Here is a 55,486-nt window from a genome sequence, read left to right as displayed (position 1 = left end):
TGGCGTTCGAGCGAGCGCTCGACGATCTCGATGGCGCGGATCACGCCGGCGCAGAAACCGCGCGGTTGGGCTAGGATGACTCGCATGGAAGTGCTCCGTATCTGGTGGTGTCCTGGTCGGGAACCTGTTTTGATTGCGTTCAGCCGATTGCGTTCAGCGATGGTGTCCAGTCAAGAGCGCGGAGGATTACAATCCCTCCAGGGCGCCATCTTGCGGCGTCCACGGAGGAGGCCATGGCTGGGCAGGATCGCGTCCTGATTACCGGGGCGGCCGGTTTCATCGGGTCGGCCGTGGCGCGCGCCGCCCTGGCGCAGGGCTACCGGGTGCGCGTGCTGGTGCGCGCGAGCAGCCCGCGCGCCAACCTGGCCGGGCTCGGCGCCGAGGTGGCCGAGGCCGATATCCGCGACCAGGCCGCCGTCGAACAGGCCCTGGCGGACGTGCGCTATCTGCTGCACGTGGCTGCCGACTACCGGCTGTGGGCGCTTGACCCGGAAGAGATCGTCCGGAACAACCTGGCCAGCACGGCCTCGGTGATGCGCGCCGCGCTGGCGGCGCGGGTGGAGCGCGTGGTGTACACCAGCAGCGTGGCGACCCTGCGCGTCGGTCCCGCGACGGTGGCCGCCGGCGAGGACGAGCCGCTGGCGCCGGAACACGCCATCGGCGCCTACAAGCGCAGCAAGATCCTGGCCGAGCGCCTGGTCGAACGCATGGTCCTCGAGGACAATTTGCCGGCCGTCATCGTGAACCCGTCCACCCCGATCGGTCCGCGCGACCTGCGGCCGACCCCGACCGGACGCATCATCGTCGAGGCGGCCAGCGGCCGGATGCCGGCCTACGTCGAGACCGGGTTGAACGTGGTCGATGTGGCCGACGTTGCCGAGGGCCACCTGCTGGCGCTCGCCCATGGCCGGGTCGGCGAACGCTACATCCTGGGCGGCGAGAACCTGATGCTGCGCGAGCTGCTGGGCGAGATCGCGCTTCGCGCGGGACGCCGGCCGCCGCGCCTGCGCCTGCCGGTGGCGCCGCTGATCCCGCTGGCGCACGCGGCCGAAGCCATGGCGCGATTGTCCGGACGCGAACCCTTCCTCACCGTGGACGGCCTGCGCATGTCGCGCAACCGGATGTTCTTCAGCTCCGCCAAGGCCGAGGGGGAACTGGGCTACCGGCCGCGCCCGATTGGTGCCGCGCTGCAGGCGGCGCTCGACTGGTTCGGGCGCGCCGGCTACCTGGGCTAGCGGCGCGCGATTCAATGGCAGGGGCGCGAACACGGCATCTCCGATTCAGTGCGGGCGTTCGGGACGCGGCTTGCCCCGCTTGCCGCGGCCTTGCGCGCCGCGTCCCAGCACGCGCAGGGCAAGGCGGACCAGGCGCGGCACCGTGGCCGGGCGCAGCAGCCGTGCGTCGTAGCCGGCGAAGCGGCCTTCGTTTTCCGCCAGGCAGAGCGCCAGCAGTTCGGGCAGTGCGGGCGCCTCGGCGGCAACCGATTGCGCGCCGTTCAGGGTGAAGTTGTTGTCCCGGACGGCGGCATCGCCGTCGATGGCGCGCGCCAGCCCGATCCGTTCCCACACCAGGAAGGCCCAGACCGCCGCCACCTTCGCTTCGAAACGCAGGCGCCGCCAGGGCGGCAAACCCGCGCGATGCCAGGCGATCCAGTTGGCGAACAACAGGATGTGCCGGCACTCTTCCTGCATCACGGGCTCGAAAGTGTCGACCAGTTCGCGCGGGAACAGGCCCGAGCGGCGCGCGACCTCGAACAGGCCGAACGCGAAGAAGCTGTCGATGCACTCGCTGAAGCCGGTGACGAGGTAAGCCCGTTCCGCATCCGCCGGCCAGGCATGGGGTGCTTCGGGCGCGAGCCGGATGCCGTAGGCCGCCACCATCCGCGCCAGGACTTCCTTGTGGCGGTTTTCCTCCCAGGCATTGAGGGCCAGCGCGGCGCGCATGTCCGGGTCCGGCACCGTCCCCGCATAGGCCGCCATCCGCAGCCTGGCCTTGCCCTCGGTCTGCACCGCGATGTCCCAGATCGGCAGCGCGACGATGCGCGCAAGCACCGCCGGGGCCAGCTCTGGCCAGTCGAGCACGGCCGGCCGGTAGGGGTTGAAGGTGTCGCGGAACATGCGGCAGGTTTCGCGGCGGTGCAGGTCGGAGCCGGGCGCGAAGCGGCCCTCGGCATGGCTCATCCAGTGCCGCATCCGCGCATCGGCCGCGTCCAGCGCCGCGTCGTCCGCCGGCGCCGCGCCAGTGGCGGCAACGACTGGCGGACGAAAGCCGGGCACCAGCTGCTCGACGTCGAACCCATCCCCGAATCCATTCCTGAGATACTCGTCCATGCCGGCTCCTGGCGTGGTGCGATCGCATGTCGCCGATTATGCCCCTTTCATGAAGCGCCGTCGATGCACACGCGCCCCCTTCAAACCCGGTCCACGGCCAGCTCGGCAATCAGGTTCCTCAGCCACTGGTTGCCCGGCTCCTTGTGGAACTTCGCGTGCCAGAACAGGTTCACGTCGAATTCGGGAAACGGCACCGGATGCGGGAGATATTTCAGCTTGAATGGCGCCATGCCCTCGCGCACGTAGCGCTCGGGCGCGGTCGCGACCAGCTCCGTCGTGGAGAGGATGTGGCCGAGGGCGACGAAGTGGGGGACGCTGAGGCGCACGTTGCGCTTCACGCCGCGCTTTGCGATCGTGTCGTCGATGATGGCATGGCCGGTGCCGCCCGCCACCACGTCGATGTGCTGCGCGGCTTCGAAGTCCTGCAGCGACATCGTCTCCTTGTCCAGCGCATGCCCCTCCCGGAAGATGCACACGTAACGCTGGCGGAACAACAGCCGCTGGAAGAAGCCCGCTTTCAGTTGCGGCAGCAGGCCGAAGGCGAGATCGACCCGGCCCGCCTCCAGTTCGTCCGCCAGGTTGACGGCCGTATTGCGCACCGTGCTGATCGTGACCCCGGGCGCGACTTCGCCCAGGCGCCGCATCAGGCGCGGCAGGAAATGGATTTCGCCAAGGTCGGTCATCGCGATCGTGAACTTGCGCGTGCTGGCGGCCGGATCGAACTCGAGCTCGCGCTCGAGCGTGTCGCGGATCGTCGTCAGGGCCTGGGCGATCGGCTCGGCGAGCTGGCTGGCATAGGGCGTCGGCTCCATGCCGCGCGCGGTGCGCAGGAACAGCTGGTCGCCCAGCATCTTGCGCAGGCGGCTCAATGCATTGCTGACCGCCGGCTGGGTCAGTCCCAGGTGATCGGCCACCACGGACACGCGCCGCTCCTTGTACAACTCCTGGAAGACGACCAGCAAATTGAGGTCGAGGTCTCTGAGGTTCAGCATCTTTTCCAGTTCGCCTTACATTCACCAAATCTATATTGCCGATTCACGGGATTTTATATTTTTATTTTACTACTCTTCCTATAATCGACTCCATAAAACGATTTATAAGATTTGGAGACAGGCATGGAGCTGCACATCCAACCGCTCGGCCGGGTGATTCCGGTCGTTCCGGGCGCGAACCTTCTCGCCACCCTGCGCGAGCACGGCGTTCCCATTTCGTACAGCTGCACAGCCGGGCGCTGCGGCACCTGCCGCTGCAAGCTCGTCGACGGCAAGGTGGGCAATGTCGATGGACACCCGCCCGCTGCCGGCGCCGAAGATGGCCGGTATGTGCTGGCCTGCACCACCATCCTGTCTGGCGCCTGCACCATCGAAGTGCCGGAACCCGACGAGATCATCACCCACCCTGCGCGCATCCTGAAGGCCACGGTGAGCGCCATCGACCGGCTCACCCACGACGTACGCCGCCTGCGCCTGCGCCCCGCGAAACCGCTCGAATTTTCTCCGGGCCAGTACGCGACCCTGCAATTCACGCCCGACCTGATCCGGCCCTATTCGATGGCGGGCCTGCCGGGCGACGAGGAGCTGGAATTCCACGTCCGGGTCGTCAAGGATGGCCTGGTCAGCGGCCATATCGACCGGCAGTTGAAAGCCGGCGACACGGTGCGCGTCAGCGGCCCGCTCGGCACCTCCTACCTGCGCCGGAAACACGCGGGGCCGATGCTGTGCATCGCCGGCGGGACGGGCCTGGCGCCGGTGCTGGCGATCGTGCGCGGGGCGCTGGAAAGCGGCATGCGCAACGACATCCATCTCTATTTCGGCGTGCGCGGACCGCGCGACGTCTACGGCATCGATACGCTCGCCCGGCTGGCGGCGGCCTACCCGAACCTGCAGGTGCACGTCGTCCTCTCCGAGAGTGCGGGCGACAGCAGCATGCGCAGCGGCCTCGTGACCGACGCCGTCGCCCAGGACTGGAGCTCGCTGGCCGGCTGGCGCGCCTACGTGTGCGGCGCACCGCCGATGGTGGACGCGGCAAGCCTGATGGCGGTGAAGCGCGGCATCGCGCCCGAACACGTCTACGCCGACGCCTTCTACGCCAGGACAGCATAAAAACCCAAGGAGACCGCAAATGGAAATGCAAACGGATGCCGCACTGGCCGCCCAGGACGGCGTGAAGCAGGAGCGCGCGGCGTACTACCGCCGCATCAGCGGCCACCACATGACGCCCTTGTGGGAAGTGCTGGGCGCACTGGTGCCGAAATCGCCGAAGTCGCCGGTCGCGCCGGCCCTGTGGCGCTATGCCGAGGTGCGCGGGCACGTGATGGAAGCGGGGCGCCTTATCACGGCGAGCGAGGCCGAGCGGCGCGTGCTGGTGCTGGAAAACCCGGCCATGCGCGGCAACTCCTCGATCACGCAGTCGCTGTACGCCGGCCTGCAACTGATCATGCCGGGCGAAGTGGCGCCGGCGCACCGCCACACGCAGTCGGCGCTGCGCCTGGTGCTCGACGGCGAGGGCGCCTATACGGCGGTCGACGGCGAGCGCACCACGATGCGGCGCGGCGACTTCATCATCACCCCATCCTGGACCTGGCACGACCACGGCAACCTCGGCAGCGAGCCGGTGGTCTGGCTCGACGGCCTGGATATCCCGACGGTGCGCTTCTTCGACTGCGGCTTTGCCGAACATGGCAGCGCGGCTTCCCAACAGGCCGAGCGCCCGGAGGGCGATTCGCTGGCGCGCTATGGCCACAACATGGTGCCCCTCGACCTGAAGCAGGCGGCCGCCGATCCGACGAAAGTCTTCGTCTATCCCTTCGCGCAGACGAAGGAGGCACTGGAGGGCATCGCCCGCACCGCGCCGGATGCCCACCTGGGCCACAAGCTGCGCTATGTGAACCCGGCCACCGGCGCCTCGCCGATGCCGACCATCGGCGCCTTCGCCCAGCTCCTGCCGGCGGGTTTCGAGACGCGCCCCTACCGCAGCACCGACGCGACCGTGTACGTCTGCCTGGAAGGCGAGGGCAGTGCCGACATCGGCGACGAGCGCTACACCTTCGGTCCGAACGACGTGTTCGTGGTCCCGTCCTGGCACACCTTGACGCTGCGGGCGACGGCGCGAACGATCTTGTTCAGCTTCTCGGACCGCCCGATGCAGCAGGCGCTCGGCCTGTGGCGCGAAGAAAAAATGCAGTAATTGTTTATATAACCTGGAGATCATCATGGAATACGCAGTAGCGCCGGCCCCGGTGTACGGCCTGCCGGTAACCGGCAGCGCGCAACAGTTTCCCGTCAACCGCATCTTCTGCGTCGGCCGCAACTACGCCGCCCACGCACGCGAGATGGGCAAGGACCCGGACCGCGATCCGCCATTCTTCTTCATGAAGCCGGCCAACGCCGTCGTCGTGGCAGGCGAGGGCGAGGTGACGATTCCATATCCGCCGAAGACCGCCAACTTCCACCACGAGATCGAACTGGTGGTCGCGATCGGCAAGGGCGGCGCCAACATCCCGGTGGAGCAGGCGCTGGACTACGTGTACGGCTACGCCGTCGGCCTCGACATGACGCGGCGCGACATCCAGTTGGAGGCGCGCGACAAGGGCCGTCCCTGGGAGTTCGGCAAGTCGTTCGCGCAGTCGGCGCCGATCGGACCGATCGCACGCGTCGCGGACGTCGGCCACGTGCTGGAAGGCGAGATCGCGCTGGCCGTGAACGGGGAGGCACGCCAGAAGTCGGACGTCGCCAAGCTGATCTGGTCGGTGGCGGAATCGATCGCCTGCCTGTCCGAGTACGAAACCCTCGAGCCGGGCGACATCATCATGACCGGCACCCCGGAAGGCGTGAACGCCGTGCAGCGCGGCGACCTGATGGTCGGCTCGGTTGCCGGCCTGGGCGAGATCCGCGTGCGGGTCGCGGGCTAAAAACAACGAGGAGGAGACAGGCATGGGAGACATTCCAGTCGTATTCCCGATTCGCCCGGAGTGGGAGTCGAAAGAAGCCAGCAGCCGGATCCCGTTTTCGGTCTATACCGACGACCAAGTCTACAAGCGCGAACTCGAGCGCCTGTTCTACCATGGCCACTGGTGCTATGTCGGCCTGGAAGCCGAGGTGCCGGATCCGGGCGACTTCAAGCGCACGGTGATCGGCGAGCGCTCGGTGATCATGGTACGTGCGGCCGACGGCGCCATCAATGTCGTCGAAAACGTGTGCGCACACCGCGGCATGCAGTTCTGCCGCGAGCGCCACGGCAACAAGAAGGAATTCGTTTGCCCCTACCACCAGTGGAACTACAAACTGAATGGCGACCTGCAGGGCGTGCCCTTCCGCCGGGGCGTGAAGCAGGACGGCAAGGTGCAGGGCGGCATGCCGAAGGAGTTCGACACCACCGGGCATGGGCTCACCAAACTGAAGGTGGCGACGCGCGGCGGCGTAGTCTTCGCCTCCTTCGACCATGGCGTCGAAGCGCTGGAAGACTTTCTCGGACCCGACATCCTCGGCTATTTCGACCGCCTGTTCAACGGCCGCCAGCTGAAGATCCTCGGCTATAACCGCCAGCGCATCCCGGGCAACTGGAAGCTGATGCAGGAAAATATCAAGGACCCTTACCACCCGGGCCTGCTGCACACCTGGTTCATCACCTACGGCCTCTGGCGCGCCGATAACAGGTCGCAGCTGGTCATGGACGCGCACTTCCGGCATGCGGCGATGATCTCCACCCGCGGCAGCGGCGGCGCGAAGTCCGAGGTCACGGCCGGCGTCACCAGCTTCAAGGAAAGCATGGAGATCCAGGACAAGCGCCTGCTCGACATCGTGCCCGAGGAATGGTGGGGCGGTCCGACGGCCGTGATGATGACGATCTTCCCGAGCGTGATCTTCCAGCAGCAGGTCAACAGCGTCTCGACCCGCCACATCCAGCCGGACGGCAAGGGTTCCTTCGATTTCGTCTGGACCCATTTCGGTTTCGAGGACGACACGCCGGAAATGACGGAGCGCCGCCTGATCCAGGCCAACCTGTTCGGGCCCGCCGGCTTCGTGTCGGCCGACGACGGCGAAGTGATCGAACTGTCGCAGCAGGGCTTCGAGCAAAAACCCTTTCATCGCGCAGTGGCGGAACTTGGCGGCTACGGCGCGGAGAACACCGACCACATGGTGACCGAGACCCTGATCCGCGGGATGTACGACTACTGGCGCAAGGCGATGGAGGACTGAATGCACGCAAGCGACGATACGCAGGTCTACCTGCAACTGGCCCAGCTCAACGCCGACTACGCGGCGGCCGTGGACGCGGCCGACTGGGAGCGCTGGGTCGAATTCTTCCTCGACGACTGCGCCTACAAGGTCCAGCCGCGCGAGAACCATGAGCGCGGCTTCCCGCTGGCGACGCTGGCGCTGCTGAGCAAAGGCATGCTGAAGGACCGCGTCTACGGCATCAAGGAAACCCTGTTCCACGACCCCTACTACCAGCGGCACGTGGTCGGCCTGCCGCGCATCCTGCGGCGCGACGGCGAGTTCATCGAGGCGGAGACCAACTATGCGGTGTTCCGCACGAAGTTGAGCCAGGAAACGACGGTCTTCAACGTCGGCCGCTACCTGGACCGCGTGCGCATCACGCCGCAGGGCCTGAAATTCGCGTCGCGGTTGTGCGTCTACGACACCGAGGTGATCCCGAACTCCCTGATCTACCCGATTTGACAATAACGAAGCGAGGCAAACATGGCAAACAACTGGCTTGACGTCAGCGCAGCGGACGACGTGCCTGCAGACGATGTGATGGGCGTGCAGGGCGCGGGCAAGGAGATCGCCCTCTACGGCGTCGAGGGCCAGGTCTACGCGACCGACAACATCTGCACCCACGGCCACGCGCGCCTGTGCGACGGCTTCCTGGAAGGCTTCGAGATCGAATGCCCGCTGCACCAGGGGAAATTCGACATCCGCGACGGCCGCCCGATGTGCGAGCCGGTCACCGAGGGAGTGCGCACTTATCCGGTGAAGATCGAAGGCGGGAGGGTATTCGTGGACCTGGGCTGATCTCGCATCCGCAAACGGTCCCGCGTCCGTAGAGCGTGTGAAAAAATCGCCATGGCTGCGTTGCATCGTCTCGCCATACCCACGTACTGTCTTCGACGCTGCACCTTGCCCTGACGTTTTTTTCACACGCTCGTAGGGTGGACAGCACAGCCGTCCACCCTACGGTTTGCGGCCGAACGGGCCTTCACTGACAGGCATCAGCCCTCGGGCCTCGTAACTTTAATCACGCGCCAGGCAGCCCAAGACTGCCACGCCAACACACCATCAGGAGACACGCATGTCCACTACCGGCAGCGCACGCATCGACGTGCAGCAGTTGATCGATTCCGGCCGTTTCACCGGCTTCCAGTTCCTGGTCGCCTTCCTTTGCTTTGTCGTCATCGCCCTCGATGGTTTCGACACGGCCATCATCGGCTTCATCGCGCCTTCGCTGAAGGCCGAATGGGCACTCTCGCCGCAGCAGCTGGGCCCCTTGCTGTCCGCCGGCCTGGTGGGCCTGGCCGCCGGCTCCTTCGTCGCCGGGCCGCTGGCCGACCGCATCGGCCGCAAGATGGTGCTGGTGCTGTCCGTGCTGTTCTTCGGCATCTGGAGCCTGGCCTCGGCGTATACCGATTCGCTGGCGATGCTGGCCTTCTTCCGCTTCCTGACCGGCCTGGGCCTGGGCGGCGCGATGCCCAACGCGATTACCTTGACGTCGGAGTACGCCCCGGCGCGCACGAAATCGGTGGTGGTGACGATCATGTTCTGCGGCTTTACGCTGGGCTCGGGCCTGGGCGGGGTGCTCGCCGCGCACATGATCCCGGCCTACGGCTGGCGCAGCGTGCTGCTGTTCGGTGGTTATGTGCCGATGGCCTTCGCCCTCGTGCTGCTGTTGCTGCTGCCGGAGTCGGTCCGCTTCCTGGTGCTGCGCCGGCCCGGCAGCGAAAAGATCAGGGCGATCGTCCGCCGCATCACGCCCCAGGCAAAGCTGGACGGCGCTTCCTTCTACATTCCCGAAGCGCCGGCCGCCGTCGGGCGTTCGCCGGTCGCGCAGCTGTTCGCGAAGGAGCTCGGCTTCGGCACCCTGGCGCTGTGGGCCACGTTCTTCATGAGCCTCCTGATCGTCTACCTGCTGACGAACTGGCTGCCGACCCTGTTCAAGGACGCCGGCTTCCCGATTGCGAAAGCGGCGATGGTTGCGGCCATGTACCAGGTCGGCGGCACCGTCGGCGCGGTTGTCCTCGGCTGGGCGATGGACAGGGCCAACCCCTACAAGGTGCTGGGCCTTGCCTACCTGGCGAGTATCGTGTTCATCGCCCTGATCGGCTACCAGTACACCGATCTCGTGGTCCTGAATGTCGCCGTCTTCGGCGTGGGCTTCTGCATCAGCGGCTCGCAGATCGGCGCCAATGCGCTGGCCGCGTCCTTCTACCCGACCAGCAACCGCGCCACCGGCGTGAGCTGGGCGCTGGGGATCGGCCGCTGCGGCGCCATCCTCGGCTCGATGATGGGCGGCGCCCTGCTCGGCGCGGGCCTGGGCTTCTCGACCATCATCCTGCTGCTCGCCATCCCGGCATTGCTGGCCTCGATCGCCGTCTACACCATGTACGGCAGGTATTCCCAGCGACAGGCGCGCACCGTGGCGGCCTGACTATCTGGAAAACCCATTGTCGGAAACCCATTGTGAAAAATCCCATGAAACTCTACAGCTTCTTCAACAGTTCGACCTCGTTCCGGGTGCGCATCGCGCTGGCGCTCAAGGGCCTGCCTTACGAATACGTTGCCGTGAACCTGCGCGCCGGCGAGCAGGGCGACCCGGAGTACCGCGCCCTGAGCCCGGCCGCCATCGTGCCGACCCTGGTCGACGGCGAGCTCAAACTGACCCAGTCGATCGCCATCATCGACTATCTCGACGGGCGCCAGCCCGCGCCGCGGCTGATCCCGACCGATCCCCTCGAACGTGCGCGCGTGCTGGAGATCGCGCAGACCATCGCCTGCGAGATCCACCCGATCAACAATATCCGCGTGTTGAAGTACCTGACCGGCCAGCTGGAGCTGAGCGAGGCCGACAAGTCGGCCTGGTACCGGCACTGGGTCGAGGAGGGCTTGTCGGCCGTGGAAAGCCTGCTGGCGGCAAGCCCGCGCAGCGCCTTCTGCATCGGCGATACGCCGACGCTCGCGGACTGCTGCCTGGTGCCCCAGGTCGCAAACGCGATGCGCATGGGCTGCGACCTCGCGCGTTTCGAACGCGTCCGCGCCGTGCACGATCATTGCATGACGCTGCAGGCCTTCATCGACGCGGCACCAGTCAGGCAGCCGGACTATGTCGCCTGAAGCGATGCCGCTGCCGGGAGCAGCTGCGCGCATGCGCCCGGCGGCGCGGTGTGTTACTGCTTCAGCGCTTCGACCTGGATCGCCAGCTTCACGGTTGGGTTGAAGCCCATCTGCACGCCGTAGTCGATACCGAAATCGCTGCGGTTGAAGGTGGCGGAGGCATCGGCGCCGCAGGCTTCGCGCTTGAACATCGGGTGCTGGATGCACTTGAACTGGTTGATGGTCAGCTTGACCGGCTTCGTCACGCCGTGCAGGGTCAGTTCGCCGTTGACTTCAACAGGCTGGTTGCCCTTGAAGGTGATCGAGCTCGACTTGTACACCGCGGTCGGGAATTTGGCGACGTCGAACATGTCGGCGCTCTTCGCATGCTCGTTCATCTTGGCGTGGCCGAAGTCCAGGGTTTTCGCATCGATCGTGATGTCCACGCTGCCGGTTTTGGCGGCGCGGTCGAGCGTGATGCTGCCGCTGGTGTTGGTGAACTTGCCGCGCCAGACCGACAGGCCGCCCATGTGGTCGGCTTCGAAGCTCGGGTAGGTGTGGTTCGACTCGATGGTATAGGTGTCGGCGGCGAATGCGCCCGCGGCGGCAGTGGTGGCGACGAATGCGGCGATGATGTGCTTGATGTTCATGAGGCTTGCTTTCTTTGGTTGATAAAATTACTGGGTGCCCGCTGCGACGCGGAATTTGATGATCACTTCATTGGCGAGCATGCTGGTGTCGCTCCATTCGCCTTCGCCGATGCCGAACGTCAGGCGCCGGATCGGGATCTGTCCATCGAAGAGCTGCCTGGTGCCGGCGGTCCTGACCGTCAGCGGGAAGGCGACATCGGCCGTCTTGCCCTTGATCGTCAGCTTGCCGGTGACGGCCAGCGTGCCGCCGGCGGCCGGCTTGATGGTGGTGGAGACGAAACTCGCATGGGGGAACTGCGCCGTGTTGAACCACTCCTTCTTCCCGACCTCGCGGTTGTATTCCGGGTCGCCGATATCGAGGCTGGCAGTGGCGATCGTCACTTGCGCCCTGGCGCTCTCGGGATGCTTCGCGTCATAGTCGATCACGGCCGTGAACTGCTTGAACTTCGCCTCGACCGGGACGTTCATCTGCTTGAAGACGGCGCCGACGCTGCTGCGGGCGGCGTCGATCTTGAGGGGCGAGGCCTGCCCGGCCAGCGGAACGAGGAGTGATGCGAGCAGCGATGCGAGTGCCAGGTTGCGCAGTGGTTTCATTGGTGTTCCTTCGGTGTTGAAAACGGCAGCATGCGCTGCGTGATGCCGTCGCGGTCGACGAGCAGGTGCTTGAGCGCGGCGGCGATGTGCATCAAGACCATGGCCGCCATGCCCATGTTGAGCCAGTAGTGGACGGCTTTCAGGACCGGCTTCAGGGCCAGGTTCGGCTCGATCAGGAGCGGCAGCTGGAACAGGCCGAAGTACACGACCGGCACGCCGGCGGCGAGCGTATAGAAATAGCCCGAGAGCGGCACGCCGAACATCAGCAGGTATAACAATGCATGGGTGCCGTGGGCCGCATGGTGCTGCCATGCGGGCATGGTCGCGGGATACGATGGCGCCGGCGTGCGCAGGCGCCACAACAGGCGCAGCGCGCTCAGCACCAGCACCGTCACGCCGGCCCACTTATGCCAGGAAAAATACTTCAGCTTGGCCGGGGTCAGGCCGGGGATATCCGTCATCACCAGGCCGAGCGTGAAGGTGCCGACGATCAGGAAGGCGGCCAGCCAGTGCAGGCCGATGGCCGCCGGGGTGTAGCGCTGCGGGGGAACTGCTGCAGTCATGGACGTGTTGCCTGTCAAGTTGATCTGAAGACAGGACTTTAACTGTTCCGGAAAGCGGGAGTAAGCCGTTTATTCGGATAACACTGTTCCATTTAATGGTGTAATGCATGCGCGCCGAGCGCGCGGTCGTACTCAAACGCCCAGGTAGCGCGCCAGCGTCTCCGGCTCGGCCAGCAATCCAGCCGAGCTCCCGCCCGCCACCACTTGCCCCTTCTCCAGCACCACTGCAGAATCGGTATGCGACAGCACCGCGTGATAATTCCGGTCGACGATCAGCGTGCCGATGCCGGTCTTCCCGATTTGCGCGATCACGCGCCAGATCTCGGCCACGATCAGCGGCGCGAGGCCCTCGGTCGCTTCGTCAAGGATCATGAGGTCGGGATTGGTCATCAGGGCGCGCCCGATCGACAGCATCTGCTGCTCGCCGCCGGAGAGCTGGTGGCCGCCGTTGCCGAGGCGCTCGGCCAGGCGCGGGAAGGTGTCCAGCACGCGCTCATAGGTCCAGTCATTGCGGCCGGACGGCCCACGGCGCGCGCTCATCACCAGGTTTTCGCGCACCGACAGATTCGGGAAGATGCCGCGCCCCTCGGGCACGTAGCCGATGCCCAGGCGCGCCATGCGCTCGGGCGCGCTGCCGGTCACGTCGCGGCCCTGCCAGCTGACCTTGCCCGAGGCTGCCGGTACATAGCCCATCAGCGAGCGGATGAGCGTGGTCTTGCCCATGCCGTTGCGCCCGAGGAGGCCGACTGCGGTGCCCGGCGCGATCGCCAGGTCCACGCCTTGCAGGATGTGGCTGTCGCCGTAATAGGTATTGAGTGAACTGATCTGGAGTAAGGCGTGGAGCAAGGCGGACCTCGTGGTTGAATGAGTCAGGCGTGCGCTTCGCCCAGGTAGGCGCGCTGCACCTCGGGGCTGGCGCGCACGGCGCCAGGTGCGCCGCTGGCGATCACGGCGCCGTTGACCATCACCGTGATGCGGTCGGCCACGCGGAACACGGCGTCCATGTCGTGCTCGACCAGCAAAATCGCGTGGTCCTGGCGCAGGCGTTCGAGCATCGACAGCATGCGTTCGCTTTCCTCTGCGCCCATGCCGGCCAGCGGCTCGTCGAGCAGCAGCACCTGCGGCGCGGTGGCCAGGCACATCGCGATCTCGAGCTGGCGCTTTTTACCGTGGCTCATGCTGCCGGCGGTCGCGTCGAGCGCGTCCGCCAATCCGGCTGCCTCCAGTGCCGCGCGCGCCGCGTCGACGCTGGCGCGGCAGGATCGGGCTGCCTGCCATAGCGTCCACGGCTTCTGGTTCGCGGCCTGCGCGGCGAGCCGGCAGTTTTCCAGCACGGACAAGGTCGGGAAAATCGTCGTGCGCTGGTAGCTGCGGCCGACACCCGAGCGGGCGCGGCGCGGCTGCGACAGGCCGGTGATGTCCTGTCTGCCCAGCCGTATTTCGCCGGACGAGAGCGGGATCTCGCCCGACAGCAAATTGATGAGCGTCGATTTGCCGGCGCCATTCGTGCCGATCACCGCGTGCACCTGGCCGCGGTGCAGGTCGATCGACACGCCGTCGACCGCGACCAGGCCGCCGAAGCGGCGTGTCAGGCCCGTTGCCTGCATCAGGGGAGTGGCATTCATGGCTGCTTCCGGTTGAGGGTAAAGCGGCGGCCGATGCCGCGGCGGCCGATGCCGATCAGGCCTTTCGGCAGCAGCGCGACAAAGGCGATCATGGTCAGGCCGAGCGTCAGCTGCCAGCGCCCGGCGATGGCCGCGCCCAGCAGGGCTTCCGACGAATAGAATTCCTTGAGCAGCACGAAGGCCGCCGCGCCGATCACCGCACCGCGCAGCGATCCGAGGCCGCCGAGAATGATCATCATCAGCACCGCGCCCGATTCGTGCCAGGACAGCAGTTCCGGGTTGACGACGCCGTTCTTCGACACATAGAGAAAACCCGCCATGCCGGCCAGCGCGCCGGCCAGCACGAAGGCGGCCAGTTTATACCGGTAGGTCTGGAAGCCGGCTGCGCGCATGCGCTGCTCGTTGATGCGGATGCCGGTGAGCGCATGGCCGAAGCGCGAACGCAGCACCAGCGCCAGGAAGGCGTAGCACAGCACCAGCAGGCCGAGCGCGACGAAATACAGGTGGCGTGGCTGTTCGAAGTCGACCAGCACCATGCCACCAGCCTTCAGCACCGGGCGCATCATCAAATACATGCCGTCGCTGCCGCCGCCGATCGGGGTATCGTGGAAGACGAAGTAGGCCATCTGGGCGAAGGCCAGCGTCACCATGATGAAATAGACTTCGCGGGTGCGCAGGCTCAGGGCGCCGACCAGCAGCGCGTAGACGGCCGCCGCCAGCATCGACAGGGCCAGGAGCAATAGCGGCGAGCCAGCGTCGTACTGGGGTGCCGCCAGTGCGGTGGCGTAGGCGCCGATACCGAAGAAGGCCGCGTGGCCGAGGCTGACCAGGCCGGTGCTGCCGGCCAGCAGTTCGAGGCTCAGTGCGAAGATCGCGTAGATCATGATCTTCACCACCAGCTCCTGGTAATAGGTCTCCAGCACCAGAGGCGCGAAGGCGAGGACGACGGCGACGGCCGCCGGTACCAGCCAGCCGCGCGATCGGGGCGCGGCGCGCACCGCGGCGCCGGTCATGGGAAGGGTGGAAGTCTGCATCTCAAAATCCTTTGTTTCTCAAGCCTTGCGGACGCCAGATCAGGATGACCGCCATCAGCACATACACGCCGATACCCGAGAGCTGGGCGAAGAACACCTTGCCGAAGGTATCGACGAAGCCGACCAGCAGGGCGGCGATCAGGGCGCCGGAAATCGAACCGATGCCGCCGATGACGACCACCACGAGGCACATGATCAATACGCCGCCGCCCATGCCCGGGTAGACGGAGGCGGCGGGCGCCGCGATCATGCCCGCCAATGCCGCGAGGGCGACGCCGCCCGCGAACACGGCGCGGTACAGCAGGCGGATGTCGATGCCCAGGCCGCGCGTCATGTCGCGGTTGCTGGCGCCGGCCCGGATCATCATGCCGAGCCGCGTGCGGTTGACGACCCAGTACAGGACGAAGGCGACCACCAGGCAGGCGCCGGAGGCGAACAGGTTATAGGTGGGATAGGTCATCACGCCGCCAAGCGACACGCCGCCCGACAGCCAGGCGGGCGCCGGCACGCCATGCACCTCGTTGCCGACCAGGATGCTGCGCAGCTCTTCGAAGACCAGGATCAGGGCATAGGTCATCAGCACCTGCTGCAGGTGATCGCGCTGGTACAGGTAACTGAAAAAGACCCACTCGAGGACGAAGCCGAAGAGCGCCGAGAGCACCATCCCGGCCAGCAGCATCGAGATGAAGTTGTCCCCGAACAGCGGCGCGAGCAGGTAGGCCATGTAGGCGCCGATCATGTAGAAGCTGCCGTGCGCGAGGTTGATCACGCCCATGATGCCGAAGATGAGGGTCAGGCCGCTGGCGACCAGGAACAGCAGCAAGCCGTACTGGATCGAATTGAGGCACTGGACCAGGAAAGTCGAAATGTCCATCGTGTTCTTCTTGCACGAACGTGCAAACAGGGTGAAGCGGCGCCGCTGCCGAGGGGTGCAACGACAGCGCGGCGGCGGGAAGCGGGCAAGCTTAAGTACTCGCCCAGAAATAAATGTGTTTTTGGCTGCCAGAACCGGCGCGTTGCTGCGTTGGCTCCTGCTTGCAGTGCTCGCACTGCGGCGCACTCGCCGCCTTGCACCGCATCCGGTTCTGTTTGCCAAAATTCACATTTATTTCCGGTCAAGTACTTAGAACGGACGGCAACCGCGCGCCGGATCGGCCAGGCCCTTGATCGCGACACCCTTCACGACGTTGTCCGTGCCGGCCACCTGGCGCAGGTAGATGTCCTGGATCGGATTGTTCGCGGCTGATAACGTGAACTTGCCGCGCGGGCTGTCGATGGTCGCCGTGTGCATGGCTTTCAGCATGGCGTCGCGCTTGCCGGTGAAGTCGCCGCCGACGCTTTTCAATCCGGTGCCCAGCAGCTGGGCCGCGTCGTAGCCCTGCACCGCATACACGTCGCCATCGCTCTTGTAGGCGGCCATGAAGGCCTGGCGGAAGGCGTTGTCGCGCGGGGTATTGAGTTTATCGGCGTAGTGCAGGGTGGTGAACAGCCCTTGCGCCGCCGCGCCTTGCGCCTCCAGGGTGCCGTCGGTCAGGAAGCCGGCGCCGTACAGCGGGATGGTCTTGTTCAGGCCCGCCGCCACATAGTCCTTGACGAATTTGACGGCGCCGCCGCCTGCGAAGAAGACGTACACCGCGTCCGGTTTTTCGGAAGCGATCTGCGTCAGCAGCGCCTGGAATTCGACGTTCGGGAAAGGCAGGGTCAGGTTGCCGGTCACCTTGCCGCCGCCCTTCTCGAAGGCCTCCGCGAAGCCCTTGACGGACTCCTGGCCCGCCGCATAATTCCAGGTGACGGTCATGACCTTCTTGTGGCCTTTTTCGGCCATGACCTTGCCCATCGCGAAAGCCGGCTGCCAGTTGGAAAAGGAGGTGCGGAAGATGTTCGGGCCGCACATCGGGCCGGTGATCATGTCGGCACCCGCGTTCGGAACGATCAGGATGGTATTGCTTTCCTTGGCCGCCTTGGCCATGGTCGAGGCGACGCCCGAATGCACCGTACCGACCAGCACGTCGACCTTGTCGCGCTTGATCAGTTTATTCACGTTGTCGCTGGCCTTGGCCGGGTCGGACTCGTCGTCGACCTTGAAATACTGGACTTCGCGTCCTCCCAGCTTGCCGCCCTGTTCCGCTACGTGCAGCTTGAAACCGTTTTCGATCATCGTGCCGAGGTTGGCGTAGGTGCCGGTCGCGGGCAGCATGAAGCCGACCTTGATCGGCGCGTTGCCCTGGGCGCTCGCGAAACCGGCGCTGCCGGCAAAAAGCAGGGCAACCGCGGCGGCGGTCGTGCGCAATGTGGCTGGAAGGTGCATGTCGTTGTCTCCTGATGTGATGGGTGGATCAGACGGTGCCGATCATGAACCGGGTAGCCTCGTCGATGAGCCTCCCGGGTTGGTCACGGTGAGGCGAGTGACCGCAATCCGGCAATACGAGCAGGCGCGTCTGTGGCGCGAGTCTCGCAATGCCGTAAATCTGCTCAAGTGTGCCATATTCGTCATCCTCGCCCTGGATTGCCAGCAGCGGGGCGGTAATCGCGGGCAGGTACTCGCGGATGTCCCAGGCACGGAAGGCGGGATCGAGCCAGATATCGTTCCAGCCCCAGAAGGCCGAATCGATATCGTCGTGGTAGCGCGCCAGGCGCTCGCGCAGGCCGCCCTGCAGGTAGGCCGAGCGCGCCTCGGCGATCGACGCCGTCGAGATGTCTTCGACGATGATGTGGGGCGCGGCGACGACCAGGCCGGTCACCGGGAAGCGCGCCGCATGCAGCAGCGCGATCGAGCCGCCGTCGCTGTGGCCGAACAGCCAGGGCCGTTCGATGCCGAGTTCCTTCAGCAGCGCCGGCAGCACCTGCCAGGCTTGGCGCTGCATGAAGTCGACCGGCCAGCGTTCCTCGCGCGGGCGCGGCGTCGAGCGGCCGTAGCCGTTCCGGGAAAAGACCAGCCCGCGCAGGCCGGCGGCCCGGCACAGGCGCTCCGGGAAATCCTTCCACAGCGCGATCGAACCGAGTCCCTCGTGCAGGAACACCACGGTCGGGTGCCGCGCGTCCGGCACGCCGACCCACTGGTATTCGAGCCGCAGCGGCACGCCGCCGGCGTCGATGCTGGCGAAGGCGGACATGCCGGCCTCAGGCAGCATCGCGCAGGCGGTAACGCTGGATCTTGCCGGTCGCCGTCTTCGGCAGGTCGGCCACGAAGACGAGCTCGCGCGGATACTTGTGCGGCGCAAGGCGGCCCTTGACGAAGGCTTTGAGTTCGTCGGCCAGCGAATCGCCCGCCTCCCGGCCCTGGCCCAGCACCACATAGGCCGCAGTCTTGGTCAGGCCGTCGCCATCGATCTTGCCGACGACGGCGCATTCGAGCACCGCCGGATGCGCCGTGAGCGCGGCCTCGACTTCGATCGGCGATACGTACTGGCCGCTGACCTTCAGCATGTCGTCGCTGCGGCCGGCGTAGGTGAGGTAGCCCTTGTCGTCCTTGCTGTACTTGTCGCCGCTTTTCAGCCACTCTCCCTGGAAGGTGCTGCGGCTCTTGTCGCGGTTGGCCCAGTACAGCAGCGCGGAACTCGGGCCGCGGACGTACAGGTCGCCGATGTCGCCCGGCGCCACCGGATGGCCGTCTTCGTCGCGCAGTTCGATGTCGTAACCGGGTACCGGCAGGCCGGAACTGCCGTAATGGACGTCGCCTTCGCGGTTCGACACGAAGATGTGCAGCATTTCGGTGGAACCCAGTCCGTCGAGGATGTCGCAGCCGAAGTGGTCCTTGAACGACTCGCCGACTTCGCGCGGCAGCGCTTCGCCGGCCGATGCGCACACGCGCAAGGAGACCTGCTCGCGCGGCGGCAGTTCCGGCGAGGCCAGCATCGCCACATACAGGGTCGGTACGCCGGCAAACACCGTCGCGCGGTGCCGTGCGAGGCGCGTGAACACGGCCGCCGGCGTGGGCCGTTCGGCCATCAGCAGCACGGTCGCGCCGACGCTCAGCGGGAAGGTCAGGCCGTTGCCGAGGCCATAGGCGAAGAACAGCTTGGCGGCCGAGAAGACGATGTCCTCGCTGCGGATGCCGAGGACCGGTTTCGCGTACAGCTCGGCCGTCCAGAACAGGTTGGCGTGCGAGTGAACCGCGCCTTTCGGGCGGCCGGTCGAACCGGAGGAATACAGCCAGAAGGCGAAATCGTCGCCGCAGGTGTCGGCATGGGCGTCGGGCGCCAGCGGCGGGGTGGCGAGCATGGCGCGCATGGCGGGTAGCGCAGGATCGGCCACGTCCGCGTCCACGATCCCCGCGACGATGAGTTCGGGCTTGTTGCGGGCGAGGGCAAGGGCTTCGCGCACGCAGGGCAGCAGGGCAGGACTGGCAATGACTGCGCGCGCCCGGCTGTGGTCGAGCATGTAGGCGTAATCGGCAGCAGGCAGCAGGGTATTCACCGGCACCGGCACCACGCCGGCGAACAGCGCGCCCAGCAGCGCCACGGGCAGGTCGACCGTGTCCTGCATGACCAGCAGCAGGCGCTGCTCGGGCTGCATGCCGCGCGCCAGCAGGGCGGCCGCGAAGCTGCGCACGCGGCGGTCGAGTTCTCCGTAGGTCAGCGTCTCGCGATCGTCGATGTAGGCGATTTTGTCGGCGCGGCCGGCGTTCAGGCCCAGGATGTGCTGCGCAAAGTTGAACTGCTGCGGCACGGTGCTGCTGTCGTGGTTCATCATGGTCTCCTTCAGCGGGATCGCGCATGGACGCGTCCCGTGTTTTATATGGAAAACTGCATGCCGGCGGATGCCGGATCCATCCCTACGCGAGCTGGGCCGCGCTCCCCGTCATCTGCGCCAGGGTCGATGCCGGAGCCTGCACCGCGCTGCGGCGATGATAAAACGCGAGGCCGCGCAGGCCGCCCAGCTCTTCGCCGCCGCCGGCCCGGCCCGGGCCGCCGTGGATCGAGGCCGGCATCACGTTGCCGTGGCCGGTTTGCGTCTTGCCCACCTCGGGCGTCACCAGGTGCACGCGGCCGTGCGAGCCCGCCAGCAGCGGGGCTGCCTGTGCGAGCCAGGCTTCGTCCGCGCCAAACACCGAGGTCACCAGCGAACCCTGGCCGCGGTGGCTGAGCGCAATCGCATGCGCCGCGTCGCGATAACCGAGCAGGGTCGATACCGGGCCGAAGACCTCGTGTTCGTGCACCAGGCGTGCGGCGTCGCCGTCGCGCATGCCGAGCAAGGTCGGCGCGAGGCAGGCGGCCAGCGCCGGGTCGGCATCGACCAGCTGTTGCCTGCGGCCGTCATGCAGCACCCGTGCTTCGGCGGCGAGCGCCGCGATGCCCTGCTGGACGCTGTCGAACTGCTCCCTGCTGACGAGGGAACCCATGCGCACCTCGGGATTGCGCGGGTTGCCGACGCTGACCTGGGCCAGCCTGGCGGCCACCGCTTCGGCCACCGCATCGAACTGGCGTGCCGGCACCAGCGCGCGCCGGATCGCCGTGCAGCGCTGGCCGCTCTTGGTCGTCATCTCGCGCACCAGTTCCTTGACGTAGAGCTCGAAAGCGGGCGAGCCGGGCAGGGCGTCTTCCGCCAGGATCGAGGAGTTCAGGCTGTCCGCTTCGATATTCAGGCGCACCGAATGACGCACCACGCCCGCATGCGAGCGGATCTTGGCCGCGGTATCGGCCGAACCGGTGAACGATAGTACGTCGAAGGGTTCGAGCGCGTCGAGCAGGCCGTTCGACGACCCGCAGACAATCGACAGCGCGCCTGGCGGCAGCACGCCCGCTTCGATCACGTCGGCCACCATGCGCTGGGTCAGCCATGCCGTTACGGTGGCGGGCTTGATCACGACCGGCACGCCCGACAGCAGGGCCGGCGCCGCTTTCTCCCACAAACCCCAGGCAGGGAAATTGAAGGCGTTGATGAAGAGGGCGAGGCCGCGCACGGGCGCCAGGATGTGCTGCGACTGGAAGGAGCCGTCCCTGGCAAGGTTCGCCGCCGGGCCGTCGAGCAGCAGCCGAGTTTCACCCAAGCCCGCGCCGAGCTTCGCGTAATAGTTGAGCGTAAAGGCGGCGCCTTCGATATCGACCGCCGAATCGGCCTGGGTCGTACCCGAGTTGGCCTGGGCAATCGCATAATAGTCGTCGCGGTTCGCCTGCAGCACCTTGCCGACGTCGCCGAGCATCGCGGCGCGCTGGCCATAGCTCATGGCTTGCAGCGCGTCGCGTCCGGTGCTGCGGGCAAAGGCGAAGCCCTGCCCCAGTCCTTCGGCCGCACCGCCGGTCACGGCGAGCTCTTCGCCCGTGACCGGGTCGCGCAGGACGTTTTCCGGAGAGGCGCCCACCTGGCGCACGCCGCCCAGGTAGTTATGCAGGTAAGTGGTCATGGGTGTCACGCAGCGGCAGCGACGGGCGAAAACTGGATCGCGCCTTGCGGCAGCAGGTACAGCACCAGCGCACGCCCGCGCGTGACGGTCGGCGCATGCGCGCTGCCGGCCTCATACACGCACCAGCCGGCCGGATGGCCGTCGAAGCAGGCATCGGCGCTGAGCGGCATGATCAGGTCGATCTCGCCGTTCGGGTGCACGTGATGGGGACCGGCGATATCAGCCATGTCGACGACGTCGACGCTGAAGCCGTGGGTGGCGTCCGTCGCCTTCAGGACGCGGCCGAATCGGATGCCGCCGCCTTCGCGGTTGCACAGCCATCCATCGCGGACCCCGGCTTTGCAGGCCTCGGCAATCTGTTCGTACAGTTCGCTGCCGGCGCCATGTTGGGCATTCAGGTGGGATTCGAGCGAAGAGCCGAGCGGGATGCCGGCGATCTCTTCGGTGACCCGGGAGATGAGTTGCTGGAAAGCGGAAACGTCCATTGAAAACCCCTGAGCTAGTGCAACAAAATGCATGTTGGGTGAAGTGGAGATATAGTGCGTTCGATGGGAGTGTAGGTGTACTATGTTGCATACGTCAAGCCTTGTTTGAGTTATATTTCATGCGCGGTCTCGTCACATGCACTGCGTTTTGCGATAATTGGCGACGTGTCCTTCATGGGCAGCGCCTCACCACGGAAATCGAGAATGACAGCAGCCCAGCTCAGCACGGATCCCGTATCCGATGAAGAAAAAGATCCCTTTTTGATCGCACTCGGCGAGCGCCTGCGCGCCTTGCGCTCGCGCCGCGGCCTGACCCGCAAGGCGCTTGCGAAGCTGGCCGACGTCTCCGAGCGCCACCTGGCGAACGTCGAGTCGGGCGTGGGCAATGCGTCGATCCAGTTCCTGCGCCAGATCACCACCGTGCTGAACTGCACCCTGGCCGAAATGATCGGTGACGAGACGGCGACCTCGCCCGAGTGGCTGATGATCCGCGAGATCCTGCGCGGCCGTTCCGACGAGGAGCTTGCCAAGGCGCGCGCCACGCTGGCGGGCATCTTCGACGCGCCCACCAGCGAAACGGCGCGCCGCCAGCGGGTCGCCCTGATCGGCTTGCGCGGGGCAGGGAAGTCGAGCCTGGGCCGTATGCTGGCCGACCACTGGATGGTGCCTTTCGTCGAGCTGGGAAGGGAAGTCGAGACCCTGGCCGGCTGCGGCATCGCCGAGATCCACGCGCTGTACGGCCCGAATGCCTACCGCCGCTACGAGCGCCGCGCGCTCGAGGACATCATCCAGCGCTATCCGCGCGCCGTGATCGCCACGCCGGGCGGGATTGTTTCCGATCCGGCTACCTATAACCTGTTGCTCTCGCATTGCTACACGGTCTGGGTCCGGGCCGCACCCAGGGACCACATGGCCCGCGTCCTGGCGCAGGGCGACACCCGGCCGATGATGGGCAACCGTGAAGCCATGGAAGACCTGAAAAGCATCCTCGAGAGCCGCGCCGCCTTCTATTCAAAAGCCGACCTGTCTTTCGATACGAGCGATATGACCCAGGAGACGGCCTATGTCGCCCTCCTCGAGCAGCTGCGCGACAGCGTGACGCTCGCCCACTGAGCTTCAGTTGCATCCCTCCCAGGCGCCGGCACCCAGCCGGCGTTTTTTTTTGCGTGGGTGGGCACTTGTGCCCACCCTACGCATGCACTAATCTTCTTGACACGTCAACAAAGCTGCAATATAGTTCATCTACGGATTCAGTGATGCACCATATTTCACCAAGGGACCACTCTCATGAGCACCGCACCTCAAATCGCTTACGCCACCTCGCCGGAGCAGTACAAGCACTGGAGCTTGTCGGTCGACGGCGAAATCGCCACCCTGACCATGAACATCAACGAGGATGGCGGCTTGAAGGAAGGCTACAAGCTCAAGCTCAATTCCTACGACCTCGGCGTCGACATCGAGCTGCACGATGCGGTGCAGCGCATCCGCTTCGAACACCCGACGGTGCGCACGGTGGTCGTCACGAGCGGAAAGGACCGCATCTTCTGCTCTGGCGCCAACATCTTCATGCTGGGTAAATCGAGCCACCCGTGGAAGGTCAACTTCTGCAAATTCACCAACGAGACGCGTAACGGCCTGGAAGACTCGAGCCGCCACGACGGCCTGAAGTTCGTCGCTGCCGTCAACGGCGCCTGCGCCGGCGGTGGCTACGAACTGGCGGCAGCCTGCGACGAGATCGTCCTGGTGGACGACCGCTCGTCCTCGGTGAGCCTGCCGGAAGTGCCGCTGCTGGGCGTGTTGCCGGGCACGGGCGGCCTGACCCGCCTGACCGACAAGCGCAAGGTGCGCCACGACCTGGCCGACATCTTCTGCACCACCTCAGAAGGCGTGCGCGGCCAGAAGGCCAAGGACTGGCGCCTGGTCGACGAAGTGGCCAAGCCGGCCCAGTTTGCGGACACCGTGCGCCGGCATGCACTGGCGCTTGCAGCCTCCAGCAAACGCCCGGCCCAGGCCACGGGCGTCAAGCTGACTCCACTCGAGCGTACGCACACCGACGACGCGATCGACTACGAATACGTGAGCCTGAAATTCGACCGCACCGCCCGCAACGTCGTGCTGACGGTGCGCGCACCGAAGGCGGCCCAGCCGCTTGACGTCGCCGGCATCGAAGCGGCCGGCATCAACTGGTGGCCGCTGCAGATGGCGCGCGAACTCGACGACGCGATCCTGCACCTGCGCACCAATGAACTCGACGTCGGCACCTGGATACTCAAGAGCAGCGGCGACCCGCAAGCCGTGCTGGCCGCCGACGCCACCCTGGTCGAACACGGCGAGCACTGGCTGGTGCGCGAAACGGTCGGCCTGATGCGCCGCACCTTCGCCCGCCTCGACGTCTCCTCGCGCTCGCTGTTCGCCTTCATCGAAGAGGGTTCGTGCTTTGCCGGTTCGCTGCTGGAAGTGGCGCTGGCGGCCGACCGCATCTACATGCTGGCACTGCCGGACGACCCGGAGCGCGCCCCCCGGATCGGCGTCAGCGAAATGAATTTCGGCCGCCTGCCGATGGTCACCGCGCAATCGCGCATCGAACGCCGCTTCTATGAGGAAGAAGGTCCGGTCGCCGCGGTGCGCGCCACGCAAGGCCGCCTGGTCGATGCAGCCGAAGCCGCAACCCTGGGCCTCATCACCTTCGACACCGACGACATCGACTGGCCGGACGAAACCCGCCTCGCGCTCGAGGAGCGCGCCAGCATGTCGCCGGACGCCTTGACCGGCATGGAAGCGAACCTGCGCTTCAACGGCCGCGAGACGATGGAGACCCGTGTCTTCGGGCGCCTCTCGGCGTGGCAGAACTGGATCTTCATCCGCCCCAACGCCGTCGGCGAACTGGGCGCACTGAAGGTCTACGGCTCGGGCAACAAGGCCCAGTTCGATTTCAATCGCGTCTGACCCGCTCGGCTATCCGGTCCCGGCAAACCACATCAAGGAAACCAACGTGAGCTCGATTAACTACACCGACAAGATCCCGAACAACGTCAACCTCTCGGAAGACAAGACCCTGCAGCGCGCCCTGGAACACTGGCAGCCGAACTACCTGCAGTGGTGGAACGACATGGGCCCGAACGGCTCGAACCAGATGGACGTCTACCTGCGCACCGCGGTCAGCACCACGCCGGATGGCTGGGCCCATTTTGGCCACGTCAAGATGCCGGACTACCGCTGGGGCATCTTCCTGGCCCAGGCCGAGAACGACCGCAAGATCAACTTCGGCGAAGAGAAGGGCCGCGCCGCCTGGCAGGACGTGCCCGGCGAGCACCGCGCCAACCTGCGCCGCATCATCGTGACGCAAGGCGACACCGAGCCGGCCTCGGTCGAGCAGCAGCGCCACCTGGGCCTGACCGCGCCTTCGCAATACGACATGCGCAACCTGTTCCAGATTAACGTGGAAGAGGGCCGCCACCTGTGGGCCATGGTGTACCTGCTGCACAAGTACTTCGGCCGCGACGGCCGCGAGGAAGCCGAAGCGCTCCTGCAGCGTAACTCCGGCGACCAGGACAACCCGCGCATCCTGGAAGCCTTCAACGAGGAGACCCCGGACTGGCTGGCCTTCTACATGTTCACCTATTTCACTGACCGCGACGGCAAGTTCCAGCTCAATGCGCTGGCCGAATCGGGCTTCGATCCATTGTCGCGCACCTGCCGCTTCATGCTGACCGAAGAGGCGCACCACATGTTCGTGGGCGAATCGGGCATCTCGCGCGTCATCCAGCGTACCGTCGACGTGATGCGCCAGCACGGCGTGGAAGATCCGGCGCAAGTGCGCGCCCTGGGCGTGATCGACCTGCAGACCGTGCAGCGCTACCTGAACTTCCACTTCAGCGTCACCGTGGACCTGTTCGGCGCCGACCAGTCCTCGAATGCCGCGACCTTCTACAGTTCCGGCCTGAAGGGCCGCTACGAAGAGACCAAGCGCGACGACGACCACCTGCTGAAGAACCAGCACTACCGCATCCTCGAGGTGGCCGGCGGCAAGCTGCAGGAGCGTGAAGTCCCGATGCTCAATTCGCTCAACGAAGTGCTGCGCGACGATTACATCCGCGATTCGATCGCCGGCATCGGCCGCTGGAATCGCATCATCGAAAAGGCGGGACTGCCATTCAGGCTCACCGCACCGAACAAGGCCTTCAACCGCCACATCGGCGGCTTCTCCGGCCACCGCGTCGCGCCGGATGGCCGCGTGCTGTCGGAAGCCGAATGGGCGGCAAACGAACGCAACTGGCTGCCGAGCGAGGAAGACCGCGCCTACGTCGCCTCGCTGATGGGCCGCGTGATCGAGCCGGGCAAGATGGCCAACTGGATCGCGCCGCCGCCGGTCGGCATCAACAAGCAGCCGATCGACTTCGAGTACGTGCGTTTCAACTGAACCAGTCAGACCGGGCGCGCCCGGTCTTTTTTTTCCAGCGAGTTTTAAGCGAGTACGCGCCATGAACGCTCCAGTCCCGATCGTCCTGATCCGCCAGCACCTGATCGACCCCGAAGTCTGCATCCGCTGCAATACCTGCGAAGAGACCTGCCCGGTCGACGCCATCACGCATGACAGCCGCAATTACGTGGTCGACGCCGACATCTGCAACCATTGCGGCAACTGCGTCTCGCCGTGCCCGACCGGCGCCATCGACCACTGGCACACGCTGCCGCGCGGCGCCGCCTATCCGCTCGCCGAACAGTTCACCTGGGACGAACTGCCGCCGAAGCAGGAGCATGCCGAACCCTTGCTGGATCAGATGGAAGCGGCCAACGAAGCGGCCGGCGGCGTCCCCGACGAAGCGGTCCAGGCGAATGCGGCGCTGTCCACATCGTCCTCGATCCCGCCCTGGTCGGCCGCGCACCCCTACGCCCACCTGTACACGATCAAGAACCCGGTCCTGGCCACCGTCGCCGGCAACTACCGGCTCACCGCCCCCGACGCCGCCAGCGATGTGCACCATATCGTCCTCGACTTCGGCGCCCAGATGTTCCCGATCCTCGAGGGCCAGTCGATCGGCATCATTCCGCCCGGGGTCGACGAAAACGGCAAGCCCCACTACATGCGCATGTATTCCGTGGCGAGCGCACGCGGCGGCGAGCGTGACGGCTACAACAACCTCGCGCTGACGGTCAAGCGCGTGGTGGAAGACCATGCCGGACGGCCGACCCTGGGCGTGGCCTCGAACTACCTGTGCGACCTGCCGAAGGGCGCCACGGTGCAGGTGGCCGGCCCCTTCGGCGTGAACTACCTGATGCCGAACCACGCCGGCTCGAACATCATGATGATCTGTACCGGCACCGGTTCGGCGCCGATGCGCGCGATGACCGAGCATCGCCGGCGAATGGCCGCGGCGGGCAAGCCGCACGACGGAAAACTGATGCTGTTCTTCGGCGCGCGCAATCCCGCCGAACTGCCGTACTTCGGGCCGCTGCTGAAACTGCCGGCGGACTTCATCGACATGCACCTGGCCTTTTCTCGCCTGCCCGACCAGCCGAAGGCCTATGTGCAGGACAAGATCCGCGCCGCCGGTCCGGCCGTCGCGCAACTGCTGGCCGGGGACACCTATCTGTATATCTGCGGCCTGAAAGGCATGGAGACCGGCGTGCTGGAAGCGCTGGGCGAGGTCTGCGCGGCGGCCGGCATCGATTGGCCAGGCCTGCAGGCGCGCATGGTCGGCGAAGGGCGCTTCCATGTCGAGACCTACTGACATTCATCCAAAGGAATCCCGCATGAACCCTGACCTCACCCTCGCCACCGACAGCTTTCGCGTCGAGATCGACGCCCACGGCATCGCCCACCTCATCTTCGGCCCGGCCGGGGCGATGCCGGTCACCGACATTGCCGGCCACGCCGCGCTGGGGACGATCTGGGCCGGGCTCGATGCACGGCCCGACGTCAAGGTCATCCTGGTGCGCAGCGAAGGCAAGGGCTTTTGCGCAGGCGGCGAGATGGCGATGGTCGAGGAGATGCTGGACTCCGAAGCGGCGCGTGCCCGCGTCATGCGCGAGGCGCGCGACCTGGTGCGCGGCATGCTCGGCTGCGGCAAGCCGATCGTCTCGGCCATCAACGGTGCGGCCGTCGGCGCCGGCCTGGCCGTGGCGCTGCTGGCCGACATCTCCATCGCCGCCCGCAACGCCAAACTGATCGACGGCCACACGAAGCTGGGCGTGGCCGCCGGCGACCATGCGGTGGCGATCTGGCCGCTGCTGTGCGGGATGGCCAAGGCCAAGTACTACCTGCTGCTGTGCGACACGGTCAGCGGCGAGGAAGCCGAGCGCATCGGCCTTGTCAGCCGCGCGGTCGACGCCGAGGCGCTGCTGGACGAAGCATTGACGATCGCACAGCGGCTCGCCGCCGGCAGTCCCTCCGCGCTGGCCGGCACCAAGCGTGCGCTCAACGGCTGGCTCCACGCGGCCTGGCCTGCGTTCGAAGCCTCGCTTGGCGCGGAGTTCATGGATTTCGCGGGTGCCGACGCGCGCGAAGGCGTGGCCGCGATCAAGGAGAAGCGCAGCCCTGTCTTTGGCGGAGCGGCCCGATGAAATTCGCCGAGATCGCCGCGACGGAACGCTTCGTACTCGGTCCGGTGACGGCCGATAGCGGCGAAGTGGTGGAGTTTGCGTCCAGCTTCGACGACCAGTGGTTCCATACCGACCCCGAGGCAGCCGCGCAAGGCCCGTTCGGCGGCCTGATCGCCAGCGGCTGGCATACCTGCGCGCTGGCCATGCGGCTGGTGTCGCGCGAGCTGCTGGCCGGTTCCGAATCGTTCGCTTCGCCCGGCCTGGCCTATTTGCGCTGGCCGCATCCGGTGCGCCCAGGCGACCAGTTGACGCTGGAAGTGAAGGTCATCGAGGCGCGGCGTTCGGCCTCGCGGCCGGAACTCGGCATCGTGCGCTGGCAGTGGGTGATGCGTAATGGCGAAGGCGAGGAAGTGCTGGACCTGGAGGCGACCAGCATGTTCAGGCTCGGCAAAGCGCCGGCGGACCTCGCGCCTGTTTCATCGCGCCCGGCAATCGACCATCATGGACCGCGACCCGGACTCCCAACGGAACACGCATGAACGATCCACGCCCGGCCACGACCACGCACAATAGCGGCGACACGGTCGTCTACGACCGCAAGCAGACCGCCACGCTGCTCGATTTCGGCGAGCTGGTCGAAGCGATCGCCGCGGCGGCGGGCGAGCTCGAAGCGGGCGCCATCCTGAGCCCGGAGCGCCTGGTAGTACCGATCGGCCAGGGTGCGGTCATGCTCAGCATGCCGGCCGCGGCGAGCGATATCGCCATTCACAAGCTGGTCAACGTCCACCCCGACAATGCACGGCGCGGCCTGCCGACGATTCATGGCGCCGTGACCGTGTGCGATGCCGCGACGGGCAGGATCCGCTTCGTGCTCGATGGCCCCGAAGTGACGGGCCGCCGTACCGCTGCCGTGACGCTGCTGGCGATGCGCCGCCTGCTGCAACGCGCGCCAGGGGATATCCTGGTCATCGGCAGCGGCAGCCAGGCGCGCTATCACGTACAGGCCCTGCATGCGCTGTATCCGCAAGCCCGGGTGTGGGTACGCGGACGAACCATGGAAGCGGCCACCCGCTTTTGCGAGGACAACCGGTCCTTGCACCCCCTCCTGCAGCCTTGCAAGGACGCTGCTCCCGCGGTGGACGTGGTGGTCACGCTCACGACCAGCACTGAGCCGGTATTCAACGAAGCCGCGCTGCCGGGGCGGCTGGTCATCGGTGTCGGGGCGTTCAAACCGATGATGGCGGAGCTGGGAGCGCTGACGCTGGCCGGCAGCGATATCTATGCGGACGACCCCGCCGGCGCCCGGCACGAGGCCGGGGACCTGATCCGGGCGGGTGTCGACTGGGCGCGCGTCGCGTCGCTCGGCGCCATGCTGCGCGAGTCCATCGACGCGACGCGGCCCGCCGTGTTCAAGAGCGTCGGCACCGCGGCCTGGGACCTGGCCGCGGCGCGCGTTGCACTGCGCTCGCTGGCGCGCCGCTAACCCCGGTGCGCCTGGCGGCGCTGCCTCAAGGCTGGACGCAGCTGAAGCTGCCGGCCGCGTTCACGTCGCCACTGCCCGCATAGCGCGGGTATTGTGGATACGTGCACAGCGGCCGCGTGCGCCCGGCGGTGGCGGACCCCGTATTGCCGTCGCTGGCAACCAGGTTGGCCGGCGCCACGCCGCGCTCGACCCATGCCTGCAGCGCGGCCAGCGAATCCCAGCGTGCCAGGAAGATGCCGGCGCCATGGCCGAAGCCCGGGATCAGGTAGAAGCGGACAAACTCGTCCACGCTGGCCTGGCCGTTGGCCGCGACCAGCTTCTGGTACCAGGCGATCGTGTTGTAGGGCGTGATCGAGTCGTCGATGGTGCCGTGGGTAAGCAGCATCTTGCCGCCCTTCGCCTTGAAGCGCGACAGGTCGGTACTGCTTGCATCGAGCCAGCCGGAGACTGTCTGGATCCGGTTCACCCAGGCGTTCGGATCGAAGGCCAGCGCATCGGTATTGAAGTCTCGGGTGATGATGCCCTTGATCGTACCGCTGGCCGGCAGCAGCTGGAAGGCCGAGCCGGCAACCGGATCGAACGGCACGATCGGGGGATTGAGCGCGGTGTCGCTCTTGCCCAGGTGGTTACTCAGGAAGGTCGTGCCCTCGAGGATCGGCCAGCGCGGGTAACTGGTGGAGCCGCCCGAGAAGGCGAAGCTGAAGTCGACCGGCGAGGCGATCTTTGCCACGGCCCCGATCTGGGCGTCCGACAGGCAGGTGTCGCCAGCGTCCTGCCCGTCCGGGCAGCGCAGGCTGGCCTTGACGGTGTCGATCGTGTACGCCGCATTGCAGGCGCGGACGTTGCTGATGATGCCATCGGCGGCGCCATCGAGCCCGTCGCAGGCGCTTGCCACGGATTTGACCAGCAGCGCGACCTTGGCCGGATTCGTCCACGCGGCGCTCGCCACCCCGGACTGCTTGCCGTAGATCGCCTGCGCCTGGGCTTGCGAGCCGAGGTGCATGTTGACGACGTTGTAGGCCGGGTACTGGGCGACGACGCCGCTGTAGTCCTCGGGATAGCGCTGGGCCGCATCGAAGGCTTCATGCCCGCCTTGCGAGCCGCCGATGAAATAGGTGTAGCGCGGCGCCCGGGCGTAATAGGCGTTCATGATGGCGCGCGCGGTATTCAGCGTTTTCTTGACCTGGAACTGGCCGAAGTTGAGCAGCTGTTCCTGGTTCAGCGCGAAATGGGTGTCGAAGGCCGGGTCCTTGTCGGCGTTGTGGCCCGAATCGCTGCCGAGGGTGACGAAGCCCTGGGTCAGCGCCGTCGGCTGGGTCGCCGGCTGGGACGTGTAGCTGCCCAGGCCCGTGACCACGGTGCCGTCGGTGCCGCCGCCGCCCATCTGCAGGGCGCGCTGGTTCCAGCTGGCCGGCAAGTTCACCTCGAAGCGGATCGGGGCCGCGTTCGGATCGACCGGGTTGATCGTGCCGGTCACCTTGCAGTAGTCGCGGGCGGCGCCGGCGGTATCGGTATCGGTCACGGGCACGGCGGCGCTGACGGCGGCGCCGCCGGTGGGCAGGCCGATCGCGGCCACCGGCACCGTCATGCCGGCCAGGCTGGCGCAGCTGACGGCCGCCTTGATGTTGGCGAGCTGGGTGTCGGCAGGCGCAGCCGCGTCGTTGGTGGAAGAACTGCCGCAGCCGGCAATGAGGGCCAGCGCAGCGGCGCTGGCGAGGGTTCGGGTCAATCCGTGCATCGTGTCTCCTGTCGTTGTTGTTGGAACGGACGTGCGTGGGAACACCGCTCACCTGTGGGAAGCGGCGAAAAACTGCAGGGAAAAGCGGAATTGCCTAGCGCGCGGGTGGCGCGCCGGCCTTGTCCCAGCTGGCAGCGTCGGTGGAGGCGCTGCCGGCGACCGAGTACATGGCCCTGGTATTACGGGTTTTCTGGAATTCTTCCAGCGACTCGCCGCGCATGGCGGCGTAGATGTGCAGGTTCGACACGCCAACCACCGCGCCCAGCTTCTCGAGCAGGAAGAAGATGACGCCGTAGCGGATCATCGCTTGCCAGTCGCGCCGCGTGATCATGTCGCGCTCCTGCGGCGGCAGGCCGGCTTCCTCGTAGGTCGCCTCGGGATCGGCCAGGAAGCGCGCGCGGAAGGCCGGGTCGATCAACCGGTGCAGGTATTTGTTGATGCGGTAGCCGTCGACGCTGCGCTGCAGGGTGAACGGGTAAGTCCCCTCCAGCTCCTGCGCGCCTTGCGTCTGGTGCGCCATGTGCTGGCGGTGCAACGCGTGGGCGGCGGCGTTCAGCGCCGGATCGACCGCCACCTCGCTCTCGTACAGGGCCACCGCGATGCCCGTCATCGACGGCAGGTAATACTCGCGGTGCAGGCAGTTGATTTTCGCCGGCATGGCGCCGCGCATTACCATCCACATGATGATCTCCGCGCTCTCCCAGCCGCCAAGGCGGGCGAAATCGGCCTGCGTCATGTTCAGCAGGACTTCCGGGTCCTTTTCGAACAGGTCGAGGAATTGCTGGTCCCATGCCGTGTTGTTGAAGCCGCAGCGTTCGCCGTGCACCTGGTGCGACAGGCCGCCGGTGGCGACGATGGCGACGTCCAGGTCTTCCGGATAGCTCTCGATGGCGCGGCGCAGGCCCTGGCCCAGCTTGAAGCAGCGGCGCGCCGAGGGCACCGGGAATTGCAGCACGCCGCACTGCAGCGGCACGATGCTGCCCGGCCAGCTGCCCTGGCCTCCGGTCCCATCTTTCTGGTGCGGCCACATGATCGACAGCGGCGAAAAGCAGCCGTGGTCGAGCGGCTTGTCCTGGAAGAAGGACATGTCGAATTCGTCGGCCATCAGCGACTCGCCGATGTGGCGGGACAAAGCGGCATGGCCGGCCACCGGCGGCAGGTCGCGCGCGCCGCCGCCCTCGTCGGCGACGCGGTACTGGTCGCCGATGCCCAGCGCGAACGCCGAGTAATGGTCGAAGAAGAAGGAAGTCACGTGATCGTTGTAGATCATCAGCAGGACGTCCGGCTTCCTGGCCGCCAGCCATTCCTTGACCGGTTCGAAGGCCGCGAAGATCGGGGCCCAGACGGCGTCGTCCTGCTTGTTGGCGTCCATGGCGAAGCCGATGGTCGGGGTATGGGAGGAGGCGATTGCGCCGACGATGTTTGCCATGATGATTCCTTGTTTTATTACGCCGCGGCCAGGCTGCGCGGGGCGAAACGGGTGAAGACGATCGACAGCGCCGCGATGGTGGCGGGGATGGCGAGGATCGCGATGACCGCGCTGAAGCCCCAGCCCAGCGACAGCATCACGCCGCCGGCAAACGAGCCGAAGATGCTGCCGAAGCGGCCCATGCCCTGCATCCAGCTTACCCCCGTGGCACGTACCGCGGTCGGGTAGCAGGAGGGGGCGAAGGCGTTCAGGCCGGTCTGGGCGCCGCTCATGCAGAAGCCCGCCAGCAGCACGAAGGCCGCGAACAGCGAGGACCCGACCGCGCCGGAAGCCAGGAAAAGGATGAAGACAGCGCCGCCGACATAAGCGAAAGCGATCACCTTGTTCGGCGTCCAGCGGTCCATCAGGTAGCCGACGACCAGGGCGCCCACGGTGCCGCCCAGCTGGAACAGGGCAGTGATGCTGGCGGCCCGTTCGATCGGCAGGCCGGCGTCCTTGATCAGGGTGGGCAGCCAGCCGCTGAGCAGGTAGATCACCATCAGGCCCATGAAATAGGTGGCCCACAGCGACAGCGTCATTTTGCGGAAGGCGGGCGAGAGCAGGGCCGCGGTCGGGGCGCCGCTTTGCACGGCCTGCTCGCTGATCGTGAATTTGGTCGCGGCGGAGACGTCGTCCGTGCCGACGACGCGGCGCAGCGTGCGCGCAATGCGCTCGGCCGGTGCATTGCGCACGACCAGGAAGCGCACCGATTCGGGCATCAGCCACAGGTAGAAGGGCAGGCAGGCGAGGGGAATCAGGCCGCCGGCGACCAGTACGGCGCGCCATCCGTGCCCGGGCAGGATCGCGGCGGCGCCGAAGCCGACCAGCGCCGAGCCGAGGTTAAAGCCGGTGAACATGATGGCGAGCAGGGTGCCGCGCGACTTCTCGGGAATGTATTCCGACAGCAGCGTCGTCGTGTTCGGCATTGCCGCGCCGAGGCCGAGGCCGGTCATGAAGCGCAGCAGCGACAGGGTGTAGACGTCGTTGGCCAGCGCACTGAGGACACTGAAGCTGCCGAACCAGGCCACTGCGCCCATCAGGAGCGTCTTGCGGCCATGGCGGTCGGACAAAGGCCCGATGAGCAGGGCGCCGATGGCCAGGCCGACGGGCGCCGCGCTCATGACGACGCCGAAGGCCGCGCGCGAGATGCCCCATTCCTTCGTGATGGCCGGCGCCAGGAAGCCCATGATGGCGACGTCGATGCCGTCGGTCGTGATGATGAGGAAGCACAGGGCCAGCAAAAGCCACTGGTAAGCGCTCATCGGGCGGCTGTTGATGTGCGCGCGCACATCCAGGGTGTGTACTGAATTCATTAAGTCTCCTGTGCGGATACGGGGAAGGCCTTCCAGGCTGGCGATGTTTCATGCAGCTGTAATGGCCTGTGCGGCTTTGTGTATCCCGTGTGTTTTTCGGCGATACCGCACCCGGAGTATAGTTTTTTAGTCTCCTTCGGGTATTGCTTTTGACTGGCGCAGCGTTGCAATCTGCTTATTGGTGTTCGCCGCTTGCCCACCGCGTGCTGATGGCTTCCATCTCGTCCAGCAGTGCGCGCGCCCCCGGCGCCAGGTGTGCGCCTTTGCGGGTCATGACGCCGATCGACCGTTCCAGCCCGGGCATATCGAAGGGCAGGACCACCAGCTGGCCGGCGGCCACCTCGTAATGCAGCTGATGGGCCGACAGGACCGTCAGCATGTCGCTCGAGGTCAGCAGGCCGCGCAGCAAGGCCAGGTCGCCGGTCTCCACGGTGGGCTTCGGCGGCGCCACGCCGTGGTGGTGGAAGAACTGCCCGAGCGACTCGCGCAGCGGGGCCCCGGGACGCGACAGCACCCAGGGGTAGCCTTGCAGGTCGCCGATGCGCAGCTTCTTCTTGCTTGCCAGCGGATGCCCGGCACGCGCGACCAGCGCCGCCTTGTCGGTGAACAGGGGGTGTGCGCTGAAGGCGTCGCCAGGGCTGTTGCGCAGCGCGCCGACGATGAAATCGATGCGTCCGCTCAGAAGGCCCGCGGTGAGTTCGCCGTACGGGCTTTCCAGGGAGCTGAGCTGCAGGCGCGGGTGGCGCCGCAGCACCGAGGCGATGGCCAGCGGCAGCAGCTGCGTGCGCGCGAGCGGCAGGGCGCCGATCATCACGGTGCCTTCGACCACGCCCGCCAATGCGGCGACATCTTCCGGAATGTGGCGCAACTCGGCCAGCACCCGCCCGAATCGCTCGATCCAGCGGCGGCCGGCATCCGTGGGAAGCATGCCGTGGGCGGTGCGCAGGAACAGCGGCTGGCCCAGCATGTCTTCCAGCCGCGAGACCGCCTGGCTGACGGCCGACTGCGAGGTGCCCATGGCCTGCGCCACCGTCGGCATGTGGTGCACCTCGGCCAGCAGGGTCGCGGCCTGCAGGCGGCGCTCGTTCAGCAAGGCCTCCACGCCCCCGACCTTGCGTCCAGGGTGGGACTGTGCGCGTTCCTGCGCCCGCACCGCATCGTCGCGTATATATTGGAGCTCGGCGTCGATGCGGTCCGCGCGCAGCCGCACCACCCCGCCCGCGGCCGTCAGCAGCATGCCGCTGCCTTTGCGCTCGAACAGCTGGACGCCGAGCTGTTCTTCGAGCGTGGAGACCGAGCGCGTCACCGCCGACGATGCGCGGAACAGGGCGCTCGAGGAGCGGCGGATGCCGCCGGTGGCGGCGACGACCCGAAAAGCGTGCAAGTGGCGGAGGCTGATGGGGTTCATGCGGTAAGGACTCAACGATAATAAGAAAATTAGAACACCCGAAGGCCCATAAAGCAACCACGCAAACTGCGCCAACCGGGATACTTGGCAACATCAAACGCATTCCGCGAACTTTCCCGGGCTTGACCATGACCTACGAAATCGCCTCCGACCTCGCCGCCGTGCCCTGCATCCTGATGCGCGGCGGCACCTCGCGCGGGCCCTTCTTCCTCGAGTCCGACCTCCCGGCCGATCCGGCCGCGCGCGACCGCCTGCTGCTGGCGGCCATGGGTTCGCCCGACCGCCGCCAGATCGACGGCCTCGGCGGCGCGCATCCGCTGACCAGCAAGGTGGGCATCGTCCGCCGCAGCACGACGCCCGGCGTCGACCTCGATTTCCTGTTCGCCCAGCTCCAGCCCGACAAGGACACGGTCGATACGACGCCGAACTGCGGCAACATGCTCGCCGCCGTGCTGCCCTTCGCACTGGAACGCGGCCTGCTGCCGCCAGGGGAGGGCACGACGACCGCGCGCATCCTGACGCTGAACACGAACATGCAGTGCGACGTCACCGTGCTCACGCCCGGCGGGCGCCTGCAATACCTTGGCGCCGCGCGCATCGACGGCGTGCCCGGCACGGCCGCCCCGATCACGATCAACTTCCTCGACACCGCCGGTTCGGTGTGCCCTTCGCTGCTGCCGAGCGGCCGCGTGCTCGACGAGATCGACGTCGGCGGCGCCGCGCCTTATACCGTGCAGGCGACGCTGATCGACAACGGCATGCCGATGGTGATCGTGCGCGCCGCGGATTTCGGCATCTCGGGCTATGAAAGCGTCGATGCGCTGAACGGCAACGCGGCCTTGCGCGCCCGCCTGGAAGCCCTGCGCCTGGCTTGCGGGCCGCTGATGGGCCTGGGCGATGTGAGCAAGAAAAGCTACCCGAAAATGTGCCTGGTCGCGGCCCCGGCCGAAGGCGGCAATATCGCCACCCGTTGCTTCATCCCGCATGTCTGCCATGAGGCCATCGGCGTGCTGGCGGCGGTCACGGTGGGCACCGCCTGCGTGCTCGATGGTTCGATCACGCAGGGCATTGCGGTGCTGCCCGGGGGGCTGCGCAAGACCGTGTCGGTGGAACACCCGACCGGCGAATTCAGCGTCGAGCTCGAACTCGACGCGCAAGACCATCAAAAGGTGGTGCGCGCGGCGCTCCTGCGCACGGCCCGCCCCATCATGCGCGGCGAAGTGCTGATTCCCAAATAACAGAGAAAGAGGAGACCAAGATGCGCAAGCCACTGATCATCGACTGCCACGGCCACTACACGACCGCCCCGAAGGCGCTCGAGGAATGGCGCAATCGCCAGATCGCCAACCTGAACACGCCGGAACTCGGACCAAAGGCGTCGGAGCTGAAGATCAGCGACGACGAGCTGCGCGAATCGATCGAGGCGAACCAGCTGCGCCTGATGCGCGAACGCGGTTCCGACCTGACGATCTTTTCCCCGCGCGCCAGTTTCATGGCCCACCACATCGGCAACTTCGAGACCAGCGCCACCTGGGCGGCGATCTGCAACGAGCTCTGCTACCGCGTGTCGGAACTGTTCCCCGATCACTTCATTGGCGCGGCGATGCTGCCGCAGTCGCCCGGCGTCGATCCAGGCAGCTGCATCCCGGAGCTGGAACGCTGCGTCAAGGAATACGGCATGGTCGGCATCAACCTGAACCCGGACCCCTCGGGCGGGCACTGGACCTCGCCGCCCCTGTCCGACAAACACTGGTATCCGATCTACGAAAAGATGGTCGAGCACGATATCCCGGCGATGATCCACGTCAGCACCAGTTGCAACCCGTGCTTCCATACCACCGGCGCCCACTACCTGAATGCAGACACGACCGCCTTCATGCAGTGCCTGACGAGCGACCTCTTCAAAGATTTCCCGACCCTGAAATTCCTGATTCCGCACGGCGGCGGCGCGGTGCCTTATCACTGGGGCCGTTTCCGCGGCCTGGCGCAGGAGATGAAGAAGCCGCTGCTGTCCGAGCACCTGCTCAACAACATCTTTTTCGACACCTGCGTCTACCACCAGCCGGGCATCGACCTGCTGACGAAAGTGATCCCGGTGAAGAACGTGCTGTTCGCCTCCGAGATGATCGGCGCCGTGCGCGGCATCGACCCGGAGACCGGCCACTACTACGACGACACGAAGCGCTATGTCGAGGCGGCCAACATCAGCGACCCCGACCGCTTCCAGATCTTCGAGGGCAACGCGCGCCACGTCTATCCGCGCCTCGACGCTGTACTGAAACAGAAAGGATTCTGAGATGACCGCATCCCTGATGAACCAGCTCGGCGTCGTCAAGCGCAACATCAACCGCGCCGACGCCGCGGCCGTCGAGCACCTCGGCCGCCTCGGCAGCGCCACCGTGCACGAAGCGATGGGCCGCGTCGGCCTGCTGAAACCTGTCATGCGGCCGATCTGGCCCGGCGCCGCGGCAAGCGGTACGGCGGTGACGGTGCTGCTGCACCCCGGCGACAACTGGATGATGCACGTGGCGGCCGAGCAGATCCAGCCGGGCGACATCGTCGTCGCGGCGATCACCGCCGAATGCACCGACGGCTATTTCGGCGACCTGCTGGCGACCAGCTTCATGGCGCGCGGCGCGCGCGGCCTGGTCATCGACGCCGGCGTGCGCGACGTGCGCATCCTCAAGGAGATGGGCTTCCCGGTATGGAGCAAGGCCATCAGCGCCAAGGGGACGATCAAGGCGACGCTCGGGTCGGTGAACATCCCGGTGGTCTGCGCCGGCGCCCTCGTGAACGCGGGCGATGCCGTGATTGCGGACGACGACGGCGTCGTCGTCGTGCCGGCAGCGGATGTCGTCCGCGTGGCCGACATCGCACAGAAGCGCGAGGACCTGGAAGGGGAGAAGCGCGCGAAACTCGCCAGCGGCGTGCTGGGCCTGGACATGTACAACATGCGCGGTCCGCTCGAGAAGGCCGGCCTGAAATACATTGACTGAGGCAGCGACTGAGGCCGCGCGCGGATTCAAAGCGGCAAACGGTGCGTCGATTGCCCGCGCATGCGCGTGTCCTTGGCGTGTCCTTGCCACAACGTCACCCGCACATGCCGCAAGCATATTGTTGACAACATTCCCTGACAGACATAGTATCAAATTGTCGTTCGCTTAACAAACAAGTGTTCGATAATCGCACGAGCAATAATAAACCTTACAATAATCCAAGGAGACACCATGAAGAACACCATCCGCAGCGCCGCCGCGCTGATGTGCGCCCTGGCAGCTGCCGGTTCGGCCAACGCCCAGACCGCGGTCCAGATCTACGGCATCGTCGACAGCGGCGTCGCCCACCTGACCAACGTCAACGCCGCCGGCGACTCGGTCACCAAAGTGCCATCGCTCACCAGCTCCTTCCCGTCGCGTATCGGTTTCCGCGGCACCGAGGACCTCGGCAACGGCCTGCAGGCCTTCTTCGTGCTGGAAAACGGCCTCGCCCTCGACACCGGTACCCAGCAACAGGGCGGCCGCCTGTTCGGGCGCCAGGCGAATGTCGGCATCAAGGGCGCATGGGGCGCCATCACGATCGGCCGCCAGCTGAACATGACCTATATCTCGGCGCTGAAGACCGACGTGCTGGGGCCGAACCTGTTCGCCATCGGCAGCATCGATCCTTACCTGCCGAACTCGCGCAGCGACAATGCAATCGGCTACATGGGCAATTTCAACGGCTTCGTGCTGGGCGCCACCTACAGCCTCGGGCGTGATGGCTCGGCAGCCGGCGGACCTGCCGCCACCAACTGCGCCGGCGAAGTCGCCAACGACTCGAAAGCCTGCCGCCAGTACACCGGCCTGGTCGGCTACGAAACCAAGGCCTGGGGCCTGAACGCGTCCTACGACAAGATGCACGGCAACGTCGGCGCCGCCGGCGGCCTGACCAGCAGCGCGAACACCGACGAGCGCACCACCGTCAACGGCTATGTCATGTTCGGCCCGACCAAGCTGGGTGGCGGCGTGGTCGCGCGCGATACCGACGCGGCAGCCGGCGAAACGAAATCGAAGCTGTACTACCTGGGCGTGAGCCATCCGATCAACGCCTTCACCATCGACGCGCAGGTGGCGCGGCTGGACGTCGACAACTCGGGCAACGACACCAACATGCTCGTTGCGCGCCTGACGTATGCGCTGTCGAAGCGTACCGCCGTCTACACGGCGCTCGGCCGCATGGACAACAAGGGCGTTGCGAAAGTGGCGCTGGATGCGGGCGGCTCGGTGGGCGAAGGCCTGGCGCAAAATGGCTTCATGGCAGGCCTGCGCCATACTTTCTGACGATGGCGCACGTAGGGTGGGCTCCGCCCACGCGGTGATACGTGAGGGCCCGGATTTCGTGCACGACGATCTCGCCGTCGCGTATCACCGCGTGGGCTCAGGAGCCCACCCTACGGCAGCAGCACCGCCAGTTCCTGCGCGCCACGCTGGAGGACCGGCAGGAACTCCTCGCGCATGCGCTCGGCGCTGACGCGGCTGGCCTGGGCGCCGACGTTGAGGGCGGCCAGGACCTGGCCCGAGGCGTTGCGCACCGGTACCGCGATCGAGCGCAGCCCCAGTTCCAGTTCCTCGTCGTTGATCGCATAGCCGTCCTGGCGCACCTGCAGCAGGATCTCGCGCAGGCGCTTCTGGCCGGTCACGGTCTTGTCGGTCATCGGTTTCAGCCTGACCCTGGCGAAGTACGCGTCCAGGTCGGCGGGCGCAAGGTGGGCCAGCATCACCCGGCCCAGCGAGGTGCAGTAGGCCGGCAGGCGGCTGCCGGTATTCAGGGCCACCGACATCACGCGCGAGGCGGCCGAACGCGCGACGTACAACACTTCGCCATCGTCCAGCACGGCCAGCGAACAGGATTCGCCCAGCTGGCGGCTGATGGCGTTCAGGTAGGGCTGGCTGGAGACGGTCAGCGGTGTCGACGACAGGTAGGAGTAACCTAGGGTCAGCACCTTGGGGCGCAGCGAAAAATTGTTCAGTTCCGCATCGACATAGCCGAGCTGCTGCAGCGTGTACAGGCAGCGGCGCACGGCGGCGCGCGGGATGCCGGTCTTCTGGCTGATCTGGGCGATGGTCTGCGGCTTGCGCGAATCGCCGAAGGCCTGCACGACGGCCAGGCCCCGTGCCAGCGAAGTCATGAAGCTGGGGTCGGTCAGGGCGTCGATCTGTTCGGCGATGGTGAGTTCGCGTTCCAGCGGCTGGCCCGCCGTATCGTCGCTGTCTGCGCTGTCTGCGCCGTTGGAACCAGGTGCTTGCGTTGTCGAATTTGTCATGGGCGGGATTTTAAAGGAGCGGAGGGCGTTTTGATTGGTCTTTTTTCTTGACCTTTCGCTCACCCTGCCACTACACTTTGATTCGGTAATCAATCATTAGTTCGATTATCGAACAACCGCATTGTAATTTCAAGTGCGACATTTCATGTGCGCCAGACCGATGGCGCACCTTCAGGTGCAGCACCAGGGTGAAGACATGATCAACAAAACCTTTGAATCGCTGGAACGTGCCGTCGCCGACGTGCACGATGGCGCCACCGTCATGATCGGCGGCTTCGGCAATGCCGGCATGCCGGCCCAACTGATCGATGCACTCATTGCGCAAGGCGCGCGTGACCTGACGATCGTCAACAACAACGCCGGCAACGGCGACACCGGCCTGGCCGCGCTGCTGGCCGCGAAGCGGGTGCGCAAGATCATCTGCTCCTTCCCGCGCCAGAGCGACTCGCACCATTTCGACGCCCTGTACCGCGCCGGCGAGATCGAACTCGAACTGACCCCGCAGGGCAACCTGGCCGAGCGCATCCGCGCCGCCGGCGCCGGCATCGGCGGCTTCTTCACGCCGACCGGCTACGGCACCCTGCTGGCCGAGGGCAAGGAAACGCGCCTGATCGACGGCCGCCATTACGTGTTCGAAAAGCCGATCCACGCCGACTTCGCGCTCATCAAGGCGCACCAGGGCGACCGCTGGGGCAACCTCGTGTACCGCAAGACCGCCCGCAACTTCGGCCCGATCATGGCGATGGCCGCGAAGGTCGCGATCGCCCAGGTGGCCGAGATCATCGAACTCGGCGAACTCGACCCGGAACATATCGTCACGCCGGGCATTTTCGTCCAGCGCGTCGTGAAGGAGGCAGCATGAACCGCTCATTGAACAGATTCAGCCGCGACCAGATCGCCGCCCGCGTCGCTCAAGACATCTTCGAGGGCGCTTATGTGAACCTTGGCATCGGCCTGCCGACCAAGGTCGCCAATTTCCTGCCCCAGGACCGTGAAGTCTTCCTGCACAGCGAAAACGGCCTGCTCGGCATGGGTCCCGCACCCGCGCCCGGCGAAGAAGACGAAGACCTGATCAACGCCGGCAAGCAGCCGGTGACCCTGCTGACCGGCGGCGCCTATTTCCACCATGCCGATTCGTTTGCCATGATGCGCGGCGGCCACCTCGACATCTGCGTGCTCGGCGCCTTCCAGGTGTCCGAAAAGGGCGACCTCGCCAACTGGCACACCGGCGCACCGGATGCGATTCCGGCGGTCGGCGGCGCGATGGACCTCGCGATCGGCGCGAAACAGGTCTTCGTGATGATGGACCACCAGACCAAGACGGGCGAAAGCAAGATCGTGCGCGAATGCAGCTACCCGCTGACCGGCGTGGCCTGCGTCAACCGCATCTTTACCGACCTCGCCGTGCTCGACGTCACCCCCGATGGCCTGCGCGTCGTCGAGATGGCGCCGGGCCTCAGCTTCGACGAGCTGCAAGCCGTCACCAGTGCGCCTTTATTGCAGCCTAACCTGGCGCCTTAATTTCAGAGGAATCAATCATGAACGACGCTTTTATCTGTGATGCCATTCGCACCCCGATCGGCCGCTACGGCGGCGCCCTGAAGGACGTCCGCTCGGACGACCTCGGCGCCATCCCGCTGCGCGAACTCATGAAGCGCAATCCCGGCGTCGACTGGACGCAGGTCGACGACGTGATCTTCGGCTGCGCCAACCAGGCCGGCGAAGACAACCGCAACGTGGCCCACATGTCGTCCTTGCTGGCCGGTTTGCCGACGGACGTCCCGGGCACGACGGTCAACCGCCTGTGCGGCTCCGGCATGGATGCCATCGGCATCGCCGCCCGCGCCATCAAGGCCGGCGAAACCCGGCTGATGATCGCCGGCGGCGTCGAGTCGATGACGCGCGCGCCTTTCGTGATGGGCAAGGCGGAGTCGGCCTTCTCGCGCCAGGCCGCCATTTACGACACCACCATCGGCTGGCGCTTCCCGAATAAACAGATGAAGCACCTGTACGGCACCGATTCGATGCCGGAGACGGCCGAGAACGTCGCGGTCGACTACAAGGTCTCGCGTGCAGACCAGGACAAGTTCGCGCTGGCCAGCCAGCAAAAGACGGCACGCGCCCAGCGCGAAGGCCTGTTCAGGGACGAAATCGTCCCGGTGCTGATCCCGCAGAAGAAGGGCGACCACATCGCCTTCGAGCAGGACGAGCATCCGCGCGAAACCAGCATCGAGGCGCTGGCGAAACTGAAGGGTGTCGTGCATCCGGACGGCTCGGTCACCGCCGGCAATGCGTCGGGCGTGAACGACGGCGCCTGCGCGGTCCTGCTGGCCAGTAAGGAAGCGGCGGAAAAATATGGCCTGACGCCGCGCGCCCGCATCGTCGGCATGGCCACCGCCGGCGTGCCGCCGCGCGTGATGGGCATCGGACCGGCGCCGGCCACCAAGAAGCTGCTGAAACAGCTCGGCATGAGCATCGACCAGATGGACATCATCGAACTGAACGAAGCTTTTGCGTCGCAGGGCCTGGCGGTGCTGCGCGAACTCGGCGTTGCCGACGACGACCCACGCGTGAATCCGTACGGCGGCGGCATCGCGCTCGGCCACCCGCTGGGCATGAGCGGCGCGCGCCTGGTGACCACGGCGATGTACCAGCTGCACCGCACCGGCGGGCGCTATGCGCTGTGCACGATGTGCATCGGCGTGGGGCAGGGCATTGCGATGGTGATTGAACGGGTCTGAGCCGTTCGCATCACCAGAATAAAGAAGTAAACAAGCAGCAGTAAAAACAAGCAGGAGACACAGCATGAACCAGCACCAACGACAAGGGAGGCAGCCATGATCGGCAATTTCATCGGCGTCCTCTTCGACGGGATTGCCTACGGCAGCCTGCTCTTCCTGATCAGCGTCGGCCTCTCGGTCACGATGGGCATGATGAACTTCATTAACCTGGCCCACGGCGCCTTTGCGATGGTCGGCGGCTATGTCTGCGTCACCTTGCTGGGCAAAATGGGCTTGCCCTTCCTGGCCACGCTGCCGCTCGCCTTCATCGTCGCGGCCGTCATCGGCCTGGTGCTGGAACGCACGCTGTACCGCCAGCTGTACCAGGCGACCCACCTCGACCAGGTGCTGTTCTCGATCGGCCTGACCTTCATGTCGGTGGCCGCCGCGACCTTCCTGTTCGGGCCGACCCAGCAACCGGTGAATTTGCCGGACTGGCTGCGCGGCCAGGTGCACGTGCTGGGCCTGGACCTGGGCACCTACCGCCTGTTCCTGATCGGCGTCGTGGTGCTGGTGACGCTGGGGCTCTACCTGCTGATCGAGCGCACCCGCTTCGGCGCACAGATCCGTGCTTCGGTCGACAACCAGACCGCCGCCGCGGGCCTGGGCATCAACGTCAGCCGCGTCTTTTCGCTGACCTTCGCGCTCGGCTCCGGGCTGGCCGGTCTCGGCGGAGGCCTCGGCATCGACGTGCTGGGCCTCGACCCGAGCTTCCCCGTCAAATACATGGTCTACTTCCTGCTGGTGGTGGCCGTGGGCGGCGCCGGTTCCATCAAGGGTCCGCTGATCGCGGCCCTGATCCTGGGCGTGTTCGACGTCGCCGGCAAATATTATGTGCCGGAAGTGGGCGCCTTCGTGATCTACACGCTGATGGTCGTGCTGTTGATCCTGTTCCCGTTCGGCCTGGTGCGGAGGAAAGCATGAACGCTTATTCCACCTCGGCTTTGAAAGCCAAAAGCGCTGCTCCTGAAGACGAACCGGTGACCGCCATGAACAAGTCCGCGCTGCGCCTGCCGAACGACCGCTGGAAGGCCCTGGAAATCGTGTTCTGGCTGCTGCCGGTGGCGTCGTACTTCCTTTTCCCGGACTACCTGGTGCTGGTCAGCCAGATCATGATCGTCGGCCTGTTCGCGCTCTCGCTCGACCTGATCCTCGGCTACGCCGGCATCGTCTCGCTGGGCCACGCCGCCTTCTTCGGCCTTGGGGCCTACACGGCGGGCCTGCTCTCGGTACACGGCTGGGGCGAGCCGATCTCCGGCCTGTTCGCGGCGGCGCTGGTGGCCGGCGTGTTCGGCTTCATCGTCAGCTTCCTTGTCGTGCGCGGCAACGACCTGGCGCGCCTGATGGTCACGCTCGGCATCGGCCTGATGCTGTTCGAGGCGGCCAACAAGGCCGCCTTCATCACCGGTGGCGTCGACGGCCTGTCGGGCATCGCGACGAGCAAGCTGTTCGGCGTGTTCGAGTTCGACCTGTTCGGCAAGACCGCTTTCTGGTACAGCTTCGGCGTGCTGTTCATCCTGTTCGTGGTGATGCGGCGGCTGGTGAATTCGCCGTTCGGCCTGTCCCTGCGCGGCATCCGCGAGGGCGGGCGCCGCATGCCGGCGATCGGCGCCAACGTCGACCGCCGCTTGGTCGCGGTGTTCACGCTGGGCGCCGCGGTGGCCGGCGTCGCCGGTGCGCTTCTGGCGCAGACGACCCAGTTTGTCGGCCTCGACGTACTCGGCTTCCCGCGCTCGGCTGACCTGATGATCATGCTGGTCCTCGGCGGCACCGGCCGCCTGTACGGCGCGCTGATCGGCACGGCCGTGTTCATGGTGGCGCAGGACAAGATCTCGGGACTCGATCCGGCCTACTGGCAGTTCTACCTCGGCCTGTTGCTGGTGCTGATCGTGCTGTTCGCACGGGGCGGCATTTTCGGCGGCGTGGAAAAGCTCGTTCAAAAGTTCAAACGCAAGGAGCCGGCATGAGCGACAACACCCTGCGCACCGAAGCGCTGTCCAAGCAATGGGGCGGCTTCAAGGCGAATACCGATATCTCGCTGACCTTCGCCCCCGGCGCGCGCCACGCGCTGATCGGCCCGAACGGCGCCGGCAAGACCACCTTCATCAACCTGCTGACCGGCGGCTTCCCGCCGACCAGCGGCAAGGTGTATCTCGGCGGCCAGGACATCACGAAGCTGGCGCAGCACGAGCGCGTCAAGCTCGGCATGACGCGCACCTTCCAGATCAACACCCTGTTCGCGGGCATGACCGTGCTCGAATCGGTGGTGCTGGCGATCTGCGAACGGCGCGGCCTGCAGAAGGTGTGGTGGAAGACGGTCGAGAAGCATGACGAGGTGATCGAGGAGGCGATGGCCTTGCTGGCCACCCTGAAGCTCACCAACGAAGCCAGTTCCATCACCCGCAGCATGGCCTACGGCAAACAGCGCCTCGTAGAAATCGCGCTGGCGCTCGCCACGAAACCGAAGATCCTGCTGCTGGACGAACCGGCCGCCGGCATTCCCTCGGCCGAGAGCAAGGAATTGTTCGAGGTGATCGCGGGCCTGCCGCGCGACGTCACCGTCGTCTTCATCGAACACGACATGGGCCTCGTGTTCCGCTTTGCCGACCGCATCACGGTGCTGGTGGGCGGCAAGGTGCTGACCGAAGGGACGCCGGCCGAAATCGCGGCCGATCCGCGCGTAAAAGAAGTGTACCTGGGTGAGGTGGAACATGCCTGAATTGCTAGCTCTGGACAAGGTCACCGCCGGCTACGGCGAATCGATCGTATTGGAAGACGTGTCGTTCACCATGAACGATGGCGACAGCCTGGCCCTGCTGGGCCGCAACGGCGTCGGCAAGACCAGCCTGCTGGTCACGCTGATGGGCCTGACGCGCCTGCACAAGGGGGCCATTCGCTGGGGCGGCGCCGACATCGCGCGCGTGCCGACTTATAAACGCTCGCGTTCGGGCCTGGGCTGGGTGCCGCAGGAACGCCACATGTTCCCCTCGCTCACCGTCGAGGAACACCTGACCGTGGTCGCGCGTCCCGGCAAGTGGACGCTGGCCAGGATCTACGAGATCTTCCCGCGCTTGCATGAGCGGCGCGCGAACATGGGCAACCAGCTCTCGGGCGGCGAGCAGCAGATGGTGGCGATCGCCCGCGCCCTGATGACGAACCCGCGCATCCTGCTGCTGGACGAGCCGATGGAGGGCCTGGCGCCGATCATCGTGCAGGAACTGGTGCGCATTATCCGGCGCCTGGTGGCCGACGAAGGCATGTCGGTGATCGTGGTCGAGCAGCACGCGCGGCTGGCGCTGTCCTTGACCTCGCGCGCGATCGTGCTCGATCGTGGCAGGATCGTGCACGATTCGGACAGCGCCAGTTTGCTCGCCGATGGCGAAAAGCTGGATCGATTGGTAGCAGTCGCATAACGTACGGGGTCATTGTGGCCAATGGCCTCAATGACGGGTTCACCGGGCACTTGTGCCCACGCGGTGATACGCGACGGCGAGATCGTCGAACACGATAACGGAGCCCGTACGTATCACCGCGTGGGCTCGAGAGCCCACCCTACGTTCCTAGAAGCGTCCCTGAGGCGCACACATAAAAGAAAGAGGAGACACACCTTGAACCACCTGAATAAAACCCGCCGCAATATCCTGCTCGCCGCAGCCATGCTCTCCGCCGGCGTCGCTTGCGCCGCCGAACCGCTGAAAGTCGGCCTGATCCTGCCGATGTCCGGCCCCTTCGCTTCCACCGGCCGCCAGGTCGACGCCGCGGTCAAGCTGTTCCTGCAGCAGAACGGCAGCACCGTCGCCGGCCGCGAGATCCAGGTCATCCTCAAGGACGACGGCGGCGTCTCGCCCGACGTCACCAAGCGCCTCGCCCAGGAACTGGTCGCGCGCGACAAGGTGCAGGTGCTGGCCGGCTTCGGCCTGACCCCGCTCGCGCTGGCCGCCGCCCCGGTCGCCACCCAGGCCAAGGTACCGATGATCGTCATGAACGCCGCCACCTCAATCATCCCGCAGCGCTCGCCCTACATCGTCCGCACCGGCCTGACGGTGGCCCAGGTCACGGCGCCGATGGCGCGGTGGGCCGCGAAGAACAAGATCAAGTCCGTGATCACCCTGGTCTCCGACTATGGCCCGGGCCTCGACGCCGAGAAGGTCTTCGTCAAGGATTTCACCAAGGCCGGCGGCAAGATGGTCGACACGCTGCGCGTACCGCTGCGTAACCCCGACTACTCGCCCTTCCTGGCGCGCGTAAAAGACGCGAAACCGGACGCGCTGTTCGTCTTCGTGCCGTCGGGCGAAGGCGCCGCCGTCATGAAGCAGTTCACCGACCGCGGCCTGGCAGCGGCCGGCATCCGCCTGATCGCCACCGGCGACGTACTGGACGACGACCTGATGCCGAGCATCGGCGACGCCGCCCTGGGCGTGGTCAGCAGCCACCACTATTCGGCGGCGCACCCGTCGCCGGAGAACAAGGCGTATGTCGCTGCCTTCACCAAGGCCAACCCCGGCATGCGCCCGAACTTCCACGGCGTCGGCGGCTATGACGGCATGCACCTGCTGTACGCGGCACTCAAGAAAACCGGCGGCAACAGCGACGGCACCAAGCTGGTCGAGGCGATGAAAGGCATGTCCTGGACCAGCGTGCGTGGCCCGGTGATGATCGACCCGAAAACCCGCGACATCGTGCAGAACGTGTATATCCGCAAGGCCGAGAAGCGCGACGGCGGCGTCTACAACGTCGAATTCGACACGATCGAGAAGGTTCGCGATCCAGGCGTCGAGTAATCTGGTTTGACGGAAGCCGGTACCCGGCTTCCGCGTTCGTCCCAATCGGATTTGAAACAATGAAAACGATGTATCTCCTGTGTGGCCTCCTGTGCGACGAAGTCGTGTGGGAAGCACAAGCGAAGGCGCTCGCGCGCGACTACGACGTGCGCGTCGTGAGTTTCCTGCAGGGCGAGGATACCCTCGCCGCCATGGCCGAACGGGTACTGGCCGGCGCTCCCGACACCTTCGCGCTGGCCGGCCACTCGATGGGTGGGCGCGTCGCGCTCGAAGTCTATCGCCGCGCGCCCGCGCGTGTCGAACGCCTGGCCCTGCTCGATACCGGCTATGAAGGCCCGGTCCCCGGCGAGGCGGAGAAGCGCGCCGTGCTGGTGGACCAGGCCGGGCGCGAAGGAATCGAGTCGATCGCCGCCGCCTGGGGCCTGCCCATGCTGGCCCCAGGGCGGCGCTCCGATCCGGTGCTGGTGCAGGAAGTGGTCGACATGGTCGGACGGATGTCGGCCGCTATCTACGCGGCCCACACGCGCGCCTTGCTCAGCCGACCCGACGCAAGCGGCGTGCTGCGCAGCATAAGCTGTCCGACCCTGGTGCTGTGCGGGATGCAGGACGGCTGGAGTCCGCCGGAGCGGCACGAGCGCATGGCCGAACTGATGCCGCAGCCGCCGTTGCTGCGCCTGGTCGACGACTGCGGCCACATGTCGATGATGGAGCAGCCCGAGGCGGTGCTGGGCGCCATGCGCGAATGGCTGGGGGAGGGCGCCGCTCATGGAGATGAATGAAGCCGCCATACGGCAGGTGTGCACGGACCTGATCGTGCGCTACGCTTACCTGAACGACGAGCGCCGTTACGACGAACTGGCCGCGCTCTTTACCGGGGATGCGGTCCTGTACCGGCCCTCCGCGCCCGAGCAGGGCATCGCCGGACGGGCTGCGATCCTCGCGGCCTTCCGCAAGCGTCCGGCGGACAGCATGACCTTCCACGTCACCAGCGACATCCTGGTCGAGGTGCAGGACGCGGAAAACGCGCAGGCGCGCTCGCGCATCCTGCTGCTCTCCGGCACCCGGCCGCAGGACGGAAGCGCGCTGCCGCTCGACGCCAGGGCGCCGGTGCCGGGCGTCTTTCGCGACCGCTTTGTGCTGACGGCCCAGGGTTGGAAATTCGCCGAACGGCGCGGCATGTTCTGGATCTGAATACAGGAATTATCATGGCAAGAATCATCGGCGGTATCGGTACCTCGCACGTCCCCACCATCGGCCTGGCCTACGACAGGAAGCGGCAGGACGACCCGGCCTGGGCGCCCCTGTTCGAGGGCTACAAGCCGGTCGCACAATGGCTTGAAACCCAACAGCCGGACCTGCTCCTGTTCTTCTACAACGACCATGCGAACAGCTTCTTCTTCGACCTGTACCCGACCTTCGCCATCGGCGTGTCGCCGGAATTCGACATGGCCGACGAAGGCGCCGGCCGCCGGCCCCTTCCCGGTATCCTCGGCCACGCGAAGCTCGCGGCCCATGTGACCGACTGCCTGGTCAACGAGGAGTTCGACATGGCCGTGTTCCAGGACCGGGCGCTTGACCATGGCTGCAATTCGCCGCTGGGCCTGATGTGGCCGCACGAACCGGCCTGGCCCGGCGCGATCCTGCCGATCGCGATCAATGTGCTGCAGTATCCGCTGCCAACCGCGAAGCGCTGCTACAAGCTTGGCCAGGCGGTACGGCGCGCGGTCGAATCCTTCCCGGAAGACCTGAAGGTCGTGGTCGTCGGCACCGGGGGACTCTCGCACCAGATCCATGGCGAGCGTACGGGTTTCAACGACACCGAATGGGACGAGGAATTCCTGCGGCTCTTCGTCGAGCAGCCGGAAAAACTGACGGCGATGACCCATGCGGAACTGGTGCGCCGCGGCGGCGCGGAGAGTGCCGAAGTCATCATGTGGATGGCGATGCGCGGCGCGCTGACCGAGGAAATCACCTGCGTCCACCAGAACCAATATCTGGCCACGACGACCAATATGGCCGTCGCGGTGTACGAACAGGTCGAGGCAAGCGGTCCGCCGCCGGCGCCGGTCAAGGCGCGCTCGAACGAGCAGCTGGCCGGCATCGAAGACATCGAGGGAACCTATGCCTTCGATGTGGAACACAGCGTCAAGGCATTGAACCTGAACCGGTTCTTCTGGCGGCATCGCGAGCCGGGCTTCCGCGAGCTCGTCATGCGCGACCTCGAGGCGGCTTTCGAGGAACTGGGGCTGAGCGTCGAGGAACGCGAACTGGTGCGGCGCAAGGACTGGCTCGCTCTGGTGCAGTATGGCGTGAGTTTCTTCGTGCTCGAGAAGTTCGCGCGGGTCCAGAAGATGTCGAATCTCCAGGTGTACGCCAGCATGCGGGGCGAGACGCTGGACGAGTTTTTGCAAACCCGGCGGGTGCCCGCGTCGGCCTGAGGCTGGGCCTGCTGGCTCGAGAGAGCGGACAGCGTTGCCCGGCCCGGTCCGTAGGGTGGAGTCCCGACTCCACGCGTTTACGTGCGGGTGCGTAACGCTCCGATTTTCATGCGGTGAACCGCGTGGACTCGGGAGTCCACCCTACGAGAGCGGGCGACGCTGCCGGCGCGGTGTTTGCATGTGCGCGCCGCGCCCTATTCACGGACGAGGCGCTTCAATCCGCCTGGATGCCGCCCGCCTTGATCACGCGCGTCCACTTGACCGTCTCGCCCTCGACGAAGCTGCCGAACTGCGCGGGACTGGTCGGCGTGACCGTCGCCCCCATGTCAGCGAAGCGCTTGACGACGGCGGGATCGGCCAGCGCCTGGCGCAGGGCGTTGTTCAGCTTCGCGACGACCTCCGCCGGCATGCCCCGCGGCCCGACCAGCCCCCACCACACGGTCGTCGTGCTGCCCGGCAGGCCGAGCGAGGCCACCGTCGGCACCGCCGGCAGCAGCGGCGACGGCGCCTTGTCCATCACGGCCAGCGCGCGCAGCTTGCCGGACTGCGTATGCGCGACGACCTCCAGCGGATTAATCGACATGAAGGAAATACGGTCGCCGATCAGGTCCGTCACCGCCTGGGAGCCGCCCTTGTAGGCCACGTGCAGCGCGTTGAACCCGGCCTGGTCTTTCAGCAGTTCGGTGGCGAGGTGGCCCGAGCTGCCATTCCCGGCCGAACCGTAGCTGAGCTTGTCGGGATTGGCCTTGCCATAGGCGACCATCTCCTGCAGGGTCTTGAACGGCGATGCGGCCGGGACGACGACGACCAGCGGCGCATAGCCGATGCCCCCGACCGGTGCGAAGTCATGGGCGGGGTTGTAGTTCAGCTTCGGGTAGAGCGCGCCGTTGCTGGCCAGGGTGTTGGACACGGTCAGCAGGGTGTAGCCGTCGGGATCGGACTTGGCGGCCGCACTCATGCCGATATTCGTGCCGGCACCGGGGCGGTTGTCGACGATGACCACCTGCTTGAGGCGCACCGCCATCGCCTGGCCGACGAGGCGGGTGACGATGTCGACGCCGCCGCCTGGGGTGTAGGGCACGACGATCCGGATCGCTTTGGCGGGATAGGCGTCTTCGGCATGTGCGGCCGCGGGCGTAAAAGCGGCAAAGACGGACAGCAGCGCCGCAGGGACTGCGGTCTTGCCGAGGCTTGAAGCGCGTGGGACAGCATTCATCATCGTTGTTTTCCTAAAAGTCCAGCTCTTCGGGCCAGTACAGGCGCATGGGGTTATCGACCAATAATTTCTGCTGCAATTGCGCGGTCGGCGCGATATGGGGAATGAAGTCGACCAGCAGCCCGTCGTCGGGCATGTGGTCCTTGAGGTTGGGGTGCGGCCAGTCCGTCCCCCACAGCACCCGGTCCGGGAATTGCTCGACGACGCGGCGCGCAAACGGGACGACGTCCCGGTAGGCATGCGCTTCGCCGTCGAGCGCCTTCGGCCCCGTCACCGACAACCGCTCGGGGCAGCTGACCTTGCACCAGACGTGCGGGTGTTCGCGCATGAAGTCGAGGAAGAACGCGAACTCCGGGCCGTCGGCCGGTTTGCCGACGTCGGGGCGGCCCATGTGGTCGACCACGACGATGGTGGGCAGGGCGGCGAAGAAGTCCTTCAGCTCCGGCAGGTCCTGCGCCTCGAAATACACCACGACATGCCAGCCCAGCTTCGCGATGCGGCCGGCGATTTCCTCCAGCTCGGCCTTCGGCGTGAAGTCGACCAGGCGCTTGACGAAGTTGAAGCGCACGCCGCGCACGCCGCTGTCGTGCAGGCGCTGCAGCTCGTCGTCGCCGACGTCGCGCCGCACCGTGGCCACGCCGCGGGCCTTGCCGTTCGAGGCGATGCAGGCATCGACCATGGCCCGGTTGTCGGCACCGTGGCAGGTCGCCTGCACGATGACGTTGCGGGTGAAGCCGAGATGGTCGCGCAGGGCAAACAGCTGCTCCTTGCTGGCGTCGCATGGCGTGTACTTGCGCTCGGGCGCAAACGGAAATTCGGCAGCCGGCCCGAAGACGTGGCAATGCGCGTCGACGGCCTTGGCGGGTAGCTGGAAGCGCGGTGTGGCGGGCCCGTGATACCAGTCGAGCCATCCCGGGGTTTTGATCGTATTCATGCTGCCCATTGTGAGCGCCCGGCGCCCCGTATGCCAGAGCGTGCGCCAGCTAGCAGCTATAACAAGTTGCTATATCATTGGCGCATAAAACCAATGCATGAGGAACGCCGGTGGACATCAAGCAGCTCTCCTATTTCGTCAGGGTCGCGGAACTCGGCAGTTTCACCCGGGCGTCGATCGTGCTCGACATCGCCCAGCCGGCGCTGAGCCGGCAGGTGCGCCTGCTGGAAGTGGAACTGCGCCAGAGCCTGCTGGTGAGGAATGGCCGCGGCATTACCCTGACCGAGGCGGGCAGGGCGCTGCTCGAGCACAGCCGGGGTGTGCTGCACCAGATGGAGCGCCTGCGCGAAGAACTGTCCCGGGTGCGCGGCTCCTTGGCCGGGCGCGTCGCCATCGGCCTGCCGCCGACCCTGGGCCGGATCCTCGCGGTGCCCGTGACCCGCGAATTCAAGCGCCTGATGCCGGACGCCACCCTGTCGATCACCGAGGGGCTGTCGAAAACCATGCAGGAGGCGCTGCTGACGGGACAGCTCGACATCGCGCTGCTCTACAACGCGTTTCCGTCGCCGGGCATCGAATTGCGCCCCGTGCTGCAGGACGAACTGCTGCTGGTGTGCGGCGCCGCCGCTGCGCCCGCCGGCGAGCACATCGCGCTGAAGGACCTGGCCGGCTATCCGCTGATCATCCCCGGCCGGCCGAACGCGGTCCGCATGCACGTCGAAACGGCCTTGTCGAATATCGGCGTCCAGCCGCGCATTGCGATGGAAGTGGATGGCGTCGCCACCATCCTCGACCTGGTGGCCGATGGCGTCGGCTGCGCCGTGCTGTCGCGCCACGCCGTCATCACGGCCGCGCAGCCGGAACGGTTCACGACCTGCCGGATCACGAACCCCGGCCTGTTTCCCCTGCTGTCGGTCGCCACCGGCGCCGCCCGGCCCGCCACCAGCACCCAGCAGGCGACCCTGGACATCCTCGAACGGGTGATGAAGGACATCCTGCGCACGGCGTGATATGCCGTTTTGCGATACCTGTTAGCTTGCATACAGGATAGTCGGTCGACAGACACTCCTCGATAATCGGTCCAGGTTTTCCTACCCCTTATCGAGGCAAGCAATGATTCCGTACAAACTGAAGGGCCTGCACTACGGCCTGGCCGCACTCTCTCTTGTCGTGTCGCTGTCCGCCGGCGCGCAGAACTATCCGGAAAAACTCGTCAAGATCATCGTGCCCTTCGGCGCAGGCGGCGTCGCCGACCTGACGGTGCGCCTGGTGGCGCAGAAGATGTCGACCTCGATGAAGCAGCCCATCATCATCGAGAACCGGCCGGGGGCGGGCGGCATCGTGGCGGCCGACACGGTCGCCAAGGCCGCCCCGGACGGCTACACCCTGCTGTTGATCAGTAATGCCACGGCGGTCAGCGCCAACCTGTTCAAGAAGCTGCCCTTCGACACCATGAAGGATTTCGCGCCCATCTCCACGCTCGGCTATTTCGACCTGGCGCTCCTGGTCAACAATAAACTGCCGGTGAAATCGGTAGCGGAACTGATCGCGTACAGCAAGGCCCATCCGGGCAAGCTCAGTATCGGCACCATCAACCGCGGCAGCACGCAGAACCTGGCGGCCGAGCTGTTCACCTCGATGGCCGGCATCGACGCGATGATCGTGCCCTATAAAGGTTCGCCGGAAGTGCTGACCGCGACCACGACAGGCGAACTCAATGCATCCGTCGAGATCCTCAGTCCGGCGCTCCCGCAAATCAAGGCCGGGAATGTGCGCGCGCTCGCCGTGACCTCGAATAAACGGTTCGCCGGCTTGCCGAACGTGCCCACCGTCGCCGAGAGCGGCCTGCCGAACTACCAGGCGACGAGCTGGAATGGCTTGTCCGCGCCGGCCGGGACGACGAAGCCCATCATCGATCGCCTGAACAAGGAAATCAATGCCGCGGTGAGCAGTCCCGAGATCAAGGCACGCCTGCTCGAACTGGGGATCGCAGCCCAGGGCGGCACGCCCGAGTCGACGAAGGAGCTGCTCGCTTCCGATATCGCCAAGTGGGGCGCGGTCATCACGAAGGCGAAGATCGAAAAGCAGTAGAGCGGGCACGGCGCCGGTACGGCCAGTCCTTTTATTCACACTCGAAAACGACAACAAT

56 protein-coding genes (2 of these 56 only partly in view) are annotated in these 55,486 nt (G+C 66.1%); 34 read left to right on the top strand and 22 right to left on the bottom strand.

Features of this window, described 5'->3' with window-relative positions; all coding sequences use genetic code 11:
- Positions 1–86, bottom strand: the beginning of a protein-coding gene (gene ispH / locus AC1MEM_RS17465; RefSeq protein ID WP_499472583.1) for a 4-hydroxy-3-methylbut-2-enyl diphosphate reductase. Its footprint begins 847 nt before the window's first position; only the first 86 of its 933 coding nucleotides appear in the window; the start codon lies at positions 84–86; its stop codon lies beyond the left edge, outside the window.
- 147 nt (positions 87–233) lie between these two features.
- Here ispH and hpnA point away from each other — a divergent pair, with 147 nt between their 5' ends.
- Positions 234–1,235 (top strand): hopanoid-associated sugar epimerase, encoded by a 1,002-nt coding sequence (gene hpnA, locus AC1MEM_RS17460; protein WP_499472581.1) that lies wholly within the window; start codon positions 234–236, stop codon positions 1,233–1,235.
- A 45-nt stretch (positions 1,236–1,280) separates the two neighbouring features.
- Here hpnA and AC1MEM_RS17455 read toward each other — a convergent pair whose 3' ends face one another.
- Complete coding sequence (locus AC1MEM_RS17455) at positions 1,281–2,192, bottom strand: ferritin-like domain-containing protein (RefSeq protein WP_499477683.1); 912 nt, start codon at positions 2,190–2,192, stop codon at positions 1,281–1,283.
- A 218-nt stretch (positions 2,193–2,410) separates the two neighbouring features.
- The gene (locus AC1MEM_RS17450; RefSeq protein ID WP_499477680.1) at positions 2,411–3,319 is read right to left on the bottom strand and encodes a LysR family transcriptional regulator; all 909 of its coding nucleotides are present in this window, start codon (positions 3,317–3,319) and stop codon (positions 2,411–2,413) included.
- A 126-nt stretch (positions 3,320–3,445) separates the two neighbouring features.
- Here AC1MEM_RS17450 and AC1MEM_RS17445 point away from each other — a divergent pair, with 126 nt between their 5' ends.
- From AC1MEM_RS17445 to maiA, 8 genes are all read left to right on the top strand, one after another.
- The gene (locus AC1MEM_RS17445) at positions 3,446–4,432 is read left to right on the top strand and encodes a 2Fe-2S iron-sulfur cluster-binding protein (protein WP_499472580.1); all 987 of its coding nucleotides are present in this window, start codon (positions 3,446–3,448) and stop codon (positions 4,430–4,432) included.
- Positions 4,433–4,457: 25 nt separating this feature from the next.
- Complete coding sequence (gene gtdA, locus AC1MEM_RS17440; protein ID WP_499477679.1) at positions 4,458–5,516, top strand: gentisate 1,2-dioxygenase; 1,059 nt, start codon at positions 4,458–4,460, stop codon at positions 5,514–5,516.
- A gap of 25 nt (positions 5,517–5,541) precedes the next feature.
- Positions 5,542–6,240, top strand: a complete 699-nt coding sequence (locus tag AC1MEM_RS17435) for a fumarylacetoacetate hydrolase family protein (protein ID WP_499472579.1) — start codon at positions 5,542–5,544, stop codon at positions 6,238–6,240.
- 22 nt (positions 6,241–6,262) lie between these two features.
- Positions 6,263–7,528 carry an aromatic ring-hydroxylating dioxygenase subunit alpha gene (locus AC1MEM_RS17430; RefSeq protein WP_499472577.1) on the top strand — a complete coding sequence of 422 codons (1,266 nt, stop codon included), beginning with the start codon at positions 6,263–6,265 and terminating at the stop codon, positions 7,526–7,528.
- Positions 7,529–8,011: an aromatic-ring-hydroxylating dioxygenase subunit beta gene (locus AC1MEM_RS17425; protein ID WP_499472575.1), complete on the top strand. Its 483-nt coding sequence runs from the start codon at positions 7,529–7,531 to the stop codon at positions 8,009–8,011.
- 21 nt (positions 8,012–8,032) lie between these two features.
- Positions 8,033–8,347 carry a non-heme iron oxygenase ferredoxin subunit gene (locus AC1MEM_RS17420; protein WP_499472573.1) on the top strand — a complete coding sequence of 105 codons (315 nt, stop codon included), beginning with the start codon at positions 8,033–8,035 and terminating at the stop codon, positions 8,345–8,347.
- Between the two features lie 277 nt (positions 8,348–8,624).
- Positions 8,625–9,977 (top strand): MFS transporter, encoded by a 1,353-nt coding sequence (locus AC1MEM_RS17415; protein WP_499472571.1) that lies wholly within the window; start codon positions 8,625–8,627, stop codon positions 9,975–9,977.
- A 44-nt stretch (positions 9,978–10,021) separates the two neighbouring features.
- Positions 10,022–10,660: a maleylacetoacetate isomerase gene (gene maiA / locus AC1MEM_RS17410; RefSeq protein WP_499472569.1), complete on the top strand. Its 639-nt coding sequence runs from the start codon at positions 10,022–10,024 to the stop codon at positions 10,658–10,660.
- Positions 10,661–10,713: 53 nt separating this feature from the next.
- On the opposite strand, the gene AC1MEM_RS17405 is transcribed toward maiA, so the two are convergent.
- From AC1MEM_RS17405 to AC1MEM_RS17350, 12 genes are all read right to left on the bottom strand, one after another.
- Positions 10,714–11,289, bottom strand: coding sequence for a YceI family protein (locus AC1MEM_RS17405; protein ID WP_499472567.1), 576 nt, complete (start codon positions 11,287–11,289; stop codon positions 10,714–10,716).
- A gap of 27 nt (positions 11,290–11,316) precedes the next feature.
- Positions 11,317–11,883 carry a YceI family protein gene (locus tag AC1MEM_RS17400; RefSeq protein ID WP_499472565.1) on the bottom strand — a complete coding sequence of 189 codons (567 nt, stop codon included), beginning with the start codon at positions 11,881–11,883 and terminating at the stop codon, positions 11,317–11,319.
- On the bottom strand, positions 11,880–12,446 hold the full coding sequence (locus tag AC1MEM_RS17395; RefSeq protein ID WP_499472563.1) for a cytochrome b: 567 nt from the start codon (positions 12,444–12,446) through the stop codon (positions 11,880–11,882). The genes AC1MEM_RS17400 and AC1MEM_RS17395 overlap by 4 nt, the downstream gene beginning before the upstream one ends.
- Before the next feature lie 132 nt (positions 12,447–12,578).
- A complete protein-coding gene (locus AC1MEM_RS17390) occupies positions 12,579–13,292 on the bottom strand; it encodes an ABC transporter ATP-binding protein (RefSeq protein ID WP_499472561.1) in 714 nt (237 codons plus the stop codon).
- A 23-nt stretch (positions 13,293–13,315) separates the two neighbouring features.
- Complete coding sequence (locus AC1MEM_RS17385; protein ID WP_499472559.1) at positions 13,316–14,071, bottom strand: ABC transporter ATP-binding protein; 756 nt, start codon at positions 14,069–14,071, stop codon at positions 13,316–13,318.
- Positions 14,068–15,105: a branched-chain amino acid ABC transporter permease gene (locus tag AC1MEM_RS17380; RefSeq protein WP_499472558.1), complete on the bottom strand. Its 1,038-nt coding sequence runs from the start codon at positions 15,103–15,105 to the stop codon at positions 14,068–14,070. The genes AC1MEM_RS17385 and AC1MEM_RS17380 overlap by 4 nt, the downstream gene beginning before the upstream one ends.
- A 1-nt stretch (position 15,106) precedes the next feature.
- Complete coding sequence (locus AC1MEM_RS17375; protein ID WP_499472556.1) at positions 15,107–15,979, bottom strand: branched-chain amino acid ABC transporter permease; 873 nt, start codon at positions 15,977–15,979, stop codon at positions 15,107–15,109.
- A 249-nt stretch (positions 15,980–16,228) separates the two neighbouring features.
- Positions 16,229–17,413 (bottom strand): ABC transporter substrate-binding protein, encoded by a 1,185-nt coding sequence (locus AC1MEM_RS17370; protein ID WP_499472554.1) that lies wholly within the window; start codon positions 17,411–17,413, stop codon positions 16,229–16,231.
- A 28-nt stretch (positions 17,414–17,441) separates the two neighbouring features.
- Complete coding sequence (locus AC1MEM_RS17365; RefSeq protein WP_499472552.1) at positions 17,442–18,218, bottom strand: alpha/beta fold hydrolase; 777 nt, start codon at positions 18,216–18,218, stop codon at positions 17,442–17,444.
- Positions 18,219–18,225: 7 nt separating this feature from the next.
- The gene (locus tag AC1MEM_RS17360) at positions 18,226–19,797 is read right to left on the bottom strand and encodes a benzoate-CoA ligase family protein (protein ID WP_499472550.1); all 1,572 of its coding nucleotides are present in this window, start codon (positions 19,795–19,797) and stop codon (positions 18,226–18,228) included.
- 82 nt (positions 19,798–19,879) lie between these two features.
- Entirely contained in the window at positions 19,880–21,448 is a 1,569-nt protein-coding gene (locus tag AC1MEM_RS17355) for a 3,4-dehydroadipyl-CoA semialdehyde dehydrogenase (RefSeq protein WP_499472548.1), read from the bottom strand.
- A gap of 5 nt (positions 21,449–21,453) precedes the next feature.
- Positions 21,454–21,933: a DUF4863 family protein gene (locus tag AC1MEM_RS17350; protein ID WP_499472546.1), complete on the bottom strand. Its 480-nt coding sequence runs from the start codon at positions 21,931–21,933 to the stop codon at positions 21,454–21,456.
- A 204-nt stretch (positions 21,934–22,137) separates the two neighbouring features.
- Between AC1MEM_RS17350 and AC1MEM_RS17345 the strand changes: the two genes are divergently transcribed.
- The 7 genes from AC1MEM_RS17345 (at position 22,138) to lhpI (ending at position 29,959) form a co-directional block, all read left to right on the top strand.
- Positions 22,138–23,046: a helix-turn-helix transcriptional regulator gene (locus AC1MEM_RS17345; protein ID WP_499472545.1), complete on the top strand. Its 909-nt coding sequence runs from the start codon at positions 22,138–22,140 to the stop codon at positions 23,044–23,046.
- A 174-nt stretch (positions 23,047–23,220) separates the two neighbouring features.
- On the top strand, positions 23,221–24,879 hold the full coding sequence (boxC, locus tag AC1MEM_RS17340) for a 2,3-epoxybenzoyl-CoA dihydrolase (RefSeq protein WP_499472543.1): 1,659 nt from the start codon (positions 23,221–23,223) through the stop codon (positions 24,877–24,879).
- A gap of 46 nt (positions 24,880–24,925) precedes the next feature.
- Complete coding sequence (gene boxB, locus AC1MEM_RS17335; RefSeq protein WP_499472541.1) at positions 24,926–26,353, top strand: benzoyl-CoA 2,3-epoxidase subunit BoxB; 1,428 nt, start codon at positions 24,926–24,928, stop codon at positions 26,351–26,353.
- Positions 26,354–26,414: 61 nt separating this feature from the next.
- The gene (boxA, locus tag AC1MEM_RS17330; RefSeq protein WP_499472539.1) at positions 26,415–27,665 is read left to right on the top strand and encodes a benzoyl-CoA 2,3-epoxidase subunit BoxA; all 1,251 of its coding nucleotides are present in this window, start codon (positions 26,415–26,417) and stop codon (positions 27,663–27,665) included.
- A gap of 22 nt (positions 27,666–27,687) precedes the next feature.
- Complete coding sequence (locus AC1MEM_RS17325; protein ID WP_499472537.1) at positions 27,688–28,497, top strand: enoyl-CoA hydratase/isomerase family protein; 810 nt, start codon at positions 27,688–27,690, stop codon at positions 28,495–28,497.
- Complete coding sequence (locus AC1MEM_RS17320; protein ID WP_499472535.1) at positions 28,494–29,015, top strand: MaoC family dehydratase; 522 nt, start codon at positions 28,494–28,496, stop codon at positions 29,013–29,015. Before AC1MEM_RS17325 ends, AC1MEM_RS17320 begins: the two co-directional genes overlap by 4 nt.
- On the top strand, positions 29,012–29,959 hold the full coding sequence (lhpI, locus tag AC1MEM_RS17315; protein ID WP_499472534.1) for a bifunctional Delta(1)-pyrroline-2-carboxylate/Delta(1)-piperideine-2-carboxylate reductase: 948 nt from the start codon (positions 29,012–29,014) through the stop codon (positions 29,957–29,959). The genes AC1MEM_RS17320 and lhpI overlap by 4 nt, the downstream gene beginning before the upstream one ends.
- A gap of 25 nt (positions 29,960–29,984) precedes the next feature.
- Here the strand turns inward: lhpI and AC1MEM_RS17310 are convergent, their stop codons facing one another.
- The 4 genes from AC1MEM_RS17310 to AC1MEM_RS17295 all read right to left on the bottom strand — a co-directional run bounded on the left by AC1MEM_RS17310 (position 29,985) and on the right by AC1MEM_RS17295 (position 35,886).
- Positions 29,985–31,697, bottom strand: a complete 1,713-nt coding sequence (locus tag AC1MEM_RS17310; protein ID WP_499472532.1) for a tannase/feruloyl esterase family alpha/beta hydrolase — start codon at positions 31,695–31,697, stop codon at positions 29,985–29,987.
- A gap of 94 nt (positions 31,698–31,791) precedes the next feature.
- Positions 31,792–33,126: a gallate dioxygenase gene (locus AC1MEM_RS17305; protein WP_499472531.1), complete on the bottom strand. Its 1,335-nt coding sequence runs from the start codon at positions 33,124–33,126 to the stop codon at positions 31,792–31,794.
- Between the two features lie 17 nt (positions 33,127–33,143).
- Positions 33,144–34,478, bottom strand: a complete 1,335-nt coding sequence (locus AC1MEM_RS17300) for an MFS transporter (protein ID WP_499472529.1) — start codon at positions 34,476–34,478, stop codon at positions 33,144–33,146.
- A gap of 175 nt (positions 34,479–34,653) precedes the next feature.
- Positions 34,654–35,886 carry a LysR family transcriptional regulator gene (locus AC1MEM_RS17295; RefSeq protein WP_499472527.1) on the bottom strand — a complete coding sequence of 411 codons (1,233 nt, stop codon included), beginning with the start codon at positions 35,884–35,886 and terminating at the stop codon, positions 34,654–34,656.
- Between the two features lie 128 nt (positions 35,887–36,014).
- On the opposite strand from AC1MEM_RS17295, the gene AC1MEM_RS17290 reads away from it, so the two are divergent.
- The 4 genes from AC1MEM_RS17290 (at position 36,015) to AC1MEM_RS17275 (ending at position 40,205) form a co-directional block, all read left to right on the top strand.
- The gene (locus AC1MEM_RS17290; protein WP_499472525.1) at positions 36,015–37,124 is read left to right on the top strand and encodes a 4-oxalomesaconate tautomerase; all 1,110 of its coding nucleotides are present in this window, start codon (positions 36,015–36,017) and stop codon (positions 37,122–37,124) included.
- 32 nt (positions 37,125–37,156) lie between these two features.
- Positions 37,157–38,182: an amidohydrolase family protein gene (locus tag AC1MEM_RS17285; protein WP_499477678.1), complete on the top strand. Its 1,026-nt coding sequence runs from the start codon at positions 37,157–37,159 to the stop codon at positions 38,180–38,182.
- A gap of 16 nt (positions 38,183–38,198) precedes the next feature.
- Positions 38,199–38,882 carry a 4-carboxy-4-hydroxy-2-oxoadipate aldolase/oxaloacetate decarboxylase gene (gene ligK, locus AC1MEM_RS17280; protein WP_499477677.1) on the top strand — a complete coding sequence of 228 codons (684 nt, stop codon included), beginning with the start codon at positions 38,199–38,201 and terminating at the stop codon, positions 38,880–38,882.
- A gap of 231 nt (positions 38,883–39,113) precedes the next feature.
- Positions 39,114–40,205: a porin gene (locus AC1MEM_RS17275; protein WP_499472523.1), complete on the top strand. Its 1,092-nt coding sequence runs from the start codon at positions 39,114–39,116 to the stop codon at positions 40,203–40,205.
- A 110-nt stretch (positions 40,206–40,315) separates the two neighbouring features.
- Here AC1MEM_RS17275 and AC1MEM_RS17270 read toward each other — a convergent pair whose 3' ends face one another.
- A complete protein-coding gene (locus AC1MEM_RS17270; protein ID WP_499472521.1) occupies positions 40,316–41,188 on the bottom strand; it encodes an IclR family transcriptional regulator domain-containing protein in 873 nt (290 codons plus the stop codon).
- 196 nt (positions 41,189–41,384) lie between these two features.
- Between AC1MEM_RS17270 and AC1MEM_RS17265 the strand changes: the two genes are divergently transcribed.
- From AC1MEM_RS17265 to AC1MEM_RS17215, 11 genes are all read left to right on the top strand, one after another.
- A complete protein-coding gene (locus tag AC1MEM_RS17265; RefSeq protein WP_499472519.1) occupies positions 41,385–42,050 on the top strand; it encodes a 3-oxoacid CoA-transferase subunit A in 666 nt (221 codons plus the stop codon).
- An 8-nt stretch (positions 42,051–42,058) separates the two neighbouring features.
- Entirely contained in the window at positions 42,059–42,709 is a 651-nt protein-coding gene (locus AC1MEM_RS17260; protein ID WP_499477676.1) for a CoA transferase subunit B, read from the top strand.
- 17 nt (positions 42,710–42,726) lie between these two features.
- Positions 42,727–43,929, top strand: a complete 1,203-nt coding sequence (pcaF, locus tag AC1MEM_RS17255) for a 3-oxoadipyl-CoA thiolase (RefSeq protein WP_499472517.1) — start codon at positions 42,727–42,729, stop codon at positions 43,927–43,929.
- Positions 43,930–44,025: 96 nt separating this feature from the next.
- Complete coding sequence (locus tag AC1MEM_RS17250) at positions 44,026–44,892, top strand: branched-chain amino acid ABC transporter permease (RefSeq protein ID WP_499472515.1); 867 nt, start codon at positions 44,026–44,028, stop codon at positions 44,890–44,892.
- Positions 44,893–44,957: 65 nt separating this feature from the next.
- Positions 44,958–45,935: a branched-chain amino acid ABC transporter permease gene (locus AC1MEM_RS17245; protein ID WP_499477675.1), complete on the top strand. Its 978-nt coding sequence runs from the start codon at positions 44,958–44,960 to the stop codon at positions 45,933–45,935.
- The gene (locus AC1MEM_RS17240) at positions 45,932–46,687 is read left to right on the top strand and encodes an ABC transporter ATP-binding protein (RefSeq protein ID WP_499472513.1); all 756 of its coding nucleotides are present in this window, start codon (positions 45,932–45,934) and stop codon (positions 46,685–46,687) included. Before AC1MEM_RS17245 ends, AC1MEM_RS17240 begins: the two co-directional genes overlap by 4 nt.
- On the top strand, positions 46,680–47,381 hold the full coding sequence (locus AC1MEM_RS17235) for an ABC transporter ATP-binding protein (protein ID WP_499472511.1): 702 nt from the start codon (positions 46,680–46,682) through the stop codon (positions 47,379–47,381). The genes AC1MEM_RS17240 and AC1MEM_RS17235 overlap by 8 nt, the downstream gene beginning before the upstream one ends.
- 243 nt (positions 47,382–47,624) lie before the next feature.
- Positions 47,625–48,749 (top strand): ABC transporter substrate-binding protein, encoded by a 1,125-nt coding sequence (locus AC1MEM_RS17230; RefSeq protein ID WP_499477673.1) that lies wholly within the window; start codon positions 47,625–47,627, stop codon positions 48,747–48,749.
- 59 nt (positions 48,750–48,808) lie between these two features.
- Complete coding sequence (locus AC1MEM_RS17225; RefSeq protein ID WP_499472510.1) at positions 48,809–49,528, top strand: alpha/beta fold hydrolase; 720 nt, start codon at positions 48,809–48,811, stop codon at positions 49,526–49,528.
- Entirely contained in the window at positions 49,515–49,940 is a 426-nt protein-coding gene (locus AC1MEM_RS17220) for a nuclear transport factor 2 family protein (protein ID WP_499472508.1), read from the top strand. The genes AC1MEM_RS17225 and AC1MEM_RS17220 overlap by 14 nt, the downstream gene beginning before the upstream one ends.
- A 14-nt stretch (positions 49,941–49,954) precedes the next feature.
- Positions 49,955–51,187: a gallate dioxygenase gene (locus tag AC1MEM_RS17215; protein WP_499472507.1), complete on the top strand. Its 1,233-nt coding sequence runs from the start codon at positions 49,955–49,957 to the stop codon at positions 51,185–51,187.
- A 214-nt stretch (positions 51,188–51,401) separates the two neighbouring features.
- Here AC1MEM_RS17215 and AC1MEM_RS17210 read toward each other — a convergent pair whose 3' ends face one another.
- Positions 51,402–52,406 carry a tripartite tricarboxylate transporter substrate binding protein gene (locus AC1MEM_RS17210; protein WP_499472505.1) on the bottom strand — a complete coding sequence of 335 codons (1,005 nt, stop codon included), beginning with the start codon at positions 52,404–52,406 and terminating at the stop codon, positions 51,402–51,404.
- Between the two features lie 10 nt (positions 52,407–52,416).
- Positions 52,417–53,337 (bottom strand): amidohydrolase family protein, encoded by a 921-nt coding sequence (locus AC1MEM_RS17205; protein WP_499472503.1) that lies wholly within the window; start codon positions 53,335–53,337, stop codon positions 52,417–52,419.
- A 110-nt stretch (positions 53,338–53,447) separates the two neighbouring features.
- Between AC1MEM_RS17205 and AC1MEM_RS17200 the strand changes: the two genes are divergently transcribed.
- The 3 genes from AC1MEM_RS17200 to AC1MEM_RS17190 all read left to right on the top strand — a co-directional run.
- On the top strand, positions 53,448–54,347 hold the full coding sequence (locus AC1MEM_RS17200) for a LysR substrate-binding domain-containing protein (RefSeq protein ID WP_499472501.1): 900 nt from the start codon (positions 53,448–53,450) through the stop codon (positions 54,345–54,347).
- A 103-nt stretch (positions 54,348–54,450) separates the two neighbouring features.
- Positions 54,451–55,428 (top strand): Bug family tripartite tricarboxylate transporter substrate binding protein, encoded by a 978-nt coding sequence (locus AC1MEM_RS17195; RefSeq protein WP_499472499.1) that lies wholly within the window; start codon positions 54,451–54,453, stop codon positions 55,426–55,428.
- Positions 55,429–55,484: 56 nt separating this feature from the next.
- Positions 55,485–55,486: a 2-nt sliver of a porin gene (locus AC1MEM_RS17190; protein WP_499472498.1), read on the top strand. It continues 1,024 nt past the right edge of the window; just 2 of its 1,026 coding nucleotides fall inside the window; the start codon is cut by the window's right edge — 2 of its three bases fall inside, at positions 55,485–55,486; its stop codon lies beyond the right edge, outside the window.

Source organism: Telluria sp. AIW5, assembly GCF_056680575.1.
This window is presented reverse-complemented; position numbering and strand designations above follow the sequence as displayed.

What these genes read in the sequence shown, in the direction of transcription:
- hpnA (WP_499472581.1), top strand. Translation starts at nt 234, where the DNA reads ATGGCTGGGCAGGATCGCGTCCTGATTACCGGGGCGGCCGGTTTCATC.
- AC1MEM_RS17455 (WP_499477683.1), bottom strand. Translation starts at nt 2,192, where the DNA reads ATGCGGCACTGGATGAGCCATGCCGAGGGCCGCTTCGCGCCCGGCTCC.
- AC1MEM_RS17445 (WP_499472580.1), top strand. Translation starts at nt 3,446, where the DNA reads ATGGAGCTGCACATCCAACCGCTCGGCCGGGTGATTCCGGTCGTTCCG.
- gtdA (WP_499477679.1), top strand. Translation starts at nt 4,458, where the DNA reads ATGCAAACGGATGCCGCACTGGCCGCCCAGGACGGCGTGAAGCAGGAG.
- AC1MEM_RS17435 (WP_499472579.1), top strand. Translation starts at nt 5,542, where the DNA reads ATGGAATACGCAGTAGCGCCGGCCCCGGTGTACGGCCTGCCGGTAACC.
- AC1MEM_RS17430 (WP_499472577.1), top strand. Translation starts at nt 6,263, where the DNA reads ATGGGAGACATTCCAGTCGTATTCCCGATTCGCCCGGAGTGGGAGTCG.
- AC1MEM_RS17425 (WP_499472575.1), top strand. Translation starts at nt 7,529, where the DNA reads ATGCACGCAAGCGACGATACGCAGGTCTACCTGCAACTGGCCCAGCTC.
- AC1MEM_RS17420 (WP_499472573.1), top strand. Translation starts at nt 8,033, where the DNA reads ATGGCAAACAACTGGCTTGACGTCAGCGCAGCGGACGACGTGCCTGCA.
- AC1MEM_RS17415 (WP_499472571.1), top strand. Translation starts at nt 8,625, where the DNA reads ATGTCCACTACCGGCAGCGCACGCATCGACGTGCAGCAGTTGATCGAT.
- maiA (WP_499472569.1), top strand. Translation starts at nt 10,022, where the DNA reads ATGAAACTCTACAGCTTCTTCAACAGTTCGACCTCGTTCCGGGTGCGC.
- AC1MEM_RS17405 (WP_499472567.1), bottom strand. Translation starts at nt 11,289, where the DNA reads ATGAACATCAAGCACATCATCGCCGCATTCGTCGCCACCACTGCCGCC.
- AC1MEM_RS17400 (WP_499472565.1), bottom strand. Translation starts at nt 11,883, where the DNA reads ATGAAACCACTGCGCAACCTGGCACTCGCATCGCTGCTCGCATCACTC.
- AC1MEM_RS17395 (WP_499472563.1), bottom strand. Translation starts at nt 12,446, where the DNA reads ATGACTGCAGCAGTTCCCCCGCAGCGCTACACCCCGGCGGCCATCGGC.
- AC1MEM_RS17385 (WP_499472559.1), bottom strand. Translation starts at nt 14,071, where the DNA reads ATGAATGCCACTCCCCTGATGCAGGCAACGGGCCTGACACGCCGCTTC.
- AC1MEM_RS17380 (WP_499472558.1), bottom strand. Translation starts at nt 15,105, where the DNA reads ATGCAGACTTCCACCCTTCCCATGACCGGCGCCGCGGTGCGCGCCGCG.
- AC1MEM_RS17375 (WP_499472556.1), bottom strand. Translation starts at nt 15,979, where the DNA reads ATGGACATTTCGACTTTCCTGGTCCAGTGCCTCAATTCGATCCAGTAC.
- AC1MEM_RS17370 (WP_499472554.1), bottom strand. Translation starts at nt 17,413, where the DNA reads ATGCACCTTCCAGCCACATTGCGCACGACCGCCGCCGCGGTTGCCCTG.
- AC1MEM_RS17365 (WP_499472552.1), bottom strand. Translation starts at nt 18,218, where the DNA reads ATGTCCGCCTTCGCCAGCATCGACGCCGGCGGCGTGCCGCTGCGGCTC.
- AC1MEM_RS17360 (WP_499472550.1), bottom strand. Translation starts at nt 19,797, where the DNA reads ATGATGAACCACGACAGCAGCACCGTGCCGCAGCAGTTCAACTTTGCG.
- AC1MEM_RS17355 (WP_499472548.1), bottom strand. Translation starts at nt 21,448, where the DNA reads ATGACCACTTACCTGCATAACTACCTGGGCGGCGTGCGCCAGGTGGGC.
- AC1MEM_RS17350 (WP_499472546.1), bottom strand. Translation starts at nt 21,933, where the DNA reads ATGGACGTTTCCGCTTTCCAGCAACTCATCTCCCGGGTCACCGAAGAG.
- AC1MEM_RS17345 (WP_499472545.1), top strand. Translation starts at nt 22,138, where the DNA reads ATGACAGCAGCCCAGCTCAGCACGGATCCCGTATCCGATGAAGAAAAA.
- boxC (WP_499472543.1), top strand. Translation starts at nt 23,221, where the DNA reads ATGAGCACCGCACCTCAAATCGCTTACGCCACCTCGCCGGAGCAGTAC.
- boxA (WP_499472539.1), top strand. Translation starts at nt 26,415, where the DNA reads ATGAACGCTCCAGTCCCGATCGTCCTGATCCGCCAGCACCTGATCGAC.
- AC1MEM_RS17325 (WP_499472537.1), top strand. Translation starts at nt 27,688, where the DNA reads ATGAACCCTGACCTCACCCTCGCCACCGACAGCTTTCGCGTCGAGATC.
- AC1MEM_RS17320 (WP_499472535.1), top strand. Translation starts at nt 28,494, where the DNA reads ATGAAATTCGCCGAGATCGCCGCGACGGAACGCTTCGTACTCGGTCCG.
- lhpI (WP_499472534.1), top strand. Translation starts at nt 29,012, where the DNA reads ATGAACGATCCACGCCCGGCCACGACCACGCACAATAGCGGCGACACG.
- AC1MEM_RS17310 (WP_499472532.1), bottom strand. Translation starts at nt 31,697, where the DNA reads ATGCACGGATTGACCCGAACCCTCGCCAGCGCCGCTGCGCTGGCCCTC.
- AC1MEM_RS17305 (WP_499472531.1), bottom strand. Translation starts at nt 33,126, where the DNA reads ATGGCAAACATCGTCGGCGCAATCGCCTCCTCCCATACCCCGACCATC.
- AC1MEM_RS17300 (WP_499472529.1), bottom strand. Translation starts at nt 34,478, where the DNA reads ATGAATTCAGTACACACCCTGGATGTGCGCGCGCACATCAACAGCCGC.
- AC1MEM_RS17295 (WP_499472527.1), bottom strand. Translation starts at nt 35,886, where the DNA reads ATGAACCCCATCAGCCTCCGCCACTTGCACGCTTTTCGGGTCGTCGCC.
- AC1MEM_RS17290 (WP_499472525.1), top strand. Translation starts at nt 36,015, where the DNA reads ATGACCTACGAAATCGCCTCCGACCTCGCCGCCGTGCCCTGCATCCTG.
- ligK (WP_499477677.1), top strand. Translation starts at nt 38,199, where the DNA reads ATGAACCAGCTCGGCGTCGTCAAGCGCAACATCAACCGCGCCGACGCC.
- AC1MEM_RS17275 (WP_499472523.1), top strand. Translation starts at nt 39,114, where the DNA reads ATGAAGAACACCATCCGCAGCGCCGCCGCGCTGATGTGCGCCCTGGCA.
- AC1MEM_RS17270 (WP_499472521.1), bottom strand. Translation starts at nt 41,188, where the DNA reads ATGACAAATTCGACAACGCAAGCACCTGGTTCCAACGGCGCAGACAGC.
- AC1MEM_RS17265 (WP_499472519.1), top strand. Translation starts at nt 41,385, where the DNA reads ATGATCAACAAAACCTTTGAATCGCTGGAACGTGCCGTCGCCGACGTG.
- pcaF (WP_499472517.1), top strand. Translation starts at nt 42,727, where the DNA reads ATGAACGACGCTTTTATCTGTGATGCCATTCGCACCCCGATCGGCCGC.
- AC1MEM_RS17250 (WP_499472515.1), top strand. Translation starts at nt 44,026, where the DNA reads ATGATCGGCAATTTCATCGGCGTCCTCTTCGACGGGATTGCCTACGGC.
- AC1MEM_RS17245 (WP_499477675.1), top strand. Translation starts at nt 44,958, where the DNA reads ATGAACAAGTCCGCGCTGCGCCTGCCGAACGACCGCTGGAAGGCCCTG.
- AC1MEM_RS17240 (WP_499472513.1), top strand. Translation starts at nt 45,932, where the DNA reads ATGAGCGACAACACCCTGCGCACCGAAGCGCTGTCCAAGCAATGGGGC.
- AC1MEM_RS17235 (WP_499472511.1), top strand. Translation starts at nt 46,680, where the DNA reads ATGCCTGAATTGCTAGCTCTGGACAAGGTCACCGCCGGCTACGGCGAA.
- AC1MEM_RS17230 (WP_499477673.1), top strand. Translation starts at nt 47,625, where the DNA reads ATGCTCTCCGCCGGCGTCGCTTGCGCCGCCGAACCGCTGAAAGTCGGC.
- AC1MEM_RS17225 (WP_499472510.1), top strand. Translation starts at nt 48,809, where the DNA reads ATGAAAACGATGTATCTCCTGTGTGGCCTCCTGTGCGACGAAGTCGTG.
- AC1MEM_RS17220 (WP_499472508.1), top strand. Translation starts at nt 49,515, where the DNA reads ATGGAGATGAATGAAGCCGCCATACGGCAGGTGTGCACGGACCTGATC.
- AC1MEM_RS17215 (WP_499472507.1), top strand. Translation starts at nt 49,955, where the DNA reads ATGGCAAGAATCATCGGCGGTATCGGTACCTCGCACGTCCCCACCATC.
- AC1MEM_RS17210 (WP_499472505.1), bottom strand. Translation starts at nt 52,406, where the DNA reads ATGATGAATGCTGTCCCACGCGCTTCAAGCCTCGGCAAGACCGCAGTC.
- AC1MEM_RS17205 (WP_499472503.1), bottom strand. Translation starts at nt 53,337, where the DNA reads ATGAATACGATCAAAACCCCGGGATGGCTCGACTGGTATCACGGGCCC.
- AC1MEM_RS17195 (WP_499472499.1), top strand. Translation starts at nt 54,451, where the DNA reads ATGATTCCGTACAAACTGAAGGGCCTGCACTACGGCCTGGCCGCACTC.